General features: G+C 67.1%; 58 protein-coding genes. 15 read left to right on the top strand and 43 right to left on the bottom strand.

Annotation, left to right across the window (positions count from 1 at the left end):
* Positions 1–57: 57 nt before the first annotated feature.
* Complete coding sequence (locus tag CupriaWKF_RS01035) at positions 58–1,023, bottom strand: M48 family metallopeptidase (protein ID WP_276099203.1); 966 nt, start codon at positions 1,021–1,023, stop codon at positions 58–60.
* Between the two features lie 121 nt (positions 1,024–1,144).
* Here CupriaWKF_RS01035 and CupriaWKF_RS01030 point away from each other — a divergent pair, with 121 nt between their 5' ends.
* Entirely contained in the window at positions 1,145–2,404 is a 1,260-nt protein-coding gene (locus CupriaWKF_RS01030) for a muropeptide transporter (protein WP_276100876.1), read from the top strand.
* Positions 2,405–2,417: 13 nt separating this feature from the next.
* On the opposite strand, the gene CupriaWKF_RS01025 is transcribed toward CupriaWKF_RS01030, so the two are convergent.
* The gene (locus CupriaWKF_RS01025) at positions 2,418–3,269 is read right to left on the bottom strand and encodes a thioesterase family protein (protein WP_276099202.1); all 852 of its coding nucleotides are present in this window, start codon (positions 3,267–3,269) and stop codon (positions 2,418–2,420) included.
* A gap of 73 nt (positions 3,270–3,342) precedes the next feature.
* Positions 3,343–4,230: a DMT family transporter gene (locus CupriaWKF_RS01020; protein ID WP_276099201.1), complete on the bottom strand. Its 888-nt coding sequence runs from the start codon at positions 4,228–4,230 to the stop codon at positions 3,343–3,345.
* 111 nt (positions 4,231–4,341) lie between these two features.
* Between CupriaWKF_RS01020 and CupriaWKF_RS01015 the strand changes: the two genes are divergently transcribed.
* Positions 4,342–5,250, top strand: a complete 909-nt coding sequence (locus CupriaWKF_RS01015) for a LysR family transcriptional regulator (RefSeq protein WP_276099200.1) — start codon at positions 4,342–4,344, stop codon at positions 5,248–5,250.
* Positions 5,251–5,261: 11 nt separating this feature from the next.
* Here CupriaWKF_RS01015 and metW read toward each other — a convergent pair whose 3' ends face one another.
* From metW to argB, 5 genes are all read right to left on the bottom strand, one after another.
* Positions 5,262–5,873: a methionine biosynthesis protein MetW gene (metW, locus tag CupriaWKF_RS01010; RefSeq protein ID WP_276099199.1), complete on the bottom strand. Its 612-nt coding sequence runs from the start codon at positions 5,871–5,873 to the stop codon at positions 5,262–5,264.
* Complete coding sequence (locus tag CupriaWKF_RS01005; RefSeq protein WP_276099198.1) at positions 5,870–7,042, bottom strand: homoserine O-acetyltransferase; 1,173 nt, start codon at positions 7,040–7,042, stop codon at positions 5,870–5,872. Before CupriaWKF_RS01005 ends, metW begins: the two co-directional genes overlap by 4 nt.
* 284 nt (positions 7,043–7,326) lie before the next feature.
* Positions 7,327–7,992: a nucleoid occlusion factor SlmA gene (gene slmA / locus CupriaWKF_RS01000; RefSeq protein WP_276099197.1), complete on the bottom strand. Its 666-nt coding sequence runs from the start codon at positions 7,990–7,992 to the stop codon at positions 7,327–7,329.
* Positions 7,989–8,993 carry a pyrimidine 5'-nucleotidase gene (locus CupriaWKF_RS00995; RefSeq protein ID WP_276099196.1) on the bottom strand — a complete coding sequence of 335 codons (1,005 nt, stop codon included), beginning with the start codon at positions 8,991–8,993 and terminating at the stop codon, positions 7,989–7,991. Before CupriaWKF_RS00995 ends, slmA begins: the two co-directional genes overlap by 4 nt.
* Before the next feature lie 38 nt (positions 8,994–9,031).
* Entirely contained in the window at positions 9,032–9,949 is a 918-nt protein-coding gene (gene argB, locus CupriaWKF_RS00990) for an acetylglutamate kinase (RefSeq protein ID WP_039008462.1), read from the bottom strand.
* A gap of 257 nt (positions 9,950–10,206) precedes the next feature.
* On the opposite strand from argB, the gene CupriaWKF_RS00985 reads away from it, so the two are divergent.
* Genes CupriaWKF_RS00985 through CupriaWKF_RS00975 form a run of 3 tightly spaced genes read left to right on the top strand, consistent with a single transcriptional unit; the run spans position 10,207 to position 11,264 of the window.
* Positions 10,207–10,800, top strand: a complete 594-nt coding sequence (locus CupriaWKF_RS00985) for a sigma-70 family RNA polymerase sigma factor (RefSeq protein WP_276099195.1) — start codon at positions 10,207–10,209, stop codon at positions 10,798–10,800.
* An 18-nt stretch (positions 10,801–10,818) separates the two neighbouring features.
* Entirely contained in the window at positions 10,819–11,049 is a 231-nt protein-coding gene (locus CupriaWKF_RS00980; protein WP_276099194.1) for a zf-HC2 domain-containing protein, read from the top strand.
* Positions 11,046–11,264 (top strand): cysteine-rich CWC family protein, encoded by a 219-nt coding sequence (locus CupriaWKF_RS00975; protein ID WP_276099193.1) that lies wholly within the window; start codon positions 11,046–11,048, stop codon positions 11,262–11,264. Before CupriaWKF_RS00980 ends, CupriaWKF_RS00975 begins: the two co-directional genes overlap by 4 nt.
* On the opposite strand, the gene CupriaWKF_RS00970 is transcribed toward CupriaWKF_RS00975, so the two are convergent.
* A complete protein-coding gene (locus CupriaWKF_RS00970) occupies positions 11,249–11,767 on the bottom strand; it encodes a DMT family transporter (protein ID WP_276099192.1) in 519 nt (172 codons plus the stop codon). The genes CupriaWKF_RS00975 and CupriaWKF_RS00970 overlap by 16 nt on opposite strands.
* Positions 11,768–11,861: 94 nt before the next feature.
* On the opposite strand from CupriaWKF_RS00970, the gene CupriaWKF_RS00965 reads away from it, so the two are divergent.
* Positions 11,862–12,797, top strand: coding sequence for a LysR family transcriptional regulator (locus CupriaWKF_RS00965; RefSeq protein WP_276099191.1), 936 nt, complete (start codon positions 11,862–11,864; stop codon positions 12,795–12,797).
* On the opposite strand, the gene CupriaWKF_RS00960 is transcribed toward CupriaWKF_RS00965, so the two are convergent.
* Positions 12,761–12,943 (bottom strand): hypothetical protein, encoded by a 183-nt coding sequence (locus tag CupriaWKF_RS00960; RefSeq protein WP_276099190.1) that lies wholly within the window; start codon positions 12,941–12,943, stop codon positions 12,761–12,763. The genes CupriaWKF_RS00965 and CupriaWKF_RS00960 overlap by 37 nt on opposite strands.
* Before the next feature lie 24 nt (positions 12,944–12,967).
* Positions 12,968–13,444 carry a copper chaperone PCu(A)C gene (locus tag CupriaWKF_RS00955; protein WP_276099189.1) on the bottom strand — a complete coding sequence of 159 codons (477 nt, stop codon included), beginning with the start codon at positions 13,442–13,444 and terminating at the stop codon, positions 12,968–12,970.
* A gap of 158 nt (positions 13,445–13,602) precedes the next feature.
* On the opposite strand from CupriaWKF_RS00955, the gene CupriaWKF_RS00950 reads away from it, so the two are divergent.
* Both CupriaWKF_RS00950 and CupriaWKF_RS00945 read left to right on the top strand, forming a co-directional pair.
* Entirely contained in the window at positions 13,603–14,958 is a 1,356-nt protein-coding gene (locus tag CupriaWKF_RS00950; protein WP_276099188.1) for an ATP-binding protein, read from the top strand.
* Entirely contained in the window at positions 14,955–15,566 is a 612-nt protein-coding gene (locus CupriaWKF_RS00945) for a response regulator transcription factor (protein WP_276099187.1), read from the top strand. The genes CupriaWKF_RS00950 and CupriaWKF_RS00945 overlap by 4 nt, the downstream gene beginning before the upstream one ends.
* Positions 15,567–15,581: 15 nt before the next feature.
* Here the strand turns inward: CupriaWKF_RS00945 and CupriaWKF_RS00940 are convergent, their stop codons facing one another.
* Positions 15,582–15,878, bottom strand: coding sequence for a hypothetical protein (locus tag CupriaWKF_RS00940; RefSeq protein WP_276099186.1), 297 nt, complete (start codon positions 15,876–15,878; stop codon positions 15,582–15,584).
* Positions 15,879–16,148: 270 nt separating this feature from the next.
* Between CupriaWKF_RS00940 and CupriaWKF_RS00935 the strand changes: the two genes are divergently transcribed.
* Positions 16,149–16,706: a YcnI family protein gene (locus tag CupriaWKF_RS00935; RefSeq protein WP_276099185.1), complete on the top strand. Its 558-nt coding sequence runs from the start codon at positions 16,149–16,151 to the stop codon at positions 16,704–16,706.
* A 138-nt stretch (positions 16,707–16,844) separates the two neighbouring features.
* On the opposite strand, the gene CupriaWKF_RS00930 is transcribed toward CupriaWKF_RS00935, so the two are convergent.
* The 5 genes from CupriaWKF_RS00930 to CupriaWKF_RS00910 all read right to left on the bottom strand — a co-directional run bounded on the left by CupriaWKF_RS00930 (position 16,845) and on the right by CupriaWKF_RS00910 (position 22,011).
* On the bottom strand, positions 16,845–17,297 hold the full coding sequence (locus CupriaWKF_RS00930) for a PA2169 family four-helix-bundle protein (RefSeq protein ID WP_276099184.1): 453 nt from the start codon (positions 17,295–17,297) through the stop codon (positions 16,845–16,847).
* Between the two features lie 423 nt (positions 17,298–17,720).
* Complete coding sequence (gene hslU, locus CupriaWKF_RS00925; RefSeq protein ID WP_276099183.1) at positions 17,721–19,052, bottom strand: ATP-dependent protease ATPase subunit HslU; 1,332 nt, start codon at positions 19,050–19,052, stop codon at positions 17,721–17,723.
* A 50-nt stretch (positions 19,053–19,102) separates the two neighbouring features.
* Positions 19,103–19,639: an ATP-dependent protease subunit HslV gene (gene hslV / locus CupriaWKF_RS00920; RefSeq protein WP_211946918.1), complete on the bottom strand. Its 537-nt coding sequence runs from the start codon at positions 19,637–19,639 to the stop codon at positions 19,103–19,105.
* Positions 19,640–19,875: 236 nt separating this feature from the next.
* Positions 19,876–20,862 (bottom strand): tripartite tricarboxylate transporter substrate-binding protein, encoded by a 987-nt coding sequence (locus CupriaWKF_RS00915; RefSeq protein WP_276099182.1) that lies wholly within the window; start codon positions 20,860–20,862, stop codon positions 19,876–19,878.
* 249 nt (positions 20,863–21,111) lie between these two features.
* A complete protein-coding gene (locus CupriaWKF_RS00910; protein WP_276099181.1) occupies positions 21,112–22,011 on the bottom strand; it encodes an alpha/beta hydrolase in 900 nt (299 codons plus the stop codon).
* A 184-nt stretch (positions 22,012–22,195) separates the two neighbouring features.
* Between CupriaWKF_RS00910 and CupriaWKF_RS00905 the strand changes: the two genes are divergently transcribed.
* The 6 genes from CupriaWKF_RS00905 (at position 22,196) to CupriaWKF_RS00880 (ending at position 29,050) form a co-directional block, all read left to right on the top strand.
* Entirely contained in the window at positions 22,196–22,714 is a 519-nt protein-coding gene (locus tag CupriaWKF_RS00905; RefSeq protein WP_276099180.1) for a Fur family transcriptional regulator, read from the top strand.
* Positions 22,715–22,745: 31 nt separating this feature from the next.
* Positions 22,746–23,819: a GTP-binding protein gene (locus CupriaWKF_RS00900; protein WP_276099179.1), complete on the top strand. Its 1,074-nt coding sequence runs from the start codon at positions 22,746–22,748 to the stop codon at positions 23,817–23,819.
* Between the two features lie 475 nt (positions 23,820–24,294).
* Positions 24,295–24,981: an RNA polymerase-binding protein DksA gene (gene dksA, locus CupriaWKF_RS00895; protein WP_276099178.1), complete on the top strand. Its 687-nt coding sequence runs from the start codon at positions 24,295–24,297 to the stop codon at positions 24,979–24,981.
* 195 nt (positions 24,982–25,176) lie between these two features.
* On the top strand, positions 25,177–26,364 hold the full coding sequence (locus CupriaWKF_RS00890) for a GTP-binding protein (protein WP_276099177.1): 1,188 nt from the start codon (positions 25,177–25,179) through the stop codon (positions 26,362–26,364).
* On the top strand, positions 26,354–26,764 hold the full coding sequence (locus tag CupriaWKF_RS00885; RefSeq protein ID WP_276099176.1) for a hypothetical protein: 411 nt from the start codon (positions 26,354–26,356) through the stop codon (positions 26,762–26,764). Before CupriaWKF_RS00890 ends, CupriaWKF_RS00885 begins: the two co-directional genes overlap by 11 nt.
* Before the next feature lie 156 nt (positions 26,765–26,920).
* Positions 26,921–29,050 (top strand): TonB-dependent receptor, encoded by a 2,130-nt coding sequence (locus tag CupriaWKF_RS00880; RefSeq protein WP_276099175.1) that lies wholly within the window; start codon positions 26,921–26,923, stop codon positions 29,048–29,050.
* 32 nt (positions 29,051–29,082) lie between these two features.
* Here CupriaWKF_RS00880 and CupriaWKF_RS00875 read toward each other — a convergent pair whose 3' ends face one another.
* From CupriaWKF_RS00875 to CupriaWKF_RS00750, 26 genes are all read right to left on the bottom strand, one after another.
* Positions 29,083–29,976, bottom strand: a complete 894-nt coding sequence (locus CupriaWKF_RS00875) for an MBL fold metallo-hydrolase (RefSeq protein ID WP_276100875.1) — start codon at positions 29,974–29,976, stop codon at positions 29,083–29,085.
* Between the two features lie 48 nt (positions 29,977–30,024).
* Positions 30,025–30,201 (bottom strand): DUF1289 domain-containing protein, encoded by a 177-nt coding sequence (locus CupriaWKF_RS00870; protein WP_276100874.1) that lies wholly within the window; start codon positions 30,199–30,201, stop codon positions 30,025–30,027.
* A 64-nt stretch (positions 30,202–30,265) separates the two neighbouring features.
* Positions 30,266–30,694 (bottom strand): thioesterase family protein, encoded by a 429-nt coding sequence (locus CupriaWKF_RS00865; protein ID WP_276099174.1) that lies wholly within the window; start codon positions 30,692–30,694, stop codon positions 30,266–30,268.
* Positions 30,691–31,200 (bottom strand): YbaK/EbsC family protein, encoded by a 510-nt coding sequence (locus CupriaWKF_RS00860; protein WP_276099173.1) that lies wholly within the window; start codon positions 31,198–31,200, stop codon positions 30,691–30,693. Before CupriaWKF_RS00860 ends, CupriaWKF_RS00865 begins: the two co-directional genes overlap by 4 nt.
* A gap of 30 nt (positions 31,201–31,230) precedes the next feature.
* The gene (locus CupriaWKF_RS00855; RefSeq protein WP_276099172.1) at positions 31,231–32,166 is read right to left on the bottom strand and encodes a hydroxymethylglutaryl-CoA lyase; all 936 of its coding nucleotides are present in this window, start codon (positions 32,164–32,166) and stop codon (positions 31,231–31,233) included.
* Between the two features lie 22 nt (positions 32,167–32,188).
* Positions 32,189–33,130, bottom strand: coding sequence for a glyoxylate/hydroxypyruvate reductase A (locus tag CupriaWKF_RS00850; protein WP_276099171.1), 942 nt, complete (start codon positions 33,128–33,130; stop codon positions 32,189–32,191).
* Positions 33,131–33,230: 100 nt separating this feature from the next.
* On the bottom strand, positions 33,231–35,255 hold the full coding sequence (locus tag CupriaWKF_RS00845; protein WP_276099170.1) for an acetyl/propionyl/methylcrotonyl-CoA carboxylase subunit alpha: 2,025 nt from the start codon (positions 35,253–35,255) through the stop codon (positions 33,231–33,233).
* A gap of 73 nt (positions 35,256–35,328) precedes the next feature.
* On the bottom strand, positions 35,329–36,354 hold the full coding sequence (gene bioB / locus CupriaWKF_RS00840) for a biotin synthase BioB (protein WP_276099169.1): 1,026 nt from the start codon (positions 36,352–36,354) through the stop codon (positions 35,329–35,331).
* Between the two features lie 19 nt (positions 36,355–36,373).
* Positions 36,374–37,120 (bottom strand): dethiobiotin synthase, encoded by a 747-nt coding sequence (bioD, locus tag CupriaWKF_RS00835; protein ID WP_276099168.1) that lies wholly within the window; start codon positions 37,118–37,120, stop codon positions 36,374–36,376.
* Positions 37,117–38,343 (bottom strand): 8-amino-7-oxononanoate synthase, encoded by a 1,227-nt coding sequence (gene bioF, locus CupriaWKF_RS00830; protein WP_276099167.1) that lies wholly within the window; start codon positions 38,341–38,343, stop codon positions 37,117–37,119. Before bioF ends, bioD begins: the two co-directional genes overlap by 4 nt.
* Entirely contained in the window at positions 38,333–39,742 is a 1,410-nt protein-coding gene (gene bioA / locus CupriaWKF_RS00825; RefSeq protein ID WP_276099166.1) for an adenosylmethionine--8-amino-7-oxononanoate transaminase, read from the bottom strand. Before bioA ends, bioF begins: the two co-directional genes overlap by 11 nt.
* A 340-nt stretch (positions 39,743–40,082) precedes the next feature.
* Positions 40,083–40,871, bottom strand: coding sequence for an enoyl-CoA hydratase/isomerase family protein (locus CupriaWKF_RS00820; protein ID WP_276099165.1), 789 nt, complete (start codon positions 40,869–40,871; stop codon positions 40,083–40,085).
* Positions 40,872–40,927: 56 nt separating this feature from the next.
* The gene (locus tag CupriaWKF_RS00815) at positions 40,928–41,755 is read right to left on the bottom strand and encodes a prolyl oligopeptidase family serine peptidase (protein ID WP_276100873.1); all 828 of its coding nucleotides are present in this window, start codon (positions 41,753–41,755) and stop codon (positions 40,928–40,930) included.
* A 108-nt stretch (positions 41,756–41,863) separates the two neighbouring features.
* Positions 41,864–43,471: a carboxyl transferase domain-containing protein gene (locus CupriaWKF_RS00810; protein ID WP_276099164.1), complete on the bottom strand. Its 1,608-nt coding sequence runs from the start codon at positions 43,469–43,471 to the stop codon at positions 41,864–41,866.
* Between the two features lie 79 nt (positions 43,472–43,550).
* A complete protein-coding gene (locus CupriaWKF_RS00805) occupies positions 43,551–44,237 on the bottom strand; it encodes a glutathione S-transferase (RefSeq protein ID WP_276099163.1) in 687 nt (228 codons plus the stop codon).
* Complete coding sequence (locus CupriaWKF_RS00800; protein ID WP_276099162.1) at positions 44,234–44,665, bottom strand: YchJ family protein; 432 nt, start codon at positions 44,663–44,665, stop codon at positions 44,234–44,236. Before CupriaWKF_RS00800 ends, CupriaWKF_RS00805 begins: the two co-directional genes overlap by 4 nt.
* The gene (locus CupriaWKF_RS00795) at positions 44,662–45,357 is read right to left on the bottom strand and encodes an HAD family phosphatase (RefSeq protein WP_276099161.1); all 696 of its coding nucleotides are present in this window, start codon (positions 45,355–45,357) and stop codon (positions 44,662–44,664) included. The genes CupriaWKF_RS00800 and CupriaWKF_RS00795 overlap by 4 nt, the downstream gene beginning before the upstream one ends.
* A complete protein-coding gene (locus CupriaWKF_RS00790; RefSeq protein ID WP_276099160.1) occupies positions 45,354–46,013 on the bottom strand; it encodes a 2-hydroxychromene-2-carboxylate isomerase in 660 nt (219 codons plus the stop codon). Before CupriaWKF_RS00790 ends, CupriaWKF_RS00795 begins: the two co-directional genes overlap by 4 nt.
* 103 nt (positions 46,014–46,116) lie before the next feature.
* The gene (locus tag CupriaWKF_RS00785) at positions 46,117–47,247 is read right to left on the bottom strand and encodes an acyl-CoA dehydrogenase family protein (protein WP_276099159.1); all 1,131 of its coding nucleotides are present in this window, start codon (positions 47,245–47,247) and stop codon (positions 46,117–46,119) included.
* A gap of 33 nt (positions 47,248–47,280) precedes the next feature.
* Complete coding sequence (locus tag CupriaWKF_RS00780) at positions 47,281–47,961, bottom strand: SDR family oxidoreductase (protein WP_276099158.1); 681 nt, start codon at positions 47,959–47,961, stop codon at positions 47,281–47,283.
* Between the two features lie 94 nt (positions 47,962–48,055).
* Positions 48,056–49,237 (bottom strand): acetyl-CoA C-acetyltransferase, encoded by a 1,182-nt coding sequence (locus CupriaWKF_RS00775; protein ID WP_276099157.1) that lies wholly within the window; start codon positions 49,235–49,237, stop codon positions 48,056–48,058.
* A gap of 73 nt (positions 49,238–49,310) precedes the next feature.
* Positions 49,311–49,982: a carbonate dehydratase gene (can, locus tag CupriaWKF_RS00770; RefSeq protein WP_276099156.1), complete on the bottom strand. Its 672-nt coding sequence runs from the start codon at positions 49,980–49,982 to the stop codon at positions 49,311–49,313.
* Entirely contained in the window at positions 49,979–51,805 is a 1,827-nt protein-coding gene (aceK, locus tag CupriaWKF_RS00765; RefSeq protein WP_276099155.1) for a bifunctional isocitrate dehydrogenase kinase/phosphatase, read from the bottom strand. Before aceK ends, can begins: the two co-directional genes overlap by 4 nt.
* A gap of 163 nt (positions 51,806–51,968) precedes the next feature.
* Entirely contained in the window at positions 51,969–53,150 is a 1,182-nt protein-coding gene (locus CupriaWKF_RS00760; RefSeq protein ID WP_276099154.1) for an isovaleryl-CoA dehydrogenase, read from the bottom strand.
* 44 nt (positions 53,151–53,194) lie between these two features.
* Positions 53,195–53,674 (bottom strand): PaaI family thioesterase, encoded by a 480-nt coding sequence (locus tag CupriaWKF_RS00755; RefSeq protein WP_276099153.1) that lies wholly within the window; start codon positions 53,672–53,674, stop codon positions 53,195–53,197.
* Between the two features lie 93 nt (positions 53,675–53,767).
* Positions 53,768–54,223 carry a MerR family DNA-binding transcriptional regulator gene (locus CupriaWKF_RS00750; RefSeq protein WP_276099152.1) on the bottom strand — a complete coding sequence of 152 codons (456 nt, stop codon included), beginning with the start codon at positions 54,221–54,223 and terminating at the stop codon, positions 53,768–53,770.
* Between the last annotated feature and the right edge of the window lie 24 nt (positions 54,224–54,247).

The raw sequence follows: 54,247 nt of genomic DNA, 5'->3' as shown, positions 1-54,247 counted from the left end.
TTCCCGTTCCATCAAAAAAGCCGGCATTGCCGGCTTTTTTGCTGTCTGCGAAAGGGGTCAGCGTTTCAGCGGACGCTGGCGGTCGTCGTCGCCGGAATCGACCGGCGCATCGCCAAGGTTGGCCATGTTGGCACGATATGGCGGCAGGCGGTCCACGGTGGTGTTGATGGCCCGCGCGTAGAGCGGCAGTACCTCTGGCATGTGCTTCTCCAGGTCGGCAATGCGGCTGCGCCCGGATGGGTGCGTCGACAGGAATTCGGAGCCGGACTGCGTGACCTTGGCCATCTTCTGCCACAGCGTCACGGCAGCGCGCGGGTCATAGCCCGCCCGCGCCGCGATATCCATGCCGATCAGGTCGGCCTCGCTCTCGTCCGCGCGCGAGAAGCGCAGCGTCAGCAGTTGCGCGCCGGTGCCGAGCGCCATATTGCCGAGATTGCCGAAGCCGAACAGCTGCGAGACGACATTGGCGCCAAGGTTGGTGATTTCCGACTTGGCGGCACGCTCGCGCGCATGTTCCTGCAGCGCGTGCGCGATCTCGTGGCCCATGGCCATGGCGATCTCGTCGTCGGTCAGCTTGAGCTGGTCGAGCAGGCCGGTATAGAACGCGATCTTGCCGCCCGGCATGCAGAAGGCATTGACCTGCTTCGAGCCGATCAGGTTGATCTCCCACTGCCACTGGCGCGCGCGCTCGTTCCAGCGCGCGGTTTCCGGCAGCAATCGCTTGCCGATCGCGCGCAGGCGCTGCAGCTGCGGATTGCTGTCGCCGGCCAGCGCATGCTTGGCGATCGCCTCCTGCTTGATCTGCTCGTACTCCTGCGCGGCCTGCTGCTCGATCACCTCGACCGGCACGATCTTGCGCACCTCGGAGCCGCCGCGCCGCAAGCGAATGCCGTCCTCCTGTCCGTCCTGCTGGGCCAGCGCCAGCGGCGCAACCGTCATCGCCGTCATCGCCGCACCAACGGACAGCGCGCAGGCCATGCGGGACAGGACAGGGCGCAGAACACCTGGCGGGCGGCGGGACATGTTCGGTTCCTGGGGGGCAGTAGGGAAAGCCGGGAGCAGTCGGGCAAGGAGCGGGCAAACGGGTGATGCAATAATACACGGCGCCCACGCAGCCGCGCGGCGCCATCCGCCCATGCCATCCATGACTTTCCAGGACTACCTCGACATCTTCCGCAACCGCCGCATCGGCGCCATGCTGGCGCTGGGCTTCGCCTCCGGGCTGCCGCTGGCGCTCACGTCCGGCACGCTGCAGGCGTGGATGACGGTGGAAGGGCTCGACATCAAGACCATCGGCTTCTTCTCGCTGGTCGGCCAGGCCTATATCTTCAAGTTCCTGTGGGCACCGCTGATGGACCGCTACACGCCGCCGCTCCTGGGCCGGCGCAAGGGCTGGCTGCTGGTCACGCAGATCGGCCTGGTGCTCGGCATCGCCGCCATGGCGTTCCGCCCGCCGCGTGAAGCGCTCTGGACGCTGGCGGCCCTGGCCACGCTGGTGGCCTTCCTGTCCGCGTCGCAGGACATCGTGTTCGACGCCTACAGCACCGACGTGCTGCGCCCGGCCGAGCGCGGCGCCGGCGCCGCCGTCAAGGTGCTGGGCTACCGGCTGGCGATGCTGGTCTCCGGCGGGCTCGCGCTGTGGCTCGCGGACCGCGTGATGGGCTGGCCGCAGATGTACCTGCTGATGGCCGCCCTGATGGGCGTCGGCATCGTCACGCTGCTGTGGGCGCCCGAGCCCGACGTGCCGGCGCGCGCGCCGCGCTCGCTCGAAGAAGCCATCGTGGGCCCGCTGCGCGATTTCTTTTCACGCCCCGGCGCGTGGTCGCTGTTGCTGCTGATCGTGTTGTACAAGCTGGGGGATGCGTTTGCCGGCAGCCTGTCCACGACCTTCCTGATCCGCGGCGTCGGTTTTTCCGCCGGCGAAGTCGGCATCGTCAACAAGACGCTGGGGCTGGCCGCGACCATCGTCGGCGCGCTGTTCGGCGGTACGCTGATGGTGCGCCTGGGACTGTACCGCTCGCTGATGCTGTTCGGCGTGCTGCAGGCGGTGTCCAACCTGGGCTACTGGATCCTGGCCGTGACGCCGCCGCACCTGTGGTCGATGGGCGCGACCATCGCGATCGAGAACCTGTGCGGCGGCATGGGCACGGCGGCATTCGTGGCGCTGCTGATGACGCTGTGCAACCGCTCGTTCTCGGCCACGCAGTACGCGCTGCTGTCGGCGCTGGCTTCGGTGGGCCGCGTCTACGTCGGGCCGACCTCCGGCTACATGGTCGAAGCTTGGGGCTGGGCGCCCTTCTACCTCGGCACAGTGCTGGTGGCGCTGCCCGGCGTGCTGCTGCTCTGGGCCATGCGCCGCACCGTCCATCGCTACGAGGCCCAGGCGCGCGAAGCGATCGCCTGACCCCGGCCCTGACTTATTCCTTGTAGTACACGATCTGGTGCGACGTGGCGAGCAACTCGCCACCTGCGCTCCAGACCTGCGCGCTCTGGTCGAAGAAGCCCTGGCGGAATACCTGGGCCCGCGCGCTGCACAGCACGTGGCTGTCGCCGAGCGCGGCCAGCGTGGCCGCATCGGCATGGAAATAGGTGGTCAGCGACACCGTGCCCGCCGGCACGAAACCGGCGCGCTTGAGAAAGATGCGCGGATAGAAGCTGTCGCACCATGCGGCCACGGCGGCGAAGTCCGGCGTGCGGGCCGGCTCGTCGCGCAGCCAGAATTGCGTCAGGCTGTCAGGGTGTTCCGTGCCCGGCTCGGTGGTCGGCTTGGCGCCGCGGAACGGGCGCATGTCATAGGACTTGAGCCAGCGCACGGGCGCAAACCCGGCCATGGCCGGCACTTCATCGGCCGCAGGCGCTTCCGGCCGCACCGCCTCCGCGCACGACCACGTCTCGCGCCGCAGCGAGAACACCGCGGTGGCCGTGGTGGCCACCGCGTCGCCCTGGCGCAGTTCGATCTGCCAGTGCTGGGTCGAGCGGTTGGTACGCGTGGGGCGCGCCTCGATCTCGAACGGCCCTTCGGCGATCGGCCCCGCGAAGTTGACTGTCAGCGCGAGCGGATCGCCCAGGCGCTGCGGATGCTGCAGGGCCGCCTGCAGCAAGGTCGCCGCCGTGATGCCGCCGAACGGCCCGATCATGTTCCAGTAGGCCGGCGTGGTGCGGCCCAGGAAGCGATGCTCGCCGGCCGGCTCGAGTACGAGCGCGTCGTCAAAGGGATGCAGCAGCGTGGCGGCGGCAGCGGCGATAACAATCTGGGGCGCGGAAGTCATGGCAAATAGCACGGTCGTTCGATAGCTGCCTACATTAGCCGTAGTCAGGGTCCGCGTCAATGCCAATCCGCCGTCAGCCCCGGGCCCGGATCCGCAGCGGCACCGTCCAGCCAAGCTGGTTCGCGATCACGCCGAGCAGCACCAGGCCCATGCCGGCGAGCTGCAGCGGGCCCAGCACGACATGGAAGACCGTCACGTCGATAACAATGGCCACCAGCGGGTAGACGAACGACAGCGTCGCGATCGACACCACGTTCAGCCGCTGGAAGGCGCCATACAGCAGCGTGTACATGAACCCGGTATGTACCAGGCCAAGCGCCAGCAGCGCCCCCCATGCGCGCCCGTCGAAGCTGGCCACGGCCGGGTGCGCCAGCGGCGCCAGCATAAGCACGCCGATCACCATCTGCAATCCGGCGATCTGGCCGGGCGGGATACCCTGCAGCCGCCGCGTCGCCATGGTAGTGATGGCGTACAGCAGCGCCGCGAGCATGGCCAGCCCGATCCCGGCCAGCACGGATAGGCCCTGCGCACCGTGCTCCAGACCGGTAATCAGCATCACGCCCGCGAATGCCAGCAGCAGCCACGGTAGCCGGCCAAACGGAAACGGCTCGCGCTGGAATACGGCCGTCAGGATCAACAGGAAGAACGGCTGGGTGTGATAGACCACGGTGGCGATCGAGATCCCGCTGTAGGCATAGGCCGAGAACAGGCACAGCCAGTTGAGGATCAGCGTCACGCCGCCGAGCGCCAGCCAGCCCAGGCGCGTCTTGCCGAGCCGCACCCAGCCGCGCTGCAGCGTCAGCACGCCGAGCAGCGACGCGCCGCCGAACAGGCAGCGGAAGAACACCACGTCGATGGTTGGCTGGCCGCTGGTGACCACGAACCAGCCGATGGTGCCGGACAGCGCCATCGCGGCAACCATGCGCCAGGTACCGCCGGCGCCCGCTTGTTCAGATGTCATGAAATGCTCCGGTGGATCCGTGCCGGCATTGTTCCACCATGCCAGACAGTCAACAATCCATCCGGAACTCAATTAGTATTTGACTTCAAGTCACAAGAAGCGGAGTCCGTTATGCAGGCTGCATCACTGAACGCGATGACGGTGTTTGCACGCGTGGTGGAATGCGGCAGCTTTTCCGCCGCCGCACGGGACCTGGGCATGACTGCGTCGGCCGTCAGCCGCCATGTCTCGCGGCTGGAAGCCACGCTCGGCGCAAGCCTGCTGCAGCGCACCACGCGGGCCTTTGCCCTGACCGAACTCGGCCATGCCGTCTATGCAGCCTGCGCGCGCATGACGGCAGCCGCGCGCGAGGTCTCCGCGCTTGGCACCGACCATGCCGGCGAGCCGCATGGCGTGCTGCGCATCAGCGCCCCGGTCGTGTTCGGGCAGACCTGGCTGGCACCGCGCCTGCCGGCGCTGCTGGCGCGCTACCCGGCGCTGGAGCTGCAGGTGACGCTGGCCGACCGCATGGTGGACCTGGTGGAAGAAGGCCTGGACGTGGCGATCCGCATTGCGCGCGAACTGCCGCCGGGCCTGGTGGCGCGGCCATTGCGCGAGGTGCGCTACCGGCTGGTGGCGTCACCGGCGTGGGTGCGCGAGCACGGGGCGCCGGGGCGGCCCGAAGACCTGCCGCACGCGCGCTGCCTGTACCTGGGCTATGGCGCGTTCGGCGAGCGCTGGTCGCTGCGGCACAGGGCCTCGGGCGATGACGTCACCGTGCGCATCCCGCCGCGCTTCACGCTCAACAACAGCGTGGCGATCGTTGCCATGGTGGAACGCGACGCGGGCATCGGGCTGGTGCCCGATTTTTCCGCCGCGGACGGGCTGGCGGCCGGGCGGCTCGCCACGGTGCTAGACGATTGGGACATCCTGGAGCCCTATGTCGGCACCGCCTATGCGGTGTACACCCCCACGCGGCACGTGCCGCCCAAGGTGCGAGCCTTCGTCGACCACCTGGTCGACACGGCGTCAGCTCCCTGACGCCAGTCCGCTCAGGCCGAGCAGACCCGGTACACCGCCAGGCTGCCGCGCCAGTTCACGCCCCAGTTCACGGTGATGCCTTCGTGCATGACTACGCGGTCGAGCACGCGCAGGCCCACCTTGGGCGCCAGCGCCTCGAAGTCGCTGATGGTCAGCACGCGCACGTTCGGCGTGTTGTACCACTGGTACGGCAGCGATTCCGACACCGGCATGCGCCCGCGGAACACCGACAGTCGGTGCGGCCAGTAGCCAAAGTTCGGGAACGAGACAATGCACTCCCGCCCGACGCGCAGCGTGTCGCGCAGCACCTGCGCGGTATTGTGGATGGTCTGCAGCGTCTGCGACAGGATCACCGTGTCGAAGCTCTTGTCCTCGAACAGCGCCAGGCCGCCTTCCAGGTTCTGCTGGATGACATGGACGCCCTTCTGCGCGCAGGACAGCACGCCTTCGTCGCGGATCTCGATGCCGTAGGCCTGCACTTCGAGTTCGTCCTGCAGCACGCGCAGCAGGCTGCCGTCGCCGCAGCCGAGGTCGAGCACGGTGGACTTGGGTTCGACCCAGCGGGCAATCGCGCGGAAATCGGGCCGCAGCGCCAGGATGTTCGGATTGGCCAGGGCGTTCATGCGCCGATCTCCTCTGCGATGCGGTCGTAGTAGGCACGCATCAGGTTGTGGTAGCGCGGATCGTCCAGCAGGAAGGCGTCGTGGCCATGCGGCGCGTCGATCTCGGCGTACGAGACCGGGCGCTTGTTGTCGAGCAGCGCCTTGACCAGCTCGCGGCTGCGGTTCGGCGCGAAGCGCCAGTCGGTGCTGAAGCTCGCCACGAGGAAGCTCGCCTGCGTCTGCGCCATTGCGCGCGTCAGGTCGCCGCCGTAGGCCAGCGCCGGGTCGAAATAATCGAGCGCGCGCGTGATCAGCAGATAGGTGTTGGCGTCGAAGTACTCGGCGAACTTGTCGCCCTGGTAGCGCAGGTAGCTTTCCACCTGGAACTCGACGTCGAACGAGAAGCGGATGTCTTCGGACTTCAGTTCGCGGCCGAATTTCTCGGCCATGTCCTCGTCCGACAGGTAGGTGATATGGCCGATCATGCGCGCCACGCGCAGGCCGCGCTTGGGCTTCACGCCATGCGCGTAGTAGTTGCCGCCGTGGAAATCGGGGTCCGACAGGATCGAGCTGCGCGCCACCTCGTTGAAGGCGATGTTCTGCGCCGACAGCTTGGGCGTGGACGCGATCACGATGCAGTGGCGCAGGCGCTGCGGGTACATCAGGCTCCAGGCCACCGCCTGCATGCCGCCGAGGCTGCCGCCCATGACCGCGGCGAACTGCGTGATGCCGAACGCGTCGGCCACGCGCGCCTGCGCGTTGACCCAGTCCTCCACCGTCACCACCGGGAACATCGCGCCATAGGGCGCGCCCGTGGCGGGGTTGGTGCTCATCGGCCCCGTGGAGCCGAAGCACGAGCCCAGGTTGTTCACGCCGATGACGAAGAAGCGGTTGGTGTCGAGCGGCTTGCCCGGGCCCACCATGTTGTCCCACCAGCCCACGTCACGCGGATCGTCCGCATAGACGCCGGCCACGTGGTGCGACGCGTTGAGCGCGTGGCAGACCAGCACGGCATTGGAGCGGTCGGCGTTGAGCGTGCCGTAGGTCTCGACCATCAGGTCATAGCCGGCGATCGACGAACCGTTGCGCAGCTTCAGCGGCTCCTGGAAATGCATGCGCTGCGGCGTGACGACGCCGACGGAATCATTCGGCAGCGTGAGCGCGGCAGGCGGCAAGGCGACATCAGTCATGGAATCGGCCCACATAGAGCAGGCATAAAAAAACCCGACCGGCAGTGCGTATGAAGCGTCGCAGCCAAGTCGGGCGTTCGCGGTATTCCGCGTGCCGGCGTGAATCCCGATACTGCCTGGGGGCGCCGACCCAACCTCTTTAGCCGCATTTATATTCGCAGACGGAGAATCCAGGATTTTCCGGGACCATCCGGCTGCAGCGCGCCCGCAAGCCAGTCATCAAATCGGCGCGACCGGCAGATTATAGAGCAAACCGCGGAGCAAACGGCGCGGCGTGACGCGAACTACCCAAGCAGCACGCGCAGCTGCGCTTCCGCGCGCTCGCCGGGCGACTTTCGGAAGCCGCTCTTGGCATAGCGGTGCCACTGGCCCTGCACGTAGGCCATGACCAGCGCGGCGCGCAGCGCGATGTCGGCATCGGCCGGGAACGCACCCTGCGTCACGGCGATCTTCAGGCACTGGCGCAGCGACGCCTCGATCCGGTCGACCATCTGGTTGATGCGCTCCTGCAGGCGCTCGTGCTCGCCCACCAGCGCCTCGCCCGTCAGCACGCGCGTCATGCCGGGGTTCTTCTCGGCGAACGACAGCAGCATGCGCACGATCGCCTGCACCTGGCGCAGGCCGTGTTCTTCGTTGGTCGTGATCTGGTTGATCAGGCCGAACACGGTCTGCTCGATGAAGGCGATCAGCCCTTCATACATCTGCGCCTTGCTGGCGAAATGGCGGTACAGCGCCGCCTCCGACACGCTCAGGCGCGCGGCCAGCGCGGCGGTGGTGATCTTTTCCCCGCGCGGATGCTCGAGCATGGCGGCCAGCGTCTGCAGGATCTGGACACGGCGCTCGCCCGGACGCGGGCGCTTGCGCGCCGGCGGCGCGGTCTCGGCGGCCTGCGCGGCGTCCTGCCCGTCCGGCAGGACCGCCTCCGGCGGTGTTCCGTTGCTTTCCATCATGACCCGGTTCTCCGCAATCTGCGTTGTAGTTGGTGCATCGATTGTACTTTTATGTCCACAAAGGCTGGCCGGTTCGGCACGCGTGCCCGCATGCGCGGGACATGGTCCGGCTGTGACTGCGGGGCCAGCGCCGTGCCGCCGGCAGCGGGGGGTACCTGGGATTCGGCCGCGACCAGCGTCACCGAGTGCTCCTGCGCGGCATGGCTGGCGTGCTGGCGGTCTTCGGCCTCCAGCGTCGAGCGCACCGCGGCGTCGCGGCGGTTGCCGGCCGTCTCGCGCGCGGGCGCCGCGTGCGGGCGCGAAGGCGCGATCGTGCGCAGGTAGCCCGTCACCCACGCGGTGCGGATGCCCATGCCGGCGTAGCGCTTGAGGTGTGACAACGTGTCTTCCACCAGCACGGCGCAGTGCGGCGCAATGCCGGCCTGCGCCAGCAGGCGGCGCAGCATGCGCCGGTCGGGCTTGGGGCGCAGGTGCCCGTGCACCCACATCTGCTCGATGGCCACCACGCGCTCGAAGCAATGGCCGATGCCGGCAATGTCCAGCACCGCGCGCGCATAGTCCTGCGGCGCGTTGGTGACGAGGATCTTGCGCCCCGGCAGCCGGCGCAGGTGCGCGGCCAGCCCGGGCCGCACGCGCACCATGTCGGCCAGTTCCGGGAACTCGTGCGCGGCGCGCAGGAAATCCGCCGGGTCCACGCCGTGGTGGCGGATCATGCCGAGCAGCGTCGCCCCGTAGCGCTGCCAGTAGTCGACGCGCACGCGGCTGGCGGTGGCCTCGTCGCAGCCGAGCACGCGCGCCACATAGGCGGTCATCAGCCGGTTGATCGCCGGGAAGATCGCATGCGAGGCATCGTGCAGCGTGTTGTCCAGGTCGAACAGCCACACCGTGCCGCCGGACTGGTCGCCAGCCGGTCGCCGGCGCAGGCGCGCCCTGACGCGGCGCGGATTGGGAAGACTGGATGACACGCCGGACTGGTGGAATTGCAATGAGGGGGAAGACATCGGGCGGCGCCGGGCAGGCGCCACCCCGTGGATGCCGCTCAGTGCGAGCGGATCATCGTGCCGAACGCCTGCTCGGTCAGGATTTCCAGCAGCAGCGAATGCTCGATGCGGCCGTCGATGATGTGCACCGAATGCACGCCGCTCTTGGCGGCATCGAGCGCCGACGAAATCTTCGGCAGCATGCCGCCCGAGATGGTGCCGTCGGCAAACAGTTCCTCGATCTCGCGCGCGGACAGGTCGGTCAGCAGGTTGCCCTTCTTGTCCATCACGCCCGGGATGTTGGTCATCATCACCAGCTTCTCGGCCTTGAGGATCTCGGCCATCTTGCCGGCGACCACGTCGGCGTTGATGTTGTAGGCCTGGCCGTCGTCAGAGAAGCCGATCGGCGAGATCACCGGGATGAAGGCGTCGTCCTGCAGCGCCTTGACCACGGCCGGGTTGATCGCCTCGATGTCACCCACGTAGCCGATGTCGATGAAGGCGCCCGGGTTTTCGCGGTCCGGCATCTGCAGGCGCTTGGCGCGGATCAGGCCGCCGTCCTTGCCGGTCAGGCCCACGGCCTGGCCGCCGTACTGGTTGATCAGCATCACGATGTCCTGCTGGACTTCGCCGCCGAGCACCCACTCGACCACTTCCATGGTCTCTTCGTCGGTGACGCGCATGCCCTGCACGAAGGTGCCGACCTTGCCGACCTTCTTCAGCGCTTCATCGATCTGCGGACCGCCGCCGTGCACCACCACCGGGTTCATGCCGACCAGCTTCAGCAGGATCACGTCGCGCGCGAAGCCGTGCTTGAGCTTTTCCTCGGTCATGGCATTGCCGCCGTACTTGACCACGATGGTCTTGCCGTGGAACTTGCGGATATAGGGCAGCGCCTCGGCGAGGATCTCGGCTTTGAGGGCGGGGGCAATGGCGGCCACCGCAGTCGCGGCAGGTCCGGGGTTGTCGGCGTTCATGGCTTGGGACATCCGTGAGATTCAACAGGTATGATGGCAAATCTGCCGCAAACCTGTGGGAAACTCGCGGGGATCGCCCGAAAGTGCGCCATAGGACCACGGCAGGCGCCGATTTTACAAGAATCCGCGCGGCGCGCGGACAGCCGGCCCCGGAGGCCCCGCACAAGCCGGCCCGATGCGCCGCGTGGGGCACGACATGGCGCGCCGGCGTCATCTTTGCGCAACAGCTCCCCAATCCCACGCGCCACGCCGCCCCGATGCCTCACGACACCGCCGACCTGGAGTCCCTGCGCCCCCACCTGCTGCGCTTTGCCCGGCTGCAGCTGCGCGACGAGGCGCTGGCCGAGGATGCGGTGTCCGACACCCTGCTGGCCGTGCTGGAACATCCGGAGCGCTTTGCCGGCCAGTCGGCGCTGAAGACCTACGTGATCGGCATCCTCAAGCACAAGCTCATCGACCTGCTGCGCAGCGGCCGGCGCGAGGTGCGCCTGGCCCTGGCCACGGACGAGGACGGCGAGGCCCGCTCCGAGCAGGATGCCTTCGACGCGCTCTTCACCCGCAACGGCCACTACCAGGACATGCCGTCCGACTGGGGCGACCCCGACCGGACGTTGGAGCGGCGCGAGTTCTTCGAGGTGCTGCAGGCCTGCGTCGATCGCCTGCCAGCGAAGACAGCGCGCGTTTTCATGATGCGCGAGTGGCTGGAGCTCGAGACCGAAGAAATCTGTCAGGATCTGCAGCTCAGCGCGACCAATGTATGGGTCATCCTGTACCGCGCCCGGATGCGCCTGCGCGAATGCCTGGAACTGAACTGGTTCGGGCTGCCACCCAAGGCCGGCAAGGCGCGCTGACCCGCCCGCAAGGAACCCATGTCCGACTCGCCACGCCCTCACCGCCTGCTGCCCGATTGCGAGGAGGTCCACCACCTCACCATGAAGGCCATGGACCGTCCGTTAGGCTGGGTGGAACGCCTGCGCATGCGCGGCCATCTGCTGATCTGCGCGGCCTGCACGCGCTTCGACGCGCAGATGCGGCTGATGCGCACGGCCATGCGTCGCATGGGCCAGGACGGCGATGAGCCGCCACAGAACCCGTCATGACCGACCCATCCACCGTCCTCACCGGCCAGCTTCGTCCTGTCGAACACTGCAGCGAGTGCGGCGCGGGCTTCGTGTGCGGCTACGTGGCCGGACTGCCCCAGTGCTGGTGCGCCAGCCAGCCGCTGCTGCCCGCGCGCAGGATCGTGCCGGATCAGCATTGCCTGTGCCCGGCCTGCCTGAAAAAGCGGCAGGCGGAAACTCAGGCGCCGGACTGAAGCGGCGGCGCCGCATGCGGCCGCGCGTCGTGCGCCGAACTCCACTGCATCACCACCATGCCGGCGACGATCAGCGCCGCGCCGGCCAGGCGCGCCGGCGTCAGCGCGCGCACCGCAAAGCCAGCCAGCCCGAAGTGATCGGCCAGCAGCGCCGCCGCCACCTGACCCGCGACCACCGCGGCAATAAAGCCCCCCGCTCCCAGACGCGGTGCCATGAGCAGCGCCGTCGTGATATAGAACACGCCGAGCACGCCGCCGGTCCACATCCACGGCGGCTGGCGAACCGCCTGCGGCAGCGCGGGCAGCGGCACCTTGAGGAACCACAGCAGCGGCAGGATCGCCGCAAGGCTGACCAGCAGGGACGCTACGGTGGCCCAGAGCGGATGCCCGAGCCCACGGCCGAGCGTGGTGTTAGCGCCCGCCTGGAACGGGATCGCGGCACCAGCCAGCATGGCGGTGGTAAGAGGGAGAAGCAGGTTTGCGGGTAAGGTCGTGCCAGGCATGGCGCACTCCGTAGGGCAAGATTCGATACCTGACAGTGTGAGATATCGCGGAATGAATTTCCAATTCTGCTTTCATACGTTTATTATTCTCAAAATGAATAGCCTACGCGGAATCGACCTGAACCTGCTGGTGGTGCTGGAAGCACTGCTGGCCGAACGCCATATCTCGCGCGCAGCGCTGCGCCTGCACCTGAGCCAGCCCGCGGTCAGCCACGCGCTCGGGCGCCTGCGCCAGTTGCTCGACGATCCCATCCTGGTACGCGGCAAAGGCGGCCTGGTGCCGAGCGCGCGCGCCCATGAAATCGCCGGGCCACTGGCCGAAGCGCTCGCGCAGGTTCGCATCCTGCTCGGGCCGGGCGGATTCCAGCCGGCCACGGCGCGCCGCAGCTTCCGCCTGGCCATGTCGGACTATGGCGCGCTGGTGGTGCTGCCGCGGCTGCTGCGCGCGGTGCGCAAGGCGGCGCCGAATATCGACCTGGTGGTGACCCAGGCCAGCCGCGAAGCCATGACCGCGCAGGTGGCCGATGGCGAGATCGACATGGCGCTGGGCGTCTTCACGCATCAGCCGGAAGACGTGCACGCGGCCGCGCTGTTCGAGGAAAGCTATGCGTGCGCGGTCGATGCGGCCACAGTGCGCGACGCAGGCCGGCTGGACCAGGTGGCCTACCTGGCGCGTTCGCATGTGCTGGTAGCCACGCACAGCGAGCGCGTCGATGCCATCGACGCGGCCGTGGCCAAAATTGGCGGACGGCGCAAGATCGCCTGCGTAGTGCCGCACTGGAGCGTGGCGCCGGCGCTGATCGCGGGTACCAACCTGGTCCTGACCACGGCGCGCCGCAGCCTGGCGGCGCTGGAGGCAGACCCGCGCTACGCGGTGTTCGATCCGCCGTTCGCGCTCGAGAACTTCACCTTCAGCATGATCTGGCACGACCGCACGGACGCCGATCCGGGCCATACCTGGCTGCGCGAACGCGTGCAGGCTGCCGCGGCCAGTCAGGAATCGGACGAACCAATCAGCTTGCGCGGCTGACGCCGCACCGGCGCCTTGCCTGCCGCGCTGACCGTTTGCGGCGGACCCGGCTTGCGGCCGGCGCCCTTGTCACGCAGCGGTGGCGGCGCGCCCGTGCCGCCGCGGAACACCATCTTCTGGCGGGTACCAAGCTGCTTGTTGGCCATTGCTACCTCGCCGTCCAGACGTGCTTAGTTTTTGTGATCGCCGTGGCCGCTCTGGCTGGCCGTGCTGGCGGCCATGTCGCGCACTTCGGCGTTGACCTTCTGCTCGATCACCTTGCCGCCTTGCTCGATCTTCAGCGTGATGGGCACGGTGTCGCCCTTCTTGAGCTGGCCTTTCAGGTCCGTCAGCATCACGTGGTAGCCGCCGGGCTTGAGTTCCACGTCCTGCATCTTCGGCAGGTCCAGCGACTGGACCTGGCGCATGCGCATGACGTTGCCTTCCATCTTCATCTCGTGCAGCTCGGCCGCGCCGACCGGCGACGACACGCCGATCAGCTTTGCATTCTCATGCGCATGCAGCACCATGAAGGCGCCCGATGCGGTCTGGGTCGGGACCGTGCCGCGCACCCAGGCATTGCTGACGTCGACCTGCGCGAGCGCGGTGCCCGAGGCCAGCAGAGCGAACGAAGCGGCCAGCGTGGCCGCGCGGAATTTGGCTTGCATGTGAGGCTCTCCCGAAAGCAGACATTAGACCATGCCGCCGACGGCTGGTGCCGGCGACGCGGATAACCCGATAGTCTGGCAGCGCCGGGACCGGGCAACCAATGCGGCAAGGTGTCGCACTTGGCGGTGCCCGGGGGCCGCATTGATACACTCGCGGCATGCATGCCGTCTCCGCCGCGACCCACCCGCCAGTCCTGACCAGCTCGCCGCCGCTTCCGGCGACCCCGGCCGCGCGCCCCAGCCTGGTAAGCCTGCGCCGGCTGTTCTGGCTGCGCTGGGCGCTGCTGGCCGGGCAGGCACTGGGCCTGATGTCGTGCGAGCCGATTATCGGCGTCGCCCTGCCGACCAGCCCCCTGCTGGTGGTCTTCGCGCTGCAGGCACTGTTCAACGTGCTGACCGGCCTGCGCCTGCGGCTGCACACCCGCCACGGCTCGGCGCCCCGCGAAGCCGAGCTGATGGGACAGTTCCTCGTAGACCTGACCGCGCTGTCGGCGATCCTGTTCTATACCGGCGGCGCCACCAACCCCTTTGTCTCGTTCTACCTGCCGGGGCTGGCCATCGCCGCGGCCATCCTGCCGTGGCGGCAGGTGGTGGCGCTCGCGTGCTACGCGCTGGCCTGCTACACAGTGCTGCTGTTCGAATACCTGCCGCTGGACCTGCACGACCCGGACAAGGCGGTGAACTACCACCTCGCCGGCATGTGGCTGAACTTCGTGGCCAGCGCGGTGATGATCGCGCTGTTCGTGGCACGGCTTTCCGGCGTGCTGCGACAGCGCGAGGCGCAACTGCACCTGGCACGCGAGCAATTGCTGCGCGAAGCGCGCGTGGAAGACCTCAACGCCCAGGCGGCAGCCGTTGCGCACGAGATCGGCACGCCGCTGGCGACGCTGGCGGTCATCGCCGGTGAACTGCGCGGCGATGCCTCGGACCGCGCGCGCGGCGCCACGCCAGTGGCCGACTACCTGCCAGACCTGCTGACGGTCGAGCAGCAACTGGAGCTGTGCCGCACGATCCTGGCGCGCCTGCGCGAGGATCCGGCCACGCTGGAGCCGCAGTGTATCGATGCCTGGCTGGGCAGCTTCGCCGAGCGCTGGCAGCTGCGCCATCCCAATGCCACGCTGCAGGCCAGTGCCTCGCCGCAGGCTGGCGAACTCGCCATCGAGCCCGCCCGCGTGGGACAGATCCTGACCATCCTGCTCGACAACGCCGCGCGCAGCCAGCAGTCGGCCGGCCATGCACAGATGCCGCTGCGACTGGATATTGACCTCGAGCAGGGCAGCCTCGCGTTCCGCGTCAGCGACCACGGCGACGGCATTCCGCCCGCGCTGCGCGCGCAATTGGGCGAGGCGCCCGTGGCCAGCCCGCATGGCGGCCAGGGCATTGGCCTGTACCTGGCGCAGAGCGGTGCGCGTCAGATGGGCGGCGGGCTCGCGTGGCAGGACCGCCCCGGCGGCGGCACCATCGCCGAGCTGCGCGTGCCGGCCTCTCCTTCTCTTGCAGTCAATCCGTCATGACCGTTACCCACCACCCGGTTCCCGAAGCGACCGCGCCGGCAGGCTCGCCCTTTCTGGTGATCGACGATGACGCCGTCTTTTCCGGCACGCTGGCCCGCGCGCTGACACGCCGCGGCTACGCCGTGCAGGTCGCGCACAACGGCAGCACGGCGCTGGCGCTGGCCGCGCGCACGGCGTTCGCGTATGTCACGCTGGACCTGCACCTGGGCCCGCCGCCTGAAGCAGGCAGCACGGCCGCGGCCGAATCCGGGCTGCAGCTGGTGGGGCCGCTGCGCCAGGCGCTGCCGGATGCGCGCATCCTGGTCCTGACCGGCTACGCGAGCATTGCCACCGCGGTCGCCGCGGTCAAGCAAGGGGCGGATGAATACCTGGCCAAACCCGCGAATGTGGACTCGATCCTCACGGCGCTGATGGCAGGCATCTCGGAGGATGCGGCGGAAGCCGCGCTGGAAGAGCCGGTGCCGCTGTCGGTGGCCAGGCTCGAATGGGAGCATATCCAGCGCGTCCTGAACGAACACGGCGGCAATATCTCCGCGACCGCGCGCGCGCTCAACATGCATCGGCGCACATTGCAGCGCAAGCTGGGCAAGCGCCCGGTGTCGCGCTGAGCCCGCGGCGATCCCTTACAGGCGAAGCTGCACGTAGTCCCACTCGAGCGCATCGCCGGCGCCGTCGGGACCGTCGCCCTGCGCAACGACGCGCAAGGCGTCGCTCGCGTGGCGGTCCGCCAGCGTGAAAAGCTCCCCGGATTGCAGTGCCAGCGTAGCTGCGGCGACGGCCGCGGCGCCCAGGGTGCCGTGCTTCGGCGCGCCTGCGGCTGCGTCCGCCGGACGCACGCACAGAAAGGCAGTCGCTGCTGCGAGTGCGGTCAGCAGCCCGGTGGTTACCACCACCACGCGGCTGAATTGAGTCTTCACCATGTTTCCTCCTGCCAGTAGGTTGTTCGCATGCGGCGGCTACCGCATTTGCCATTCGGCTCAAGGTGCGCAAGGGTCGCATCGCCGGGCCGGTGTGCGCCAGCGTGCTTACCAATGCTTACCAACCTTACCGGCAAGTGGCACGCCGATACGCCCTGACATGAGGCGCTGACATAGGGACCGGCCTGGCCGGCTGCGGCACTACGCCGCATCGGGCGCCGGCGCGCGGCGCCGCGCGCAACGCTAGACTGGCGGGCTGACAAGGAGGACTCCATGCATTTCCTGCTTTCCCGGTGGCGGCACGCGCGCCTGTGGCTGGTGCCGGCCACGCTGATGGCGCTGTCCGCCACGGCATCGGCCCATATCGTCTTTGAACAGAAGCAGGCCGCGGCAGGCAGCTACTTCAAGGGCGCGCTGATGGTCGGCCATGGCTGCAACGGCAGCGCCACGCGCGCCATCACCGTCACCGTTCCCGAAGGCGTGCAGGGAGCGCACCCGCAGCCCAAGGCCGGCTGGCAACTGGAAGTCAGGCGCGCGCCGCTGGCCAAACCCGTCCAATCCCACGGCAAGCTGATGACTGAGGACGTGCGCACGCTGCGCTGGTTCGGCGGCACGCTGGCCGACGCGCATTTCGACGAGTTCGTGATGCTGATGAAACTGCCCGAACAGGGCGGCAAACTGTACTTCCCGGTGGTGCAGGAGTGCGAGAACGGCACGACCGAATGGACCCAGGTGCCGGCAGATGGCCAGACCACGCGCGACCTGAAATCACCGGCGGCGGAGCTGGAGGTGGCGGCGCCTGCGGGACATGAGCACGGGCACTCGCACTAGGGGTCGACTCATCGCTGTGAACGGGTCCTCTGGCTTGGGCCCGAGGCGAAAAGAAGAAGGGGCAGCCGCGGCATCCGGCTGCCCCTTCTTCATCCCGATACGGATCTAGAACGACCGTATCCGCTGGTAGCGCTGGTGCTAGTGGATCTGCATGCCGCGCATGGCATGAAGCCGCTCGTGGTGCAGGCGCAGCGCGTCATACTGGCGCTGGACCGCGGCCGTAGTCTCCGGCGGAAGCGGCTTCATCAGAACGGACTGGTACTGGCGCCTGGCTGTTTCTTCCTCACGCTCGCACAGCCCCAGCAGCGCATCGTCATCGTTCGGCGAGAGCATATGGCGCAAGGCCATCCAGCTACGCGCGAACATGCCGTTCATGCTGCCCCGGTCCGATGGTTCGCCGCCCATGGCGCTGACCATCGATTGCAGCTCCTTGGCCGAGGCGCGGCAGGTTTCCGCGGTACTGGCCAGGATGTCGCGAAGCTCCGCATTGCGTACGTCGCGGGCACCGGCCATGCAGGCCAGTTCGCTGTCCCTGTCGACCTCGATCAGCTGGTTCAGGGCGATCACGGTTTGTTTCTGGTTGACGTCCATGGAATTCTCCCAACACGCCCGGAGAACGGCCTTTCCGTCATTTTCCAGGCTTCGCAAGAAAAGGAGCCACGCGGTGTGGCCGACCCTGGGTGCATCGTTCGTGAACCCCGACGCTACCGATGGACCGTGTACCGCTGGACCCGATTGCCTGCGCCGTCACTGCGTCGGAGATCGGGCGCCTTTTCATGATAGGAAATGCATGGCGGGGGGATGAGGGCAAGGGTTTGGGGAATGGGTAATGTGGGTGCTTGGCAGGCGCTGCTGTTTCGCCGGCGTAGCCGGCGAGTCACTTTTTGTCCGAGCGACAAAAAGTAACCAAAAAGCGCGTTCAACCCCACCCTTCCCCATTCCCGCAATCCGGCGAAGGATCAAAAAAGGGCGCACTCCGGTACACCCCTCTCCGATCACGACCCCCCTACCCGCTTAGAGCACGTATCGAGACAGATCCTCGTTGACAGCAAGGTCGCCCAGCCGATCATTCACGTAAGCTTCATCGATCGTCACAGTCTCGCCCGACGACTTGCTCGCATGGAACGACAGGTCTTCCAGCAGCCGCTCCATCACCGTGTACAGACGGCGCGCGCCGATGTTTTCGACCTTCTCGTTGACCGAGAACGCGATCTCGGCCAGCCGGCGGATGCCGTCCGGCGCGAACTGCAGCTCGACCTCTTCGGTCTTCAGCAGCGCCTGGTACTGCTTGGTCAGGCTCGCGTCGGTCTGCGTCAGGATGGCCTCGAAGTCCTGCACGGACAGCGACTCCAGCTCGACGCGGATCGGGAAGCGGCCCTGCAGTTCCGGGATCAGGTCGCTCGGCTTGGACAGGTGGAACGCGCCCGACGCGATGAACAGGATGTGGTCGGTCTTGATCATCCCGTACTTCGTGCTGACCGTGGTGCCTTCCACCAGCGGCAGCAGGTCGCGCTGCACGCCCTGGCGCGACACCTCGCCGCCACCCAGTTCGCTGCGGTTGGCGATCTTGTCGATCTCGTCCAGGAACACGATGCCGTTCTGCTCGACGTTGGCGATGGCCTTGTGCTTGAGCTCTTCGTCATTGACGAGCTTGGCGGCCTCTTCATCGATCAGCAGCTTGAAGGCTTCCTTCACCTTCATCTTGCGGCGATGCTTCTTGCCCTGCCCCATGCCGGCGAACATCGAGCGGATCTGCTCGGTCATTTCCTCCATGCCCGGCGGGCCCATGATGTCCATGCTCGGCAGCCCGGCGGCAACTTCGAGCTCGATGTCCTTGTCGTCAAGCTGGCCTTCGCGCAGCTTCTTGCGGAACACCTGGCGCGTGTTGGAATCCTTCTCTTCGGGCTGCGAGAAGCCGATGTCGCGCGGCGGCGGCAGCAGCACGTCGAGCAGGCGGTCCTCGGCCGCGTCCTCGGCCTTGGTGCGCACCTTCTTCATCTCGGACTCGCGCGTCTGCTTGATGGCCATCTCGGCCAGGTCGCGCACGATGGTGTCGACGTCGCGGCCGACGTAACCGACTTCCGTGAACTTGGTCGCCTCGATCTTGATGAAGGGCGCGTCGGCCAGCTTGGCCAGGCGGCGCGCGATCTCGGTCTTGCCGACGCCGGTCGGGCCGATCATCAGGATGTTCTTGGGCGTGATTTCCTGGCGCAGCGGCTCCGCGACCTGCTGGCGGCGCCAGCGGTTGCGCAGCGCCACGGCCACGGCCTTCTTGGCCTTGTTCTGGCCGATGATGTGCTTGTCGAGTTCGGAAACGATTTCCGACGGGGTCATGGTATGCGACATGGTATCCGTTCAGTGGGGGCGGGCCGGCCCATGCGCGGGCCGGCCGGCGCTCATTCCAGCGTTTCGATGACGAAGTTGGTGTTGGTGTAGATGCAGAGTTCGCCGGCAATAGTGAGCGCCTTCTCGACCACGTCCTTGGGCGCGAGCTCGGTGTTTTCCACCAGCGCCTTGGCGGCCGATTGCGCGTACGCGCCACCCGAGCCGATCGCGGCGATGCCGCCCTCGGGATCGAGCACGTCGCCGTTGCCCGTGATGACCAGCGTAGTGTCGCGGTCAGCGGTAATCAGCATGGCCTCGAGCCGGCGCAGCGCGCGGTCCGAACGCCAGTCCTTGGCGAGGTCGACCGCGGCGCGGGTCAGGTTGCCCTGGTACTTTTCCAGCTTGGCCTCGAAGCGGTCCAGCAGCGAGAACGCGTCGGCCGTGCTGCCGGCAAACCCCACCAGCACCTTGCCGTTGTAGATGCGGCGCACCTTGCGCGCGGTGCCCTTCATCACGATATTGCCGAGTGTGACCTGACCATCACCGCCGAGCGCGACCTGATTGCCGCGACGGACGCTGACGATGGTAGTGCCGTGATACTGTTCCATGGTGGCTTCCGTGAATATGTCAGGACGGTAGGTGGCGACGCACCGGGCCGGTTTCAAGGGCCAGCCGGCCGCCGCATCGCCGGCCCGACTGACGCGCGATCAGACCAATATAGAACGCCGCCGCGCCCGGCGCCGTTCGGCGGCACGCAGAAAACAAAAAGGCCATGCGCAGCGGCATGGCCTTTTACTTGCAAGAACCGGGGCACGGACAGGCGCCCCGGGGGCTCTCGCATCACTCAGTCGGCATAGACGCCGGCCTTCTTGATCACCGGGGTCCACTTGTTGATCTCGGCGGTCAGGTAGTTGCGCAGCGAATCCGGCGTGGCGCGCTGCGCCGGCACCGCTTCGGCACCGAGCTCGGCCATCTTGGCGCGGAACGCCGGGTCGGTCACGGACTTCTGCAGCGCGGCCGACAGCTTGTCGATCACCGGCTTCGGCGTGCCCTTCGGCGCGTACATGGCGTGCCAGACCTTCACTTCGATGCCCGGCAAGCCTTGTTCCTGCGCGGTCGGCACATCCTTGAACGCTTCCACGCGGCGTGCCTGCATGGCCGCGTACGGCTTGACCGAGTTGGCCTTGAGGTGACCGGCCAGGTTGGTGGTCTGGTCGCACAGCAGGTTGACCTGGCCGCCCAGGATATCGGTCAGCGCCGGCGCCGCACCCTTGTACGGTACGGTGGTCAGCTCGGTCTGGATCGCGCTCTGAAACAGCAGGCCGCACAGGTGCGAGGCCGAACCAATGCCGGCATTGGCCAGCGACAGCTTGCTGGCGTTGGCCTTGATGTACGGCAACAGGTCCTTGAAGTTGTTCGGCGGCAGCTGCTTGTTGCCGACCATGATCATCGGCACGTCGGCGATCTCGCCGATCATCTCGAAGTCCTTGAGCGGATCGAAGCCCAGGTTGCGGTACAGCGCGGGGGCCGTGGCCATGCCGATATGGTGGATCAGCACCGTGTGGCCGTCGTTCTTGGACTGGGCCACCTTCTTGGCGCCGATGGTTCCGCCCGCACCACCAAGGTTCTCGATCACGACGGTCGTGCCCAGATGCTTGGACATGATCGCAGTCAGCTCGCGCGCTACCTTGTCGGTCGGGCCGCCAGCCGAGAACGGCACCACGGCCGAGATCGGCTTGCCGCCCGGAAACTCCTGTGCCTGCGCGCCGGCATGTGTGGCCATTGCGCCCATTGCCGCGACCGCGGCGACCAACTTTGCAACTCGTTTCATAGTGCTCTCCTGTTCCTTCCGTCTGCAAAGCGCTGCCGGTGCCGGATGCCGCGTGTCGTGACGCGGTCCGTGCGCAATCAGGTGGGGTAGTCCCGTGGCGCGATCGACCATGGCTGTTGGCAGCGCGACCCTTTCGCCTGTATGGCGGCCCGGGCCGGGGGTCGATGTTAGCAATTGCAGACATCCAGGCGTAATCAGGGCTAACCCGCCTGCGCCCCTATACCACTGGGAGAAAGAAGAGGGGTCCCGCTAGCGGAAGAAGGCGAGCATTTCCTCCAGCAGCGGCTGCGGCAATTCCTCCGGAATGTAATGGCCGCAGTCCAGTGCCTTGCCGCTGACGCGGGTGCCGAGCGCTTCCCACAGCGCCAGCGGCTCGAAGCAGCGCGTCACCACGCCGTGTTCGCCCCACAGCACGCGCAACGGCATCTCCAGGTTGCGCCCGGCTTCGCGGTCGGCGCGGTCGTGCTCGAGGTCGATGGTGGCTGCCGCGCGATAGTCCTCGCACATGGCGTGCACGCGCGCCGGCTCGCGCATGGCCGCGGCATAGGCCGCCATGGCATCCGGCGAGAACGGCGACACGCCGGCATGGCGCAACCCGAGCAGCCTGTTCAGATAGAGATCGGGTTCCGCGTTGAGCAGCGTCTCGGGGAACGGCGCGGGCTGGATCAGGAAGAACCAGTGCCAGTACGCCGCGGCGAACATCATGCTGGTGCGCTCGTACATGTCCAGCGTCGGAGCGATGTCGAGCAGCATCAGCCGCTCGACCGCCTGCGGATGGTCCACGGCAAGGCGGTGCGCCACGCGCGCGCCGCGGTCGTGGCCGCACAGCGCGAAGCGGTGGAAGCCGAACGCGGCCATGATGTCGACCTGGTCCTGGGCCATGGCGCGCTTGCTGTAATTCTCGTGCCCGGCGTTTCCGGCCGGCGCCGAGCTGGCGCCGTAGCCGCGCAGGTCGGTGGCGATGACGGTGAAATGATCGGCCAGCGCGGGCGCTACCTTGTGCCAGATCAGGTGGCTCTGCGGGTGCCCGTGCAGCAGCAGCAGCGGCGGCCCCGAACCGCCCTCTACGCCGACGATCTCGATGTCACCCACCCGGCGCCGGAAGGGTTCGAAGTTGGGGAACAGCAGCGCGCTTGCATCGTTCAGCATCGCTTGTCTCCGGTCTGTACCCGCTGGTGCGGGCTGGTGGCAGCCGTACGCTCCTTGCCGATCATAGGCGCAAACTCCGCATCGGGTATCCGGCACAGACCACCCCGCGATGCGCTGCCGCCGGGCCGGCACGCCACACGCAACTGAATTGCAACAGCGCGGGGCCTATGGTTAAATCCTCCGCATGACCCGCCCCACCCCGAGCCAGCCCGACGCCCCGCCTGCGCCGGCCGTCTTCGAAGCAGCCCAGGAACGCCTGCGCCGGCTTGGCGCCCGCGTGACGCAGCCGCGGCTGCGCATCCTCGCCTGCCTGATCGGCAGCGACGAGCCCCTGACCCACCAGGCCGTGATCGACCACCTGCCTGGACACGGCGAGGCCATCGACCGCGTAACGGTGTACCGAGTCCTTGACTGGCTGGTGGAGCAAGGCGTCGCGCAGAAGCGCGCCGGCAACGACCGCGTGTTCCGCTTCAGCCTGGTCGAGCACGAGGCGGCACGCGCCGAGGTGCATCGCCAGCACAGCCACTTCCACTGCACGCGCTGCGACCGCACGTTCTGCCTTGACGACGCCAGCATGCCGGACCAGCCCGCGGCACCGCGCGTACCCAGCGGCTTTGCCATCGAACATGTCGAACTGACCGTGAACGGCGTGTGCGCCGACTGCGGCGCGCGCATGACGCGGCGCCCCGGCGGCACGTCCTGAGACGTCACCTATTCCCCCGGAGAATCCACCCATGTCCAAACTGATCCCGGTCACGATCCTGACCGGCTTTCTCGGCAGCGGCAAGACCACGCTGCTCAAGCGCATCCTCACCGAGCAGCACGGCATGAAGATCGCCGTCATCGAGAACGAATTCGGCGAAGAAAACATCGACAACGAGATCCTGGTGCAGGACGGCCGCGAGCAGATCGTGCAGATGAGCAACGGCTGCATCTGCTGCACCATCCGGGGCGACCTGGTACAGGCGCTGTCGGACCTGATGACGCGGCGCGACGCGGGTGAGATCGACTTCGACCGCGTCGTCATCGAGACCACCGGCGTGGCCAATCCCGGTCCGGTGGCGCAGACCTTCTTCATGGACGACGAGATCGCCTCGCGCTACCTGCTGGACGCGGTGATCACGCTGGTCGACGCCAAGCACGGCCACCTGCAGCTCGACAAGCAGGAAGAAGCCCAGCGCCAGGTCGGCTTTGCCGACGCCATCTTCATCACCAAGTCGGACCTGGTCAGCGAAGCCGAAGTGGCCGACCTGCGCCACCGCCTGCTGCACATGAACCCGCGCGCGCCGATGCGCCAGGCCAACTTCGGCGAAACGCCGATCGACACGATCTTCGACCTGCGCGGCTTCAACCTGAACGCCAAGCTGGAGATCGACCCCGAGTTCCTCAGCGCCGATGGCCACGACCATGACCACGATCATGGCCATGACCACGACCACGAGCACGGCGAACACTGCGGCACGGACTGCGGCCATGACCACAGCCACGACCACCACAATCACCACCACCACACCGACCACATCGCGTCGTTCGTCTTCCGCAGCGACAAGCCGTTCCACTATGGCAAGCTCGAGGAATTCCTGTCCGGCATCCTGGCCGTCTACGGCGAAAAACTCTTGCGCTACAAGGGCGTACTATATATGGAGGGTGTGGACCGGAAAGTCGTGTTCCAGGGGGTCCACCAGTTGATGGGCAGCGATGTCGGCGCCAAGTGGGAGGAGGAGACTCCCGGCACCAAGATGGTGTTCATCGGCGTGGACCTGCCCCGGGATGCCATTCTCAAGGGCCTGGCCAACTGCCTGGCCTGAGTGCGGCAGCCGCCCCATGGCGGCCCCTCGCTACGTGTCGTCTCCGGCACGTCCCCCGTTCGGGGTACCGGGGAAACACCGAAGTTATGGCTAGGCCTTTTCCGTATCTTGGAAAAATTTGTTCAAGTACAATAGGCCGGATTTGATACTGGCGGCGCACCTTTTTCCCGCCACCAGTATGGTCCACTGAACCAGGTGGAATCGCACCCGCAGGGCTGGGCTATAAGGCCGTATGCGTCGTTGCAAATGCTCGCAATAGCCGTGCTATTGCTCCGCTTTGCGCCTAGCCTACGACCTTATAGCCCAGCCCCTCGGGCGCGATTCACCTGGCCCAGTGGACCGCAGGGCGGCGGTTGTCGTCAGCACGAGGCAGGTCGCCGGCAGGTGCGGTCGCAGGGCTTCGTGCGGAGACCGCCCTCCGCTTGGGGTACCCGGCACGCGCCGTTCCATACCGACGCGAGAGAGAGGTGTCCCCATGACAGCCGCAACAAAGACGAAAGAAAGCCGCAGCAAGACAGGTAGTGCCGCGGCAGAGACGCTCAAGGCGCAGTCTGTGAAGGCTGCGCCAGCTCGCCGCGACGGTAAGGCTCACGCCGGCGCGGTCGAGGCCAAGGGAGGCCCGCGAAGCAGCAAGACTGCAGCCAGCCAGAGTGAAACGTCCGCCCCGCGCAAGCACGCGGACACAGCACCCGAGCGGACCCAGACGCCGCCGGTCGGATCAACAAGAGAATCAGCAGCAACCATGAGCAGCAACAAACTTCTGACTGAAGCTGAAATCCTGAAGATGAGCGACAAGGATTACATGAACGAAGCGCAGCTCGCCTTCTTCAAGCATCGCCTTGAGCAGCTGCGTGACGAAATCCTGAAGAACGCTGATCAGACCACGGAACACCTGCGCGAAACGGTCATCGTGCCGGATCCGGCTGACCGCGCCACGATCGAGGAAGAGCACGCGCTGGAGCTGCGCACCCGCGACCGCGAGCGCAAGCTGCTCAAGAAGGTCGAGCAGTCGCTCGCCCGCATCGAGTCCGGCGACTACGGCTGGTGCGAGGAAACCGGCGAGCCCATCGGCGTGCCGCGCCTGATCGCCCGTCCGACCGCCACGCTGTCGCTTGAAGCCCAGCAGCGCCGCGAACTGCGCCAGAAGCTGTTCGGCGACTGAGCCGGGCGCCCGCTCCTGCCCCCCTGACGGCCCGGATCTCCGGGCCGTTTTACTTTGTCGCGGCGCGGTGACGGCACTACCATGGTGGAAGCCTGCCGGCTGTCGGCGGCAGGGCCTTTCTGGTACAGTCGCAACTTTGTTGCAATAACAACCGGCACGCCTGACTGCGTGCCCCGCGCATCCTCTTTCATTCCCATGGCCGATCGCCTACCCGTTACCGTGCTGTCCGGATTCACTGGTGCCGGCAAGTCCACCTTGCTGCAGCACCTGCTGGCTGCCAACGTCGGCAAGCGCGTGGGTGTGGCCGGCAACCTGGCGGAGGCCAGCAGGCTGGCGGGTAGCGGGAGCTTCGACTTGTTGCTGCTCGAAACCGCGGGCACGGAAGATCCCATGGCAATCGCCGAGGCGGTGCTGTTCGAGGACGAGCACGGCGCCGGCACGGCCCTGCGTCTCGACACGCTGGTCACCGTGGTGGATGCGTCGGCATTCCTGCGCGACGTCAACGATGCCGAGTTCCTGCGTGACCGCGTCGGGCCGCATGCTGATGACAGCGATGAGGACGACCGCACCGTGGTCGACGTGCTGATCGCCCAGGTCGAATTCGCCGACGTGATCGTGCTGAACAAGGCGGACCTCGTCAGCGCGGACGCGCTCGCACAGCTCGGAGCCATCCTGCGCGCGTTCAATCCGCGCGCCGAAATTATCCCGGCAAGCTTCGGCAAGATCCCGGCCGCGACCGTGCTCGACGCCGGCCGCTTCGATTTCGAGCAAACCGCCGGTGCGCCAGGCTGGCTGGCCCTGCAGCGTGGCGAGCCGCTGCCCGAATCGCATGGCGTCAGCGGCTTCGTCTACCGCCGCCGCCGGCCGTTTCACCCTGGCCGCTTTGCCGATCTGATCCACACCGAGTGGATGCGCGAGCATGGCAGCGTGCTGCGCTCCAAGGGCCTGTTCTGGCTGGCCAGCCGCATGGGCATCGCCGGTGACTGGGCCCAGTCAGGCGGCGTATGCCGTCCCGCCGCCGCGGGCGCATGGTGGGCCGCGCTCGATCCGTCCGAATGGCCAGCCGACGCGGCGGACCGCGCCGCGCTCGAGGCCGACATGCTCGACGATGGCCAGCCGGCCCCCTACGGCGACCGCCGCCAGGAACTGGCGCTGGTCGGCCTGGACCTGGACCGCGCCGCGCTGGAAGCGTGCCTCGACGCCTGCCTGCTGACCGACGCCGAGATGGCTGCCGGCGCCGATGCCTGGGCCACTTACGCCGACCCGTTCCCTGCCTGGGAAGACGCCTTCGACGACAAGGACCACGATCACGACCACGGCCATCATCACGGCCATGACCACGCGCATGGCGACTGCGACTGTGGCCACCCGCATGATCACTGAGATCATCAGGCATCTCGACCGACTGCGCGCGCGTGGCCCGGGGCTGTGGCACGCCCTGTGGCTGGTGCTGTGCCTGCTGGGCGCGCAGCATGCCGGCCTCGCGCACCGCGTCGTGCACGGTGGCCTGATGGGCACGCGGCTGTCGGTCATGGCAGCCGAATCCAGCGCCGCCGACCATGGCGACGCCAGCCCGTTCGCGCAGAAACTGACTGGCCACTCGTGCGTACTGTTCGACGGGGCCACTGTCGCCGACAGCCATTGCGGCCATATGCCGGTGCTCACGTTGGCCTTCGGCAAACCGGTCAAGCCGGCCAACCTGGCCTGGCGCTGGCCCGACCTTCCTTCCGCCCACCCCTTCCGCTCGCGCGCGCCGCCCGCGCATACGCCCGCCTTCGCCTGATCCGGGCCGCGGCCATGCCGCCGGCCCGCAGTACGAACGCGTGCGCCCATGCCGGCCGGCCATGCGCCCGGTCCCGCACCCAGCCGTGCGGGGCGCGCGCGATACCGGCACCGGTGCGGCCGTCCGCCCGATTGCCATCGCATCGAATCGCGAGCCATGTTCTCTACCCTGCAACACCCCATGCAGCGGCGCACGCCGCTGGCAGCCATTGCTGCCCTGATTGTCTCCACCGCCGCGCTCGCCCAGACCGCCAGCGAGCCCGCCACCGGCACCGCACCCGCTGCCGCCACCCTCAAGGAAGTGGTGGTCACCGCGAACCCGCTCGGCAGCGAGCTGAACGACATGGTCGCGCCAGTCTCCTCGCTGAGTGGCGATGCGCTGTCGCTGCGCCAGAACAGCACGCTCGGCGAAACGCTGGACAAGCTGCCGGGCGTTTCATCGAGCTACTTCGGTCCCAACGCGAGCCGCCCGGTGATCCGCGGCCTGGATGGCGACCGCATCAAGGTGCTGCAGAACGGCGGCTCCACGGTCGATGCCTCGACGCTGTCCTATGACCACGCGGTGCCGGTCGACCCGCTCGTGGCCGAGCGCATCGAAGTCGTGCGCGGGCCGGCCGCGCTGATGTACGGCGGCAATGCCATTGGCGGCGTGGTCAACGTGATCGACAACCGCATTCCGAAGGAGCCCATCGAAGGCATCGGCGGCGCGGTCGACGCGAGCGCCACCGCCGGCGGCGACGTGGCGCGCAATGCCAGCGCGCTGGTCGAGGCCGGCAACGGCCAGTTCGCGATCCACGCCGACGCGTTCGCGCGCAAGACCAGCGACCTGCATATCCCCGGCTTCGCGCGCAGCGACCGCCTGCGCGCCAGCCAGCCGCTGCCCGAGGGCGAGACCGAGGCCAGCGGCCGCCTGCCCAACACCAGCGCGCAGCAGGACGGCGGCTCGCTGGGCGGCTCCTACACCTGGGCTGACGGCTTCATCGGCGCCAACTACAGCGCCTACCGCAACGAATACGGCACGCCGGCCGAGGACGACGTAAGGCTGAAGATGCGGCAGGACCGCTTTGCGCTCGAAGGCGAGGCACGCAACCTGCAAGCGAACACCTCCGGCATCGTCGAATCGGTCAAAGGCAAGTTCAGCTACACGGACTACGAGCACAAGGAAATCGAGGATGGCCAGACCGGCACCATCTTCAAGAACCAGGGCTGGGACGCGCGCTTCGAAGCCAAGCATGGCAAGATCGGGAGGATGAGCGGGGTGGTCGGCACGCAGTTTGGCCACACGCAGTTTTCGGCCCTGGGCGAGGAAGCGTTCGTGCCGAGCACCGACACCGACAACGTCGCGCTGTTCGTGTTCGAAGAGCTGCCGCTCGACAGCGCCGGCGACTTCAAGCTCAACTTCGGTGGCCGGCTCGATCACAGCGGCATCCGGGCCAGCGCCAACGGCAATGACCGCTTCAGCGATGCCAACCGCAGCTTCAACGCCACCAGTGCCTCGGCAGGCCTGCTCTACAAGCTGAATTCGCTGTGGTCGCTGACCAGCAATGTCTCGTACACCGAACGCGCGCCGACCTTCTACGAGCTGTACGCCAACGGGCCGCACGTGGCCACCGGCGCATGGGAGCTGGGCGACCCCAACGCCAACAAGGAGCGCGCCACCTCCGTCGACCTAGGCATGCGCTACAAGTACGGCCCGCACAGCGCGAGCGTATCGGGCTACTACAGCCGCTTCGCCAACTACCTGGCGCTGATGTCCACGGGCCGCGCGCGCGACGATGCAGGCGATGTCGTCGCCCCGGGCAGTCCCGGCTCGCTGCCCGAGTTCCAGTACCTTGGCGTGCCGGCCACGCTATATGGCTTCGAGGCCGAAGGCAAGGCACGGCTGTTCCAGAAGATGCTGACGTCGAGCGATACGCTGGATTTCGAGGCGCGGGCCGATTACGTGCGCGGCGAGAATCGCAATACCGGTGAACCGTTACCGCGACTGGCGCCGCTGCGCCTTGGCGGCGCGCTGGTCTATGGCGCCGGCCCCTGGGGCGCGCGCGTGGATGTCACTTATGCAGCGAAGCAGACCCGCGTGCCGGCCAACGACACGCCCACTGACGCGTACACGCTGCTGAGCCTGGCCCTCACCTACAAGTTCAAGACTTCCGGCACGCAGACGCTGGTCTACCTGCGCGGGGACAACCTGACCAACCAGGAGGCGCGCAATGCGTCGTCGATCCTCAGGGATATTGCGCCATTGCCGGGGAGAAGTGTGAAGGTGGGATTCAGGACGATGTTCTGAGGATGCTGTCGAGAGGGGCGCCGGCGCCCCTCTCAATCGAGATTCACGACAACCTCCCCTTCAACCGCCAGAGCCCTCACCCCCGCCAACGCCCGCAGCGTCTGCGACAGAATCCCCTCCATCGACTGCCCCGCCATGAACCGTTGGTGAATGGCCACCATCAGCGGCGCCGCCTCCATCCAGGCCAGCAAGGCATCGCGATGCATACGCTGCGACTCGAGCAGCTTGAACTTCACCAGCACCTTGACCGCATGGCTCGCATTGCGCTGGGGATCGGCGCCGAGATAAGCCAGCCGGCCGCGCGCGCGTTCGACGGCCGCGGCCACGTCGGTGAAAGGACGGCCATGGCCCGGAATGACCACGCGCGCATCGAGTTCCGCGATGCGTTGGAGCACGGCGGCCTGTTCGGCAAAGCCGCTCTCCCCCTCCAGCTCGGGAAAGATCACCCCGAACCCGTTTTCCCATAACGCATCGCCGGCAATCAGGATGCGCGGCTGCGGCGCGTACAGCATCACGGCATGCGGATCGTGCCCCGGCGCGGCCACGACCTGCCAGTCGATGCCGCCGAGACACAGCGTGTCCCCATCATGCAGCGGCGCATCGAACGTGAAGCGGTCGCATTGCTGGCCGGTGGCCTGGTAGGTCAGCGCATCGACATCCCATGCCGCGACGGCAGCCGCTTCGGCGGCGGGAATCGACGTCCGCGGCTGCCAGCGCGCCTGCAGCGCGGCATTGCCGCCGCAATGATCGGAATGCAGATGGGTGTTGATGAGCCGCTTCAGCGGGCGCCCCTGCAACGCCGATTCGACCAGCGCTACCGTCTGCGGCGCGTGCGTGACGTAGCCGCTGTCCACGAGCGCGGTATCGTCGCCATCGATGAACAGGATGTTGTTGGCCGACAGCCAGCCGCGCTCGAAGACGCGCATGGTGGCCGGCAACGGCGGGGGCGTGGTGTCGCTCAAGACAAGGGTCTCCTATCCGGCCAGCCAGGCGGCGCGCTGAGGCAACTGCGCCCAGATGCGGCGCTTGTCGTCCTCAGTCCTGGCCGACCAGCCGGCAATCTCGTCGATGGTGCGCAGGCAGCCTTCGCAATAGCCGCTGGCCGCGTCCATGCGGCACACGTTGCGGCATGGCGAAGGCACCGGCTGCATGGTCTGCGCCGAACGCGCCCGGCGCGTGATGTCCTTGATGAGGGAGGGCGGCAGCTCCATCATTTCAGCCGGCCGCCCGGGCAGCCTTGGCGGCGATCTTCTGGTTGAAGCGCGCGGCATCGATCACGTGGCGCTCGTGCACGCCCTCGGTGATCTTGTCCTCGCCATCCCAGGCGCTGACTTCAAAGCGCAGCCTGCGCCCGTGCACCTCCACCAGCCGGCCCTTGACCGTGATGGTCATGCCCGGCGGCGTGGCGGCGAGGTGCGTAAAGCTGACCAGCGTGCCGAGCGTCTGCTCGCGCGGCCAGTCCAGGTGCTCGCGCAGTGCCTGCAGGCAGGCGCACTCCATGATGCCGACCATGTACCCGGTGGCCAGCACGTCCGGCATCTCGGTACACATCGGGATGTCGTCGTAGAGGCTTGGCACGGTGGCCTTGCGCGGTACTACGTACTGCCACGAGAATTCAAGACCGGGCCGCAGTTCGGGGCTCATGCCGCCGCCCCCAGGGCGACATCCGCCACTTCCGCTCCGGTCATCCGCTGCAGCTGCTGCGGCGTCAGGTTGAACACCGCGTGCGGATGCCCGGCCGCGGCCCACAGGCTGTCATAGCGGAACAGGTCCTGGTCGAGCAGCATGACCGGCGCCACCGCATGGCCGATCGGGCAGACGCCGCCAATGGCATAGCCCGTCTTCTCGCGCACGAACTTCGCGTCGGCCTTGCCCAGCGCGCCAACGCGCGCCGCCACCTTGGCTTCATCGACACGATTGCTGCCACTGGCGATCACCAGCACCGGCACATCGTCCTCGACGCGCCGGAAGATGATCGACTTGGCGATTTCCGCCACGCTGCAGCCCAGGCCTGCGGCGGCCTCGGCAGATGTCTTGCCGGTGGCCGGCAGCATTACCACCGGGCGATCATGCCCGAGTTCGGCCAGCAGGCCGGCGACACGCTGTGCGGATTCCGGCAATACGGCGTCCTGGTCAGCGGACTGGCTCATTCTTGCTCCTTCGTCATTCGTTTCGTTGGCTCACGCGCACATGGGAGCGGCGTCGCTGGCAGCGGCCCACTTGGTCAGCAGCGCGCGGCCCACGCGCGAGCTGTTGGCGCGGCCGATCGCCTGCGAGATATAGTCGCCCGCCCGCACCACGGCCTCCAGGTCGATGCCGGTATGGATGCCCAGCCCGTGCAGCATGTACAGCACGTCCTCGGTGGCCACGTTGCCGGTCGCGCCCTTGGCGTACGGGCAGCCGCCCAGGCCGGCCACCGATGCATGGAAGATCGAGATGCCCACTTCCATGCTGGCCAGGATGTTCGACAGCGCCTGGCCGTAGGTGTCGTGGAAATGCCCCGACAGGCGGTCGAGCGCAAACTCCGCCGAGACCGCGCGCATCACCTCCTGCACCTTGCCGGGCGTGCCCACGCCGATGGTGTCGGCAATATCGATCTCGTCGCAGCCCAGTGCGCGCATGCGGCGCACCACGTCCACCACGGCGCTCACCGGCACCTCGCCCTGGTACGGGCAGCCGAGCGCGCACGAGATGCTGCCGCGCAGCCGGATATTCTTGTCCTTCGCGGCGGCGGCCACGGGCTCGAAGCGCGCGATCGATTCAGCGATCGAGCAATTGATGTTCTTCTGCGAGAACGCCTCGCTGGCGGCGCCGAAGATCACTACCTCGTCGGCCCCCGCCGCCACCGCGCCCTCCAGGCCCTTCATATTGGGCGTAAGCACCGAATACAGCGTGCCGGGACGGCGCTGGATACGCGCCATCACGTCAGCGCCGTCGGCCATCTGCGGCACCCACTTGGGCGAGACAAAGGACGCGGCCTCGATATTGACGAAACCGGCCTCGGTCAGCTGGTTGATCAATGCCACCTTGACGTCGGTCGGCACCATGGCTTTTTCGTTCTGCAGGCCGTCGCGCGGCCCGACCTCGACGATCTTCACGTAGTTGGGCAGGTTCATGGCTGTCTCCAATGTCTGTTTTTCAGTAGCCGCGCTGCAGGTCGACCACGCCCGCGATCGGCTGGCCGGCCCGCAGCGCGCGGATCTTGCCAGCGATCTGCGCGATGCTGTCCTCGCGCAGCGTCAGTGCCGAGATATGCGGCGTGAGGGTGATGCGCGGCTCCTGCCAGAACGGGTGCTCCGCGGGCAGCGGCTCGGTACGGAAGACATCAAGCGTCGCGCCGGCAAGCTGGCCGGCCTGCACGGCCGCCAGCAGGTCCGCTTCGACCAGGTGCTGGCCGCGCGCGACATTGATCACGTAGGCGCCCTTCGCGAGCTTGCCGAACAGTTCGCCGTTCAGGATGTTTTCGGTCTGCGGCGTCAGCGGCAGGACATTGACCAGCACGCGCAGGCCACTCAGGAACGGCGCGCGGCCGGCATCGCCATGAAAGCCCACCACGCCCTCGACGGCGCGCGCGGTGCGGCTCCAGCCACGCACCGGGAAGCCGAACCCGGCCAGCGTTTGCGCGATATGCGTGCCCAGCGTGCCGACACCCATCACGCCAATGGTGAAGTCCGCGCGGCGGTGCGGCTTGAGAAACTTCCAGTTGCCCGCCTGCTGCTGGGCGGCGTAGTCGTCCAGCCGGCGGAAATAGCGCAGCACGGCATAGGTGACGTACTCGGCCATCTGCGCGGCCATCCCCGCATCGTCGAGCCGCACGATCGGCATGCCGGCCGGCAGCGCGTCCGGGTCCTGGTCGCGCAGGCGCAGGATGCCGTCCACGCCGGCGCCAAGGTTGAATACCGCCTTCAGGTCGGTGCGGCCGCGCAGCATTTCCACGGGCGGGCGCCAGACCACAGCGTAGTCGGCGGATTCCCCCTGGCTGTCCTCCCACTTGATGCACTCGGCTTCGGGCAGCGCCTGCGCAAAGCCTTCGATCCAGGGTTCATAGCGGCCGTCTGGCACGTACAACTGCAACTTCATGGGGTACTCCGGGTCTTCCGTGGCGGGATCGTTCATTTTGGCAGAGGTTGCGGGACGGCGCCCGCCAGTGGCCGGCAATCGCCCCGCGCCCGCCGCCGGCTCAGGCTTCCCCGCTTGCAAACGCCAGCAACTGCGCCCCTTCCGCCACCTGCTCACCCACGCTGTACAGGATCTCGCTGACGACCCCGTCGGCGGGCGCGCTGATGGTGTGCTCCATCTTCATTGCTTCCATCACCAGCAGCGGCGTGCCGCGCGTGACCGTGCTACCGGGTTCGACCATGACGGCAATGACCTTGCCCGGCATCGGCGCGGTCAGCTTGCCGCCCTCGCCCTCGGTCTCGCCCGCGTGCGCGAGCGGGTCGAGCCAGCCGAGCACCGCGTGGCGTCCTGCGTTGAAGATGTGGAAATCATCGCCCTCCACATGGACCTGGCCATGTGCGCGACGCGTGCCAAGGTCCACGCGGACATCGTCGGCCTGGCACGATGCCCGGAACGGCGCCGCCTGGTCGGCATAGATCAGCGTGCTGCCCCTTTCGTTCATGGTCAGCATCACGTCCAGCGTGTGGCTGCCGTAAGCGAAGCGCAGCGTGCGCGTGGCGCCGCTATTGAGCCGCCACGCGCCGCCATGCGTCCACGGCGAGTGCTGGTCTGCCGCGTCGATGCGGCGCTCGCGCGTTTCGCGGTCGAGCAGCGCGGCGGTCGCCAGCGCGATGATCTCCATGCCGACCGGCGCGGGCGCCGGGAACAGCGTGGCCTCGTTGCGTTCGATCAGCCCCGTGTCGAGATCGGCCGTGCGGAACGCCTCGGATTTCACCAGCCGCTGCAGGAATGCCACGTTGGTGGACAAGCCCACCACGTGGTATGCCGCCAGCGCCTGGCGCATGCGCGCGAGCGCCTCGTCGCGGTCCTTGCCCCACACGATCAGCTTGGCGATCATCGGATCGTAGTACGGGCTGATGGTGTCGCCCTCGCGCACGCCGGCGTCGATGCGCACGCCGGCAGGGCCGTGGGCATCGCCGCCGCGCATGAACTGCACCGCCGGCGGCGTGCGCAGGAAGCGCAGCGTGCCGGTGGACGGCAGGAACTGCTTGTCGGGGTTCTCGGCGTAGATGCGCGCTTCGAGCGCGTGGCCATCGATGCGCAGTTGTTCCTGCTTCAGTGGCAGCGGCTCGCCGGCCGCCACGCGCAGTTGCCATTCGACCAGGTCCTGCCCGGTGATCATCTCGGTGACCGGATGCTCGACCTGCAGGCGCGTGTTCATCTCCATGAAATAGAACGAGCCGTCCTGGTTGGCGATGAACTCGACCGTGCCGGCGCCGACATAGCCCACGGCCTTGGCCGCAGCCACCGCGGCCTCGCCCATCGCACGGCGGCGCTCCCCGGTCATGCCCGGCGCGGGCGCTTCTTCCAGCACCTTCTGGTGGCGGCGCTGCACCGAGCAGTCGCGCTCGAACAGGTAGACGCAGTTGCCATGGGTATCGGCGAATACCTGGATTTCGATGTGGCGTGGCCGGGTCAGGTACTTTTCGACGAGCACCTTGTCGTCGCCGAAGCTGGCCGACGCCTCGCGCTTGACCGAGGCCAGCGCCGCGTCAAAGGCATCGCCCGATTCCACCACGCGCATGCCCTTGCCGCCACCGCCGGCGCTGGCCTTGAGCAGCACCGGGTAGCCGATGCGGTCGGCCTCGCTGCGCAGCAGGCCCGGATTCTGGTCTTCGCCGTGGTAACCGGGCACCAGCGGCACCGAGGCCTTTTCCATCAGCTGCTTGGCCGCGCTCTTGCTGCCCATTGCATGGATAGCCGAGGCCGGCGGGCCGATAAAGACCAGTCCCGCCGCGGCGCAGGCCTCGGCAAAGGCCTCGTTCTCGGAGAGGAAGCCGTAGCCGGGGTGGATCGCCTGCGCCCCGGTCTCCTTGGCCATCTCGATGATGTGGTCGGCGCGCAGGTAGCTGTCGCGCGCGGCGGCGCCGCCGATATGGACGGCTTCGTCGCAGAAGGCGACGTGGCGCGCATCGGCGTCGGCGTCCGAGTACACCGCGACCGTGCGGATGCCCAGCCGGCGGCAGGTGGCGGCGACGCGGCAGGCGATTTCGCCGCGGTTGGCGATCAGGATCTTGCTGAACATGAGCTCCCTCCTTTTTACCCGGTTATCGGGATCTTACGGCGGGGAGCTCTCCGCGTGGTGAATTCTTAACTATTCAGCCTGCGTAGCCTTCCGCGCGGATGTCCAGGCGGGCCAGCAGCGCGCGGTCACGGTCGGCCTGCGGGTTGCCGGTGGTGAGCAGCTTGTCGCCATAGAAGATGGAGTTGGCGCCGGCCATGAAGCACAGTGCCTGCAACGCTTCTTCCATCGCCTCGCGCCCCGCGGACAGGCGCACCATCGCGCCCGGCATGGTAATGCGCGCCACGGCAATGGTGCGGACAAACTCGAACGGGTCAAGCGCCTCGGTGCCGGCCAGCGGCGTGCCTTCCACCTGCACCAGGTTGTTGATGGGCACCGACTCCGGGTACGGATCCATGTTGGCGAGCTGCGCGATCAGCCCGGCACGCGCCTCGCGCGATTCGCCCATGCCGACGATGCCGCCGCAGCAGACGTTGATGCCGGCATCGCGCACATGGCCGATGGTATCGAGCCGGTCCTGATAGGTGCGCGTGGTGATGATCTTGCCGTAGAACTCCGGCGACGTATCGAGGTTATGGTTGTAGTAGTCCAGGCCGGCGTCCTTGAGCGCCTGCGCCTGCTCGGCCTTCAGCATGCCCAGCGTGACGCAGGTCTCCAGGCCCATGGCCTTGACCTCGCGCACCATGTCCATCACCGGCTCGAGGTGGCGGTCCTTCGGGCTGCGCCAGGCGGCGCCCATGCAGAAGCGCGTGGCGCCGTTGGCCTTGGCGGCGCGGGCGGCTTCCAGCACTTCATCGAGCGCCATCAGCTTCTCGGCCTTGACGCCGGCGTCATGGTGCGCGCTCTGCGGGCAGTAGCCGCAATCCTCTTCGCAGCCGCCGGTCTTGATCGACAGCAGCGTGGACAGTTGCACGGTGTTGGCGTCGAAGTTCTCGCGGTGCACCTGCTGCGCGCGGAACAGCAGGTCGTTGAACGGCAGCGCGAACAGCGCGGCGACGTCGTCGACGCGCCAGCGGGCGTCTTCGGGCAGCGCGTGGCTGCGTGCGGTCTGGCGCAGCGATTCTGCGGAAATGGTGGCGACGGTTTGAGTGGCTTGGGTCATGATCGGGTTCTGTTTTATGTTATGCAGCGAGGTCGTGGGCCTCGGACTGGTATTGGCTAGATCGGGCAGTCTGGGCCAGCAGCGGCGCAAGGTCGAGGCGCGCGGCGGCATCGGCCGGCGCCACTTGCCAGGGCAGCTCGCCCAGGCACGGCGCGTCGAGCGCCTGGTGCAGCGTCGCGATGTTCTCTTCGGCCAGCAGCACGTCGGGGTCGACGCGGTTGGCGATCCAGCCGGCCAGCGTGAGCCCGCGCGCGCGGATGGCCTCGGCGGTCAGCACGGCGTGGTTCAGGCAGCCCAGGCGGATGCCCACCACCATCACCACCGGCAGCGCCAGCATCACGGCAAGGTCCGCCGTGCTCCAGCGCACCGCGCCGGTATCGAGCGGCACATGGAAACCGCCGACGCCTTCGACGACCACGGCATCGGCCTGCTCGCGCAGCGCGTCGAAGGCATGGCGGATCGGCGCGCGCGTGATGCGCACGCCTTCCTGCGCCGCAGCCAGGTGTGGCGAACATGGTGTACGCAGCAGGAACGGACAGGTCTGCGCCAGCGGCACCGTGACCGAGCTGGCGGCTCGCAGCGCGGCCACGTCATCGTTGTGCCAGTGGTCGCCGCGCCATTCGCTGCCGCTGGCCACCGGCTTCATGCCGGCCGCGGCATAGCCCGCCGCGCCCAGCGCGTGCAGCAGCGTGGCGCTCGCGTGGGTCTTGCCCACGCCGGTATCGGTGCCGGTGATGAAGCACTGGAACTTCGCAGGCCGGCTCATGCGGCCTCCTGCTTCGCTTCGGGCAGCACGACGCTGGCCAGCACGCCGACCAGCCGCTGTACGTCCGCGGCCGTATGCGAGGCCGACAGCGTGATGCGCAACCGCGCGGTGCCCTCGGGCACGGTCGGCGGCCGGATCGCGCCGACGCGGATGCCGTCGGCCTCCAGCCGCGTCGACAGCGCGAGCGAGGTGGCGTTGTCGCCGACGATCAGCGGTTGCACGGCGGTCGCACTGTCGCCCAGTTGCCAGCCCGCTGCCGCCGCCAGCGGCGCCAGGCCAGCGCGCAGGTCAGCGATCAGCCGGTTCAGGTTGGCGCGGCGCTGCCGGCCCTCCTCGCCCTCGATGATCGCGAGGCTGGCCATCAGTGCGTGCGCCACCGCGGGCGGCGCGGCCGTGGTGTAGATGTATGGGCGCGCGGTATTGACGAGGTGTTCGATGATGGTCTCGTGCGCGGCCACGAAGGCACCCGCCACGCCGGCGGCCTTGCCCAGTGTGCCGATGTAGATGAAGCGCTCCGAGTTCAGCCCAAGCGCCTGCAGCACGCCGTGGCCATCGTCGCCGAGCACGCCGAAGCCGTGCGCATCGTCGACGATGATCCACGCGTCATGCCGTTCGGCCAGCGCGAGCAGTTCGGCCAGCGGCGCCAAGTTGCCGTCCATGCTGAACACGCTGTCGGTCACGATCAGCTTGAGCGGACTGGTGCTGGCGCCGAGCAGCGCGTCCAGCGCGGCGGCATCGCAGTGCGGGTAGCGCTGCACGTCGGCGCGCGCGAGCCGGGCGCCGTCGATCAGCGAGGCATGGTTGAGCGATTCGCAGAACAGCGTCGCGCCGGCGGTGCCCAGTGCCGTCAGCACGGCCATATTGGCCATATAGCCCGTGCAGAAGTACAGCGTGCGCGCTTGCGGGATGTACGGCGCGAACCAGCGCGCCAGTTCCTCTTCCAGCCGTGCGTGCGCCAGCGAATGGCCGCTGACCAGGTGCGAGGCGCCACTGCCGGCGCCGTACAAGCGTGCGCCCTCGGCAAGCGCGGCGACGACATCGGGATGGCTGGCCAGCCCCATGTAGTCGTTGCTGCAGAACGTCAGCAAGGACTGCGGAGCGGGCGTATCCACCGTTCCGACGGACTGGTGCGGGGCGCAGGCCGTATGCGCGATGCGGCGCCGGCGCGTGAGCGCGCGGGCCTGGCGTTCATCGGCGGCGCGGCGCAGTTGTTCAAGCAGCATGGCGAACCTCCTCGCTGGCATTGGCGGAACCGAGCACATCGTCCAGGGTGGCGAGCAGTTGCCCGGCCAGCCAGCGCGCCTGCGCGGCATCGAAGACATAGGGCGGCATCACGTACAGCGTGTTGCCGATCGGCCGCACCAGCAGCTCGCGCGCACGCGCAGCCTGGTGGAAGCGCCCGGCGAAGCCTTCGCCGGCCACCTCGTCGCGCACGTCGATGGCCCAGATCAGCCCGCGCTGGCGCATGCGGTGCAGGCGCGCATCGCTGGCGAACGGTGCCATCGCGTCGGCCAGCCATTGCGCGCGGGCACGGTTGTGCGCGATCACGTCGTCCTGCGCGAAGACATCGAGCGTGGCCAGCGCGGCGCGGCAGGCCAGCGGGTTGCCGGTGTAGGAATGCGAATGCAGGAAGCTGCGCGCGAGTTCGTCGGCGATGAAGGCACGCTGGATTTCGGGGCGCGACAGCACCAGCGACAGCGGCAGGTAGCCGCCGCTGATGCCCTTGGACAGGCACAGGAAATCCGGCCACGCATGCGCGGGCAGCGGCTGGTCCCCGTCGCGGCATTGTTCCCACGCGAAGAAGGTGCCGGTGCGTCCGCAGCCGACCGCGATCTCGTCGGCGATCAGGTGCACACGGTAGCGGTCGCACAAGGCGCGCGCGCCTTCGAGGTAGGACGGGTCATACATGGCCATGCCGGCCGCGCCCTGCACCAGCGGCTCGACGATCAGCGCGGCGATCTGGCCCGCGCGTTCGCGCAGCAGCGTCTCCAGCGCGGCCAGTGCACGCGTGGCTACGCCGGCGGCGGTCTCTTCCGAGGTGGCCTGGCACGCGTCCGGCGACATCACCACATGCGCGCGGCGGATCAGCGGGTCGTAGGCATCGCGGAAGACATCCAGGTCGGTCACGCCCAGCGCGCCCACGGTTTCGCCGTGGTAGCCGTTGGCCAGGCAGACGAACTCGCGCTTGGCCGGCAGGCCGGTGTTGCGCCAGTAGTGGAAGCTCATCTTGAGCGCGATCTCCACGGCTGACGCACCGTCCGATGCGTAGAACGCGTGGCCGAGCGCGCCGCCGGTCAGCGCTGACAGGCGTTCGGCCAGTTCCACCGCCGGCGCATGGGTGCAGCCGGCCAGCATGACGTGCTCCAGCGTCTGGAGCTGGTCGGCCAGCGCGGCATTGATCCTCGCGTTGGCGTGGCCGAACAGGTTGACCCACCATGAGCTGGTGGCGTCGAAATAGCGTCGGCCATCGGCATCGTGGAGCCAGGGGCCCTCGCCGCGCACAATGGCCAGCGGCGTGGCGTCGTCGTCAGGGCGCAGCCGCGTGCACGGGTGCCAGACCGCGCGCTTGCTGCGCAGGCCAAGCGAATCGCCGGCCGGGGCATGCAGGGACTGTTGTTCCAAGGGAGTCCTCCTTTGTTGACCCTTCTGCGTTGCGCGCCTGCGGCTGGGCCGGGCGATGGGAACGTTTAAGGGTTGGGGAGGGTCATGTTAGGAATGTCTTGGCGGGGCTGGCAAGGAGGATGGATTTCTTTAAATTGCCATCAGTTAGGCGACGTTATGGCATTTTTTATGCACAAAGCACCCTAACTTGCTGTTGCGTGATGGGATCTTCACGGAAAATTCGGTTTGAAGTTTTTTGATGGGATGGGGTGCTTGGCAGGCGCCGCTGTTTCGCCGGCGTAGCCGGCGAAACAGCGGCGCCTGCCAAGAACGAAAACCCAATCATCCCCCACCCCCAACCTCACCCCACCCGCCACGACGCCACCCTCTTTTCCAAAAACGCCCTCACCCCCTCCCTCCCCTCCCCTGAAGCCCGAATCCCGGCAATCCGGTCCGCCGTATCAGCCAGCAAGTCGTTGTCGATGATCCGGCCCGAAACCTCCTGCACCAGCCGCTTGCTTTCACGCACGGCATTGGGACTGTTGCCAACCAGCGCCGCGGCAATCTCGGCGATCTTGGCATCCAGAGCCTCCGCAGGCACTACCGCATGCACAAACCCCAGCCGCAGCGCTTCAGCCGCGTCAAACCGCTCGGCGGTGATGAAGTAACGACGCGACGCCTGCTCCCCCATGGCACGGATCACATACGGGCTAATGGTCGCGGGCAGCAGGCCAAGCCGTGCCTCGGAGAGGCAGAAATGCGCATGCTCGGCCGCCACCGCGATATCGCACGCGGCGGCCAGCCCCACGCCCCCGGCATACGTATCCCCGTGGATTCGCGCAATGACCGGCCGCGGACACGACCAGATGGTGTGCAGCATCTGCGCGAGCGTCATCGCATCGGCGCGGTTCTCGTCTTCCGAGTAGCCGGCCATCTTCTTCATCCAGTTCAGGTCGGCGCCGGCACAGAACGCCGGCCCGTTGCCGGCAAGCACGATGGCGCGCACCTCGTCCATGTCGCCGAGCGCGCGGAAGGCGCCGGTCAGTTCGGCAATGACGGTTTCATTGAAGGCATTGCGCACATCAGGCCGGTTCAGCGTGACGCTGGCGATGTGGCTGGCAACGTTGACGGTAAGGGTAGTGAAGTCCATGTTGCGCTCCGGATGGAAGAGAAATGCAGGCCCGCGCGGCAGAAGCCGGCGCCGGATCAGGAGCCGTTCTCGAACGGCAGGCCAAGCGATCGGAAAAAGGCGCCGACTTCCGGCAGCCAGATCGGAATGCCCTCGCGCGCGCTGAACAGGCGGTGCGAGTCGCCGCCGAACTCGCCTACGTCGACCATGCGCGCGTCGGCCGCCGGCCCCTTGGCATTGGCCTTGTAGGCGTTGAACATGCGGTCAGGCAGCGGTGCGGGCCAGTAGCTGTCGTTGTCGCCGTAGATCCACAATGAAGGATAGCGCGCGTCCTTGCCATAGTCGCCGAAGGTCTCGATCAGCCGGTCCTCCCAGTCTGCACAACTCAGGTTGCGCAGGCCGCCGGCAAAGTTGACCACGCCGAGCACGCCGGGATACGAGATCGTGTTGAACGCCATGGTCGTCAGTCCGCCATGCGACTGGCCGATGACCACGATGCGATCCTTGTCCACATAGGGCTGGCTGACCATATAGTCGAGCGCGGCGACCACGTCCTCCGCCTGCTGCAGGCCATTGGTCTCGATATTGCAGCTGCCGCCAATGTACGGACCGCCCGAGCGCGCAAAGCCCTGGCGCATCGGCAGCACCACGACGTAGCCGCGGCGCAGGAACTCGACGCTCTGCGCGGGAAAGCGCGCACGTCCCTGGAAGACAGGCTTGCCCGGTGACTTGCCGTGGTTGATCACGACCAGCGGAAACGGTCCTTCTCCGGACGGGCGGAACACTGTCGCCTCAAGCTCGATGCGGAATGGCGACGCAGCCTTGGGCAGCAACACCACCTGCTCGGAAAACCGCACACGGCTCGCCTGCGCGGCCGACGCCGCGGGCGGCTGTGCCTGGGCCACGACCTGCGCATATAGCAGCAGGCCAAGCACAGGCAGCGTGGCAAGACGTCGAAGCAGTGACACTGGACAACCCATCACGGTGGCGCGAGGCGTGTGTTGCGAATGCCCTTACATGCGGAACACGCCGAACTTCATGTCATCGATCGGCGCGTTCAGGCTCGCCGACAGGCCCAGCCCCAGCACCGTGCGCGTCTGCGCCGGGTCGATCACGCCGTCGTCCCACAGCCGCGCGCTCGCGTAGTACGGGTGGCCCTGGTGCTCGTACTGGTCGCGGATCGGCTGCTTGAACGCCTCTTCTTCCTCCTCGCTCCACTTGCCGCCTTTCGCCTCGATGCCGTCGCGGCGCACCGTCGCCAGCACGCTCGCGGCCTGTTCGCCACCCATCACCGAGATACGAGCATTCGGCCACATCCACAGGAAGCGCGGCGAATACGCGCGGCCGCACATGCCGTAGTTGCCGGCACCGAACGAGCCGCCGATGATCACCGTGAACTTCGGCACCTGCGCAGTCGCCACGGCAGTCACCATCTTGGCGCCGTTGCGCGCGATGCCCTCGTTCTCGTACTTGCGGCCCACCATGAAGCCGGTGATGTTCTGCAGGAACACCAGCGGGATCTTGCGCTGGCAGCACAGCTCGATGAAGTGCGCGCCCTTGAGCGCCGACTCCGAGAACAGGATGCCGTTGTTGGCGACGATGCCGACCGGGTAACCCCAGATGCGCGCAAAACCGCATACCAGCGTGGTGCCGTAGCGCGCCTTGAACTCGTCGAACTCGGAGCCGTCGACGATGCGCGAGATCACCTCGCGCACATCGAACGGCTTGCGCGTGTCGGTCGGGATCACGCCATACAGTTCCTCGACCGGATACAGCGGCTCGGCCGGCGCGTGCAGGCGGATCTGATCGGGCTTGCGCCGGTTCAGGTGCTGCACGATGTTCCGGGCCAGCGACAGCGCGTGATGGTCGTTCTGCGCGAAGTAGTCCGCCACGCCAGACAGCCGCGTATGCACGTCGGCGCCGCCGAGGTCCTCGGCGCTGACTTCTTCACCGGTGGCCGCCTTCACCAGCGGCGGGCCGCCGAGAAAGATGGTGCCCTGATTCTTGACGATGATCGATTCGTCGCTCATCGCCGGCACATAGGCGCCGCCGGCCGTGCACGAGCCCATCACCACCGCGATCTGCGGGATGCCCTGCTTGGACAGGTTGGCCTGGTTGTAGAAGATGCGGCCGAAATGGTCGCGGTCGGGAAACACGTCGTCCTGGTTCGGCAGGTTGGCGCCGCCGGAGTCGACCAGGTAGATGCACGGCAGGTTGTTCTGCTCGGCGATCTCCTGCGCGCGCACATGCTTCTTGACCGTCATCGGGTAGTAGGTGCCGCCCTTGACGGTCGCGTCGTTGCAGACGATCACGCATTCCTGCCCGGCCACGCGGCCGATGCCGGTGATGATGCCGGCGCCCGGCGCGGCATTGTCGTACATGTCATACGCGGCGAGCTGCGACAGCTCCAGGAACGGGGTGCCCGGGTCCAGCAGTTGCTGCACGCGGTCACGCGGCAGCAGCTTGCCGCGCGACAGGTGCTTGTCGCGCGCGGCATCGCCGCCGCCTTCGGCCAGCTTCGCCACCTTGGCCTTGAGGTCGGCCACCAGCGCCTGCATGGCTTCGGCGTTGGCCTTGAACGCTTCGGAGCGTGCGTTGAGTTTGGTTTCCAGCGTTGGCATGTTGAGGTCTCTTCCCGGTCTCTTGCCGCTTGGTCTTTCGGAGTCGCCCTTGATCGCCGCTTGATCGCCGCCGCCAGCGTCAGCCGCTGCGCTTCGGCAACGGATGCCCCGGCATCAGCTCATACGGATGCTTCCATCCCGGCAGCGCGCGCATGCGTTCGGCCCACGCGTGGATATGCGGATACTCCTTGCGCCAGTGCACGCCGATCTCGTCGTCGAAGAACACATAGCCCGCCAGCGAGAAATCGGCGATGGTGGCATGCTCGCCGATGACGAACCTGCGGCCGGCCAGCTGCGCGTTCAGCACGCTCCATGCGCCTTCGCAGCGCGTGCGGAAGAACTGCAGCACGGTCGGGTCCGGTGACGCGGCGAAGGTGCGCAGAAAACGGTAAGTGGCGGTGTACGAAGTGAACTTGTGGTTGTCGAACAGCAGCCAGCGCATGACTTCAGCGCGCTCGGCTTCGTTCGCGGCACCGTAGGCATCGAGCCGCGATGCCAGCGTTTCCAGGATCACGCCGGACTGTGACAGCCGCTGGCCGCCGAACTCCAGCACCGGGACTTCGCCCATCACATTGATGGCGCGGTACTCCGGCGTGCGGGTCTCGCCATTGAAATAATCGACAAAGCGCGGCTGCCACAACTGCCGGCCGCGCTGCGCGCTGACGGTCTCCAGCAGCAGTGCCACCTTGTAGGCATTGCCGGACTGGGCAAAGCAGTACAGCAGGTACTCCGGCGTGCCGCCGGATGCCTGGGCTTCCACGCTCATGACGCCTCCCCGATCATGTCGCCATCCACATACAGCCACACCGGCGCCTCGCCGGCCGCGCGCGGCTCGCGCACGAACCGGCTGCGCTCATGCAGCCGCCAGGCGCGCCCGCCTACCTTGTAGCGCGCCACGAATTCCACTTCGGCATGCGTATCGTCCTGCTGGGAATGGGCCTTGATGGTGAGACCCAGCCAGCGGGTGCCCGTGTCCGGCGCCAGGTCCGCGGGGCATGTGGACGGATGCCAGGTCTGCCGCAGCCAGTCCATCTTGCCCATGACATACGCGGTGTAGCGCGAGCGCATCAGCGCCTCGGCATTGGGCGGCACGGCGTCGCCGCGGTGATAGCGGCCGCAGCACGCGGCATAGTCCGCGCCGACGCCGCAGGGGCACGGCGCGGCCGTGGCGCGAGGCGGGCGCTTTGCACTCATCCGAGCAGCTCCGGCAAGTCGCGCATGTCCGTGAACAAGTGGCGGGCCCCTGCGTCGCGCAGCATGGCGGCGTCATTGCGCGCCGCGTAGCCGAACACCGTCATGCCCGCGGCCACGCCGGCCGTGACACCGGTAGGGCTGTCCTCGATCACCGCGCAGCGCGACGGTTCCACGCCCATGGTACGGGCGGCCAGCAGGTACACATCCGGCGCCGGCTTGCTGCGCTCCACCTCGGTGGCCGAGAAGATGTGCTCGCGCCCGTCCTGCTGGAACAGTTCCACCAGGCCCGTGCGCGTGAGCTGCAGCTTGACCTTGATGCGGTCCGCGCCGGAAGCCACGCACACCGGCACCCCGGTGGCGGCGATGGCGGCCACCGCCTCGCGCACGTACGCCACGCTCTGTACCTCGGCCTCCAGCACCTGGTTGCGCCGCACAAACCACTGCGACAGCCAGTTCTCCGGCAACGGCGCGCCGCGCCTGCGCTCGATGTTGTCGAGCTCTTCGCGCACCGCGCGTCCCAGGAACCACTTCGTCGAATCCTCGAGCGAGATGGCGATGCCAAGCTCGTTGAGCATTTCGTTGAGCACGCGGTTGACGATGGGCTCGCTGTCGACGAGCACGCCGTCGCAGTCGAAGATCACACAGTCGAAACGCGAGGATGGGCCGTTCGCGGCCCCGTCTGCTACGGTCATGCGGGTTTCTTTTCCTTGTTGCTGTCCACGCTGGTCACCGCACGCAGTTCGGTCTGGCGGTCGCGCTTCAGGTGGTCTTCAATCTGGTTGAAACGGTCGAAGCCCCAGAACGGCTCGCCGTCGATGATGACGAAGGGCGAGCCGAACACGCCCTTGGCCATGGCGACCTCGATCTCGGCCTTGAGCTGGTCCTTGATCTGGTAGCTGGTGGCGCCGGCGTCCATGGCATGCACGTCCACGCCCAGGGGCTCGGCCAGCTTCGAGATCTCCGCCGGCTCGGCGATGTTGATATCGTCCACGAACAGCGCGCGGTAGACCGACTTGGCAAACGCCGTGGCGACATCGGCGCCGTGGTGGTTCTGCAGCCACAGCATGGCGCGCGCGGCATGCGTGGTCGGCAGCGGGAAGTGCGCCGGACGCTTGTACTCGATGTCGTGAAAGCGCGCGGTGCGCTCGAAGTCGCGCCAGCAGTATTCGCCCTTGAGCGGGATCTGCGGCAGCGGCGAGGAGCCGGTGGTCTTGAATACCACGCCGAGCAGGATCGGATGCCAGGCCACGGAGCGGCCGTACTTCTGCGCCAGTTCGTCGATGCGCGTGCTGGCGAAGTAGCCATACGGCGACGAGAAATCAAAGTAGAAGTCGATCGCTGCGGTCATGAACGGGGGCCCTCTGTCGTGAGTGTTGGATGGCTTGGGGAAGCCTCCAGGACGCCTGGCCGTGCTTCCCAAGCCCCATGGTACGCGTGTCGGCGCGCCGCGGCTACGCCAGTGCGCGCGCGATCAGGATCTTCTGGATGTCGCTGGTGCCTTCGTAGATCTGGCAGACGCGCACGTCGCGGTAGATGCGCTCGACCGGGAAGTCGCTGACATAGCCATAGCCGCCGAATACCTGGATCGCATCCGAACAGACCTTCTCGGCCATCTCGCTGGCAAAGAGCTTGGCCATGGCCGCTTCCTTCAGGCAGGGCCGGCCGGCGTCCTTGAGCGAGGCGGCGTGCCACACCATCTGGCGCGCCACGTCGATGCGCGTGGCCATCTCGGCCAGGCGGAACTGCACGGCCTGGTGCTGGAACAGCGGCTGGCCGAAGCTCTCGCGCTCCTTGGCATAGGCCAGCGCCGCGTCGAACGCCGCGCGCGCCATGCCGATGCTCTGCGAGGCAATGCCAATGCGCCCGCCTTCCAGCCCCGACAGCGCCATCTTGTAGCCGGCGCCTTCGTCGCCAAGCAGGTTGGCGGCCGGCACGCGGCAATCCTCGAACACGATCTGCGCGGTATCCGACGAATGCTGGCCGAGCTTGTCTTCGAGGCGCGCCACCACATAGCCCGGCGTGCTGGTCGGCACCAGGAACGCGCTGATGCCACGCTTGCCAGCCGCCTTGTCGGTCACGGCCATGACGATGGCCACGTCGGCATTCTGGCCGCTGGTGATGAACTGCTTGACGCCATTGAGCACGAAGTGGTCGCCATCGCGCACGGCGGTGGTGCGCAGCGCGGCGGCATCGGAGCCCACGTGCGGCTCGGTCAGGCAGAACGCGCCCAGCATTTCGCCACGCGCCAGCGGCACCAGCCACTGCTGCTTCTGCGCTTCATCGGCGAACGCCATCAGCATGCTGCACACGGGGCAGTTGTTGACGCTGATGACGGTCGAGGTGCCGCCGTCGCCCGCGGCGATTTCCTCCAGGATCAGCGCCAGCGACAGGTAGTCCAGGCCGGCGCCGCCGTACTGCTCCGGCACCGCCACGCCATAGGCGCCCAGTGCCGCCAGTTCGCGATGCACGTCCTTCGGGAAGGTCTTGTCGCGGTCCCATTGCGCGGCCTGCGGCGCGATCACCTCCTGCGCGAACTGGCGCACGGCGTCGCGGATCATTTCCTGTTCGGATGTCAGCAGCATGTCGTTTCTGTATGAGGTAAGTCCGGCCCGCGCTTACCAGGGGATAGAGGTGCCGTCGTAGTTGAAGAAGCTGCCGTTGTCGCGGCGTTTGGCCCCGGCCAGCAGTTGGCGCATGCCCTTCACGCTCTGCTGCGGCGTGATGTCCGCCGCCTTGCCGCCCATGTCGGTCTGCACCCAGCCCGGATGCAGCGCCACGCAGGTGGCATGGCGCGCGTCCAGCGACACCGCCTTGAGCGCCGCATTGACGCCCGCCTTGCTGACGCGATACAGCCAGCTGCCATTGCTGTCCATGGAGCCCATGCTGCCCATGCGCGAGGACAGCACCGCCAGCACGCCGCCGTGGCCGCCCAGGCCGGTCTCGACATAGGGCAGCACGAGCGGCAGCGCCATCATCGGGCCGAGCACGTTGACGTGCATGACGCGGTCAAAGTCCTCGCGCGTGACCGGCTGCGCGCCTTCGGTGCGCGGGCCCATCACGCCAGCGTTGTAGATGGCCACATCGAGCGATTCGCCATCGAGCTTCCAGCCCAGGCCGGCCACCGCGCCCGGGTCGGTCAGGTCGGCCTGGTGGGCTTCGGCGCCAAGCGCCTTCAGCGCGGCCACGCCTTCGGGCGTGCGCGCCGCCGCGATGACGCGCCAGCCGTCGGCACGGTACTGGCGTACAAATTCAAGGCCGATGCCGCGCGAGGCACCGAGGATGAGTGCGGTTGGCAAGGCTGGCTCCTGGCGATGGTTGATCGATGGCCTTGGGTTCCTCCCCTCTCCCATTCATGGGAGAGGGGAGAAGACAAGCAGTCGGGGTTTCGCGTCAGACGATCTCGATCCCCACCGCCGTCGCTTCGCCGCCGCCGATGCACAGGCTGGCCACGCCGCGCTTGCCGCCGGTCTTGCGCAGCGCGCCGATCAGCGTGGTCATGATGCGCGCGCCCGAAGCGCCGATCGGGTGGCCGAGCGCGCAGGCGCCGCCGTGGATGTTGACCTTCTCGTGCGGGATCTTCAGGTCGTGCATGGCCGCCATTGGCACCACGGCAAAGGCCTCGTTGATCTCGAACAGGTCAATGCTGTCGGTGGTCCAGTCCAGCTTGCGGTAGAGCTTGGTCATGGCCTCCACGGGCGCGGTGGTGAACCAGCCCGGCGCCTGCGCGTGCGTGGTGTGGCCCAGCATGCGTGCGACCGGCTGCAGGCCGAGCTTCTTCGCGGTGGATTCGCGCATCATCACCAGCGCCGAGGCGCCGTCGTTGATCGAGGACGACGATGCCGCGGTGATGGTGCCGTCCTTGGCGAACGCGGGTTTCAGCGCGGGGATCTTGTCGAGCTTGATGCGGCGCGGGCCTTCGTCGGTGTCGATGACGGTGTCGCCGCCCTTGCCCGGCACGGTGACCGGCGCGATCTCCCAGCGGAAGTCGCCCGATGCCGTGGCCTGCTGCGCGCGGCGCACGCTTTCGATCGCGAAGGCATCCTGCTGCTCGCGCGTGAAACCGTACTTGGCGGCGCAGTCCTCGCCGAAGGTGCCCATGGCGCGGCCCTTGTCGTACGCGTCTTCCAGGCCGTCGAGCATCATGTGGTCGTAGATCATGCCGTGGCCGATGCGGTAGCCGCCGCGGCCCTTCGGGATCAGGTACGGCGCGTTGGTCATGCTCTCCATCCCGCCGGCAATGGCGATCTCGAACGAGCCGGCCACCAGGCCGTCATAGACGTTCATGGCCGCGCGCATGCCCGAGCCGCACATCTTGTTGACCGTGGTGCAGCCCACGCCCAGCGGCAAGCCCGCGCCGAGCGCCGCCTGGCGCGCCGGCGCCTGGCCCTGGCCGGCCGGCAGCACGCAGCCGAACACCACTTCCTCGACCTGCTCCGGCTGGATGCCGGCACGCTCGACCGCCGCACGGATGGCAACGGCGCCGAGCTGCGGCGCGGTCAGCGTCGCGAATTCACTCTGGAAGGCCGCCATGGGAGTGCGGGCGGCGGAAACGATGACGATGGGGTCTTGCATGTCTGTTCTCCTGGTGTTGGTATGTGTCTGGTGCGTACGGCGCGTACAGTGCTGCGTCGATGCGGACGGCGCGTCAGCGGATCGAAGCCTGCGGCGGGTCGCCGAACTGGCGGTAGGCCGCGGCGAGTTGCGCATGCAGCTCGTCGTTGTTGCTGGCAGCCATGCCCAGGTCGCGCAGCAGGCCGTCGGAAACGCCATAGACCCAGCCGTGCACGGTCACGTCCTGCCCGCGTGCCCACGCGTCCTGCAGCACCGTGGTCTGGCACACGTTGTTGACCTGCTCGATCACGTTGAGCTCGCACAGGCGCGTGTGGGCGTCGTCCTCGCGCAGGATGGTGCCGAGGTAGGCCTCATGCTTGTCGGCCACGTCGCGCACATGGCGCAGCCAGTTGTCGGCCAGGCCGATGCGCTCGCGCTTGAGCGCCACCTTCACGCCGCCGCAGCCGTAGTGGCCAACCACCGTGATGTGGCGCACCTTGAGCACTTCCACGGCGAACTGGATCACCGACAGCGCATTGAGGTCGCTGTGCGCGATCACGTTCGCGATGTTGCGGTGGACGAACACCTCGCCCGGCGCCAGGCCCAGGATCTGGTTCGCGGGCACGCGCGAGTCGGAGCAGCCGATCCACAGGTACTCGGGCGCCTGCTGGTTGGCCAGGCGCATGAAGAAGGTCGGATCTTCCGCGTTGACGCGGTCGACCCAGTCGCGGTTGTTGCGGAACAGCTGGGCGATGGCGTCATTCATGCGACTCTCCTTGTAAAGCCGGCGACAGGCGCGCTGTGCCCGGTCGGGTCGTAGCGGTTGATGAAACGTTCGGAAGTGGGATAGGCAAAGAAGTCATGAACTTGTCCGGCCAGCAGCCGGTCCTTGTGGCCCTGCCACATGGCAGGGTCGAATAAGTCCTCGTGATGACGCAGGAATGCGTCGTGCACGCGCGGGTTGCCAAGCAGGAAGGTACGGAACGTCTCCGGGAAGATGTCGTGCGGACGCACGGTGTACCAGACTTCGCCCGACATTTCCTCTTCTTCGTTGCGCGGCTCGGGCACGCGGCGCACATTGCAGTCGGTGAAGTACTCGATCTCGTCGTAGTCGTAGAACACCACGCGGCCATGGCGCGTCACACCGAAGTTCTTGTACAGCATGTCGCCGGGGAAAATGTTCGCGGCGATCAGTTCCTTGATGGCATTGCCGTACTCGACGATGCCGTGCTCCACCTGCTCCTCGGTGCCTTCCTGCAGCCAGATGTTCAGCGGCGTCATGCGGCGTTCGATATAGACGTGCCGCACCACGATCTCCTCGCCGCCGTCCTTGCCGCGCTGGTACTCGATCATCGACGGCGCATGCTGTTCCAGTTCGCGCACCAGCTCGTCATCGAAACGCGACAGCGGAAACGCCACGTTGGAATACTCCAGCGTATCGGCCATGCGTCCGACGCGGTCGTGCTGCTTGACGAGCTGGTACTTGGACTTGACCAGCTCGCGCGTGGTTTCCTTGGGCGCCGGGTAGAAGTCCTTGATCACCTTGAATACGTACGGGTACGACGGCAGCGTGAATACCAGCATCACCAGCCCCTTGATGCCGGGCGCGCTGATGAACTTGTCCGACGAATGCTGCAGATGGTGCAGGAAGTCCCGGTAGAACAGGTTCTTGCCCTGTTTCTGCAAACCGAGCGAGGTATAGATTTCCGCGCGCGGCTTGCGCGGCATGATGTCGCGCAGGAACGTCACGTAGGCCGACGGGATTTCCATGTCGACCATGAAATACGAGTGCGTGAACGAGAACAGGATCAGCACCTGCAACTTCTTCAGCAGCACTGCGTCCAGAACGAGCTTGCCCGACGGCCCGTGCACGATCGGGATCGCCAGCGGATAGGTGCGGTCGCCGTTCAGGATGCGCCCGATGATGAAGGCCGACTTGTTGCGGAAGAACAGCGACGACAGCACGTGGATCTGGAAATTCGGCGCAATGCGGAAATCGCCGAAATGCGCCTCGACGGTGCTCACCACATAGCCGACGTCGCGGCGCAGGTCCTCGAACGGCCGCTCGAGCTGGAAGTTGTGCACGATGCGCTCGAAGCAGTCCGCCATGCCGTGACGGCTGCCCGGGTAGTAGGCGCGGAACGTCGGCTTGATCGGCGACTCCTCGTTCTCGATGTACTCGGTCGAGACGGCCGGGCGCACGAAGATGAAGTCGTTGTTGAAGTACGAGCGGTGCAGCAGGCGCGTGCAGACCGAATTGAAGAAGGTCTCGGCCAGCTCGGGCTGGTGGTGGTTGGTCAGCAGCCCGATGTAGTGCAGCTTGATCTGCTGCCAGATCTCGTCCTCGATGTTCTCGGCGTCGTACTCGTCTTCGAGGATCACGCTGGTCTCGCGCACGCGCTCGTTATAGAACGCAATGCGGTCGCGCTGGATCTGCTGCAGGCCGAGCCAGTCGCCGGCCTCGAACTTCATCTTGGCCTGGTGGCTGACCTCGCGGAACAGCCGGTAGTGCTTGTCGAACCCGTCCAGCATGGTCCGCGCCACGTCGAAGGCAATCTGCGAAGAGAGCAGTTTAGGGAAGTGGGACATGGACGGGGTGGACGGTCTGGCGGGGGTACTGAGATTGTAAATGGGTTTCAGGGCTCGATTTGGTGTGCAGCCTCCCTTGAATGGCTTCGGCTTTCTCCCCCTCTCCCACGGCGTGGGTGGGAGAGGAGGAAAACCGTCGTGGCTGCGAAAGGTGCCATAAAAATCACATCGTTTCTGCAAACAACTCTCGCCCGATCAGCATTCTCCGGATCTCCGAAGTCCCCGCGCCGATTTCATACAGCTTGGCGTCGCGCCACAGGCGGCCGGCCGGGTATTCGTTGATATAGCCGTTGCCACCCAGGATCTGCACGGTTTCACCAGCCATCCACGTGGCCTTCTCGGCCGTGTACAGGATCACGGCGGCGCAGTCCTTGCGCACCTGGCGCACGTGGTCGGCGCCGAGCGAGTCAAGGTTCTTGCCGACCGTGTACAGGTAGCTGCGCGCGGCTTGCAGCGTGGTGTACATGTCGGCCACCTTGCCCTGGATCAGCTGGAACTCGCCGATGCTCTGGCCGAATTGCTTGCGGTCGTGGATGTACGGCGTGACCACGTCCATGCACGCCTGCATGATGCCGACCGGGCCGCCCGACAGCACGGCGCGCTCGTAGTCGAGGCCGCTCATCAGCACCTTGGCGCCGCCGTTTTCGGCGCCGAGGATGTTCTCGACCGGCACCTCCACGTCCTCGAACACCAGCTCGCCGGTGTGCGAGCCGCGCATGCCGAGCTTGTCCAGCTTCTGCGCGACCGAGAAGCCCTTCATGCCTTTCTCGACGATGAAGGCTGTCATGCCGCGTGCGCCCAGCTCCGGCTCGGTCTTCGCATAGACCACCAGCACGTCGCAGTCCGGGCCGTTGGTGATCCACATCTTGGTGCCGTTGAGCACAAAGCGATCGCCCTTGAAATCGGCGCGCAGCTTCATGCTGACCACATCGGAGCCGGCGTTCGGTTCGCTCATGGCCAGTGCGCCGATCCACTCGCCCGATACCAGCTTCGGCAGGTACCTGGCCTTCTGCGCAGCGCTGCCGTTGCGGTGGATCTGGTTCACGCACAGATTCGAATGCGCGCCGTAGGACAGGCCGACCGAGGCCGAGGCGCGGCTGATTTCCTCCATTGCCACCATGTGCGCGAGGTAGCCCATGTTGGCGCCGCCGTACTCCTCCGCCACGGTGATGCCGAGCACGCCGAGGTCGCCCATCTTCTTCCAGGCGTCCATGGGGAACTGGTCGGTGCGGTCGATTTCACCGGCACGCGGGGCCAGCTCCGCCTGGGCCCAGTCGCGCACGGCGCCGCGCAGCATCTCGATGTCTTCGCCCAGGTCGAATTTCAGGCCAGGGAGTTCGGTCATGATGGTCTCCTGTTGGAATCTTGTTGGCGCGGGAACAACGCGCGTCAGACGTGTTCGAGCGTGCGTACCACGCAAAGGGTCATCAGCATGGTCGCCACGAGCTTGCGGCGGCCCTGCTGCTCGACGAAGACATCGCCCTGGACCACGATCAGCGTGCGGCCGGGCTTGAGCACGCGCCCCACGGCAATCAGGCGTTCGCCCTGCGCCGGGGACAGCAGATTGATCTTGTACTCGGCGGTCAGACCCGCCTCGCCCTCACCCACCATGGTCAGCGCTGCGTACCCGCACGCGCTGTCGGCCAGCGCACCGACGACGCCGCCATGGAAGAAACCATGCTGCTGGGTCACGCCTTCGGACCACGGCATGGCGATTTCCACTTCGCCACGCTCGACGCGGGCCAGCGCGGCGCCAAAGGTCGTCATCAGTCCCTGGCGCGCAAAGCTGCTGGCAATGGTGTCAGTCCGCGCCGCCGACAGCAGTTCGGGTTGGACTGGGCTGGCAGCAGCATCAAGGTCCTGCGTCATGGCGGCTCCCTGGTGAGATGGTTCGAGCTATTCTATTTACGTTTACGTAAACGTCAATCCACAGAGACACGAAGATGCACGGAAAGTGCAACGTCAGGCGGTTTCACGTTTGGCCGGGCCACCGGTACGCGCCTGTTGTGCATCCAGCAACGCTTTGCATTGCTTTTCATGCTGGTCGATCTCCGCCAGTTGCGCCTGCAGGTCTTCAAGCTGGCGCTCGAGTGCGGCGCGGTGGCCAGCCAGCGCATCCAGAAAACGCTCGAGCTGCGGCGCGCTGTCGCGCGGCGACTCGTAAAGATCAAGGATTTCGCGGATTTCGTTGAGAGTAAGCCCCAACCTTTTCCCGCGCAGCGTGAGCTTCAGGCGGGTACGCTCGCGCCCGTTGTAGACGCGCGTGCGTCCGCCGGGGCCTGCGCGCTCGGGCGACAACAGGCCCTGGTCCTCATAGAATCGGATGGCGCGCGGCGTGACGTCGAACTCGCGCGCGAGGTCGGTGATGGTATAGGTGGCCGGGCCGGAGGATGATCCGGAAACATTGGTGGCTGCCATGGTGCGCCCAAAGAAAGTGAACGG

The sequence above is a fragment of the Cupriavidus sp. WKF15 genome (assembly GCF_029278605.1).
Taxonomy (GTDB): Bacteria; Pseudomonadota; Gammaproteobacteria; order Burkholderiales; family Burkholderiaceae; genus Cupriavidus.
The sequence above is the reverse complement of the archived record's forward strand: the minus strand, read 5'-3'. Positions and strand labels throughout refer to the sequence as shown.

What these genes read in the sequence shown, in the direction of transcription:
- CupriaWKF_RS01035 (WP_276099203.1), bottom strand. Translation starts at nt 1,023, where the DNA reads ATGTCCCGCCGCCCGCCAGGTGTTCTGCGCCCTGTCCTGTCCCGCATG.
- CupriaWKF_RS01030 (WP_276100876.1), top strand. Translation starts at nt 1,145, where the DNA reads ATGACTTTCCAGGACTACCTCGACATCTTCCGCAACCGCCGCATCGGC.
- CupriaWKF_RS01025 (WP_276099202.1), bottom strand. Translation starts at nt 3,269, where the DNA reads ATGACTTCCGCGCCCCAGATTGTTATCGCCGCTGCCGCCGCCACGCTG.
- CupriaWKF_RS01020 (WP_276099201.1), bottom strand. Translation starts at nt 4,230, where the DNA reads ATGACATCTGAACAAGCGGGCGCCGGCGGTACCTGGCGCATGGTTGCC.
- CupriaWKF_RS01015 (WP_276099200.1), top strand. Translation starts at nt 4,342, where the DNA reads ATGCAGGCTGCATCACTGAACGCGATGACGGTGTTTGCACGCGTGGTG.
- metW (WP_276099199.1), bottom strand. Translation starts at nt 5,873, where the DNA reads ATGAACGCCCTGGCCAATCCGAACATCCTGGCGCTGCGGCCCGATTTC.
- CupriaWKF_RS01005 (WP_276099198.1), bottom strand. Translation starts at nt 7,042, where the DNA reads ATGACTGATGTCGCCTTGCCGCCTGCCGCGCTCACGCTGCCGAATGAT.
- slmA (WP_276099197.1), bottom strand. Translation starts at nt 7,992, where the DNA reads ATGATGGAAAGCAACGGAACACCGCCGGAGGCGGTCCTGCCGGACGGG.
- CupriaWKF_RS00995 (WP_276099196.1), bottom strand. Translation starts at nt 8,993, where the DNA reads ATGTCTTCCCCCTCATTGCAATTCCACCAGTCCGGCGTGTCATCCAGT.
- argB (WP_039008462.1), bottom strand. Translation starts at nt 9,949, where the DNA reads ATGAACGCCGACAACCCCGGACCTGCCGCGACTGCGGTGGCCGCCATT.
- CupriaWKF_RS00985 (WP_276099195.1), top strand. Translation starts at nt 10,207, where the DNA reads ATGCCTCACGACACCGCCGACCTGGAGTCCCTGCGCCCCCACCTGCTG.
- CupriaWKF_RS00980 (WP_276099194.1), top strand. Translation starts at nt 10,819, where the DNA reads ATGTCCGACTCGCCACGCCCTCACCGCCTGCTGCCCGATTGCGAGGAG.
- CupriaWKF_RS00975 (WP_276099193.1), top strand. Translation starts at nt 11,046, where the DNA reads ATGACCGACCCATCCACCGTCCTCACCGGCCAGCTTCGTCCTGTCGAA.
- CupriaWKF_RS00970 (WP_276099192.1), bottom strand. Translation starts at nt 11,767, where the DNA reads ATGCCTGGCACGACCTTACCCGCAAACCTGCTTCTCCCTCTTACCACC.
- CupriaWKF_RS00965 (WP_276099191.1), top strand. Translation starts at nt 11,862, where the DNA reads ATGAATAGCCTACGCGGAATCGACCTGAACCTGCTGGTGGTGCTGGAA.
- CupriaWKF_RS00960 (WP_276099190.1), bottom strand. Translation starts at nt 12,943, where the DNA reads ATGGCCAACAAGCAGCTTGGTACCCGCCAGAAGATGGTGTTCCGCGGC.
- CupriaWKF_RS00955 (WP_276099189.1), bottom strand. Translation starts at nt 13,444, where the DNA reads ATGCAAGCCAAATTCCGCGCGGCCACGCTGGCCGCTTCGTTCGCTCTG.
- CupriaWKF_RS00950 (WP_276099188.1), top strand. Translation starts at nt 13,603, where the DNA reads ATGCATGCCGTCTCCGCCGCGACCCACCCGCCAGTCCTGACCAGCTCG.
- CupriaWKF_RS00945 (WP_276099187.1), top strand. Translation starts at nt 14,955, where the DNA reads ATGACCGTTACCCACCACCCGGTTCCCGAAGCGACCGCGCCGGCAGGC.
- CupriaWKF_RS00940 (WP_276099186.1), bottom strand. Translation starts at nt 15,878, where the DNA reads ATGGTGAAGACTCAATTCAGCCGCGTGGTGGTGGTAACCACCGGGCTG.
- CupriaWKF_RS00935 (WP_276099185.1), top strand. Translation starts at nt 16,149, where the DNA reads ATGCATTTCCTGCTTTCCCGGTGGCGGCACGCGCGCCTGTGGCTGGTG.
- CupriaWKF_RS00930 (WP_276099184.1), bottom strand. Translation starts at nt 17,297, where the DNA reads ATGGACGTCAACCAGAAACAAACCGTGATCGCCCTGAACCAGCTGATC.
- hslU (WP_276099183.1), bottom strand. Translation starts at nt 19,052, where the DNA reads ATGTCGCATACCATGACCCCGTCGGAAATCGTTTCCGAACTCGACAAG.
- hslV (WP_211946918.1), bottom strand. Translation starts at nt 19,639, where the DNA reads ATGGAACAGTATCACGGCACTACCATCGTCAGCGTCCGTCGCGGCAAT.
- CupriaWKF_RS00915 (WP_276099182.1), bottom strand. Translation starts at nt 20,862, where the DNA reads ATGAAACGAGTTGCAAAGTTGGTCGCCGCGGTCGCGGCAATGGGCGCA.
- CupriaWKF_RS00910 (WP_276099181.1), bottom strand. Translation starts at nt 22,011, where the DNA reads ATGCTGAACGATGCAAGCGCGCTGCTGTTCCCCAACTTCGAACCCTTC.
- CupriaWKF_RS00905 (WP_276099180.1), top strand. Translation starts at nt 22,196, where the DNA reads ATGACCCGCCCCACCCCGAGCCAGCCCGACGCCCCGCCTGCGCCGGCC.
- CupriaWKF_RS00900 (WP_276099179.1), top strand. Translation starts at nt 22,746, where the DNA reads ATGTCCAAACTGATCCCGGTCACGATCCTGACCGGCTTTCTCGGCAGC.
- dksA (WP_276099178.1), top strand. Translation starts at nt 24,295, where the DNA reads ATGACAGCCGCAACAAAGACGAAAGAAAGCCGCAGCAAGACAGGTAGT.
- CupriaWKF_RS00890 (WP_276099177.1), top strand. Translation starts at nt 25,177, where the DNA reads ATGGCCGATCGCCTACCCGTTACCGTGCTGTCCGGATTCACTGGTGCC.
- CupriaWKF_RS00885 (WP_276099176.1), top strand. Translation starts at nt 26,354, where the DNA reads ATGATCACTGAGATCATCAGGCATCTCGACCGACTGCGCGCGCGTGGC.
- CupriaWKF_RS00880 (WP_276099175.1), top strand. Translation starts at nt 26,921, where the DNA reads ATGTTCTCTACCCTGCAACACCCCATGCAGCGGCGCACGCCGCTGGCA.
- CupriaWKF_RS00875 (WP_276100875.1), bottom strand. Translation starts at nt 29,976, where the DNA reads ATGCGCGTCTTCGAGCGCGGCTGGCTGTCGGCCAACAACATCCTGTTC.
- CupriaWKF_RS00870 (WP_276100874.1), bottom strand. Translation starts at nt 30,201, where the DNA reads ATGCAGCCGGTGCCTTCGCCATGCCGCAACGTGTGCCGCATGGACGCG.
- CupriaWKF_RS00865 (WP_276099174.1), bottom strand. Translation starts at nt 30,694, where the DNA reads ATGAGCCCCGAACTGCGGCCCGGTCTTGAATTCTCGTGGCAGTACGTA.
- CupriaWKF_RS00860 (WP_276099173.1), bottom strand. Translation starts at nt 31,200, where the DNA reads ATGAGCCAGTCCGCTGACCAGGACGCCGTATTGCCGGAATCCGCACAG.
- CupriaWKF_RS00855 (WP_276099172.1), bottom strand. Translation starts at nt 32,166, where the DNA reads ATGAACCTGCCCAACTACGTGAAGATCGTCGAGGTCGGGCCGCGCGAC.
- CupriaWKF_RS00850 (WP_276099171.1), bottom strand. Translation starts at nt 33,130, where the DNA reads ATGAAGTTGCAGTTGTACGTGCCAGACGGCCGCTATGAACCCTGGATC.
- CupriaWKF_RS00845 (WP_276099170.1), bottom strand. Translation starts at nt 35,255, where the DNA reads ATGTTCAGCAAGATCCTGATCGCCAACCGCGGCGAAATCGCCTGCCGC.
- bioB (WP_276099169.1), bottom strand. Translation starts at nt 36,354, where the DNA reads ATGACCCAAGCCACTCAAACCGTCGCCACCATTTCCGCAGAATCGCTG.
- bioD (WP_276099168.1), bottom strand. Translation starts at nt 37,120, where the DNA reads ATGAGCCGGCCTGCGAAGTTCCAGTGCTTCATCACCGGCACCGATACC.
- bioF (WP_276099167.1), bottom strand. Translation starts at nt 38,343, where the DNA reads ATGCTGCTTGAACAACTGCGCCGCGCCGCCGATGAACGCCAGGCCCGC.
- CupriaWKF_RS00820 (WP_276099165.1), bottom strand. Translation starts at nt 40,871, where the DNA reads ATGGACTTCACTACCCTTACCGTCAACGTTGCCAGCCACATCGCCAGC.
- CupriaWKF_RS00810 (WP_276099164.1), bottom strand. Translation starts at nt 43,471, where the DNA reads ATGCCAACGCTGGAAACCAAACTCAACGCACGCTCCGAAGCGTTCAAG.
- CupriaWKF_RS00805 (WP_276099163.1), bottom strand. Translation starts at nt 44,237, where the DNA reads ATGAGCGTGGAAGCCCAGGCATCCGGCGGCACGCCGGAGTACCTGCTG.
- CupriaWKF_RS00800 (WP_276099162.1), bottom strand. Translation starts at nt 44,665, where the DNA reads ATGAGTGCAAAGCGCCCGCCTCGCGCCACGGCCGCGCCGTGCCCCTGC.
- CupriaWKF_RS00795 (WP_276099161.1), bottom strand. Translation starts at nt 45,357, where the DNA reads ATGACCGTAGCAGACGGGGCCGCGAACGGCCCATCCTCGCGTTTCGAC.
- CupriaWKF_RS00790 (WP_276099160.1), bottom strand. Translation starts at nt 46,013, where the DNA reads ATGACCGCAGCGATCGACTTCTACTTTGATTTCTCGTCGCCGTATGGC.
- CupriaWKF_RS00785 (WP_276099159.1), bottom strand. Translation starts at nt 47,247, where the DNA reads ATGCTGCTGACATCCGAACAGGAAATGATCCGCGACGCCGTGCGCCAG.
- CupriaWKF_RS00775 (WP_276099157.1), bottom strand. Translation starts at nt 49,237, where the DNA reads ATGCAAGACCCCATCGTCATCGTTTCCGCCGCCCGCACTCCCATGGCG.
- can (WP_276099156.1), bottom strand. Translation starts at nt 49,982, where the DNA reads ATGAATGACGCCATCGCCCAGCTGTTCCGCAACAACCGCGACTGGGTC.
- aceK (WP_276099155.1), bottom strand. Translation starts at nt 51,805, where the DNA reads ATGTCCCACTTCCCTAAACTGCTCTCTTCGCAGATTGCCTTCGACGTG.
- CupriaWKF_RS00760 (WP_276099154.1), bottom strand. Translation starts at nt 53,150, where the DNA reads ATGACCGAACTCCCTGGCCTGAAATTCGACCTGGGCGAAGACATCGAG.
- CupriaWKF_RS00755 (WP_276099153.1), bottom strand. Translation starts at nt 53,674, where the DNA reads ATGACGCAGGACCTTGATGCTGCTGCCAGCCCAGTCCAACCCGAACTG.
- CupriaWKF_RS00750 (WP_276099152.1), bottom strand. Translation starts at nt 54,223, where the DNA reads ATGGCAGCCACCAATGTTTCCGGATCATCCTCCGGCCCGGCCACCTAT.